Raw genomic sequence first — 54,817 nt, 5'->3', positions numbered from 1 at the left:
GCCTTGATTATCTCCAGCACCAGTGGCTGTGGATGGATCTGGGGCCCGGATGGTTATTTCCGCGACCGTGGTAGCGATTACCTCGAAGCGCAACAGACTGCACCGATGCAACTGCCACCTGATGTCAGCGTTGCCAAGCGCCTGGATCCGCTGCTGCCGATCCCGCGCAACGTCGCCGATGACAGCGTCAAGGGCGAATACGTTGTCCCGCGCCCACAGCCGCTGTCGGCCGTAGCCGATGCCAGCGACTACACCCTGCAGAAGAGCGGTGATTCGAGCTGGGTCATGGGCCAGCATCCACCGGCCGAAGTCTGGCCCGTGGCTATCCAGTTCTTCCAGGACAACGGTTTCCGCCTGGACGAACAGCGCCCGCAGACCGGCGAATTCACCACCACCTGGCAGCGCTCCGATGAACTGTCCGCGGCCATGGCCAAGCGCCTGAGCGCCGCCGGTGTCGCAGCCGACAGCGAAACCCGCGTGCGCGTGCGCATCGAGCCGGGCGTGCAGCGCAACACCAGTGAAATCTACGTGGTCAGCGCCGAGCGTCCCGCCGGCAGCACTGCCGACGTGGCTTTCACCAATCGCTCGGTCAATGGCAGTCTCGACGCCGCGCTCGTCGACGACATGCTCGCCAGCATGAGCCGTAACGCCGAGCAGGGCGGTTCGGTCTCGATGCTCGCGACCCGTGACTACGACACGCCGAGCCGGGTCAGCCTGAGCGAAGACGGCAGCGGCAACCCGGTGCTCAACGTCGGCTCCGACCTCGACCGCGCCTGGTCGAGCGTTGGCCGCGCGCTGGAGCAGGGCGAATGGCGGGTTGAAGACATCAACCGCAGCCTGGGCCTCTACTACATCAACCTCGCTGAAAAAGCCGAGAAGAAAGACGAGAAGCCTGGCTTCTTCAGTAGCTTGTTCGGCAGTGCGCCGGACAAGGAAGAAGTCGAAGCCCGCGCCGAGCGTTACCAGGTTCGCCTGAGCAAGGTCGGCGACAACGTCCAGGTCACCGTCGAGAAAAACATCAATACCGTGGCGCCAGCCGATGTGGCTCGCAAGGTATTGGGTGTGATTCAGGACAACCTGGGCTGATCCGATGCGTTTTGCCGTTCTCGGCAGCGGTAGCCAGGGGAACGGCACGCTGATAGCCAGTGCTGGCACCTACGTGCTGGTCGATTGCGGTTTCTCCCTGCGGGAAACCGAGAAGCGTCTGTTGCGCCTGGGTGTGCACCCGGCGCAACTGAGCGCGATACTCGTGACCCACGAACATGCCGACCACGTGCATGGCGTGGGTTTGCTGTCTCGGCGCTACAATCTGCCGGTCTACCTCAGCCGTGGGACGTTCGGTGGCCTGCGCAAGCCCATCGAACCGGCTGGCTTCGTAGCCGGTGGCGAGCAGTTGCGTATCGGTGCCCTGGACATCAGCGTGGTCAGCGTGGCGCACGACGCCCGCGAGCCGACGCAGTATGTGTTCAGTGATGGCGAGCGGCGCTTCGGATTGCTCACCGACCTGGGCTCGTACTGCGACAGGGTGATGGACAGTTATCGGGACCTCGACGCACTGATGATCGAGTCCAACCACTGCCGCGACATGTTGGCGCGAGGGTACTATCCCTACTTCCTGAAGCAACGGGTAGGCGGGGAACACGGACATCTGAACAACCACCAGGCGGCATTCCTGGTGGCCGAGTTGGGCTGGCAAGGCCTGCAACACCTGGTCCTGGCCCATCTGAGCAGCAAGAACAACCTGCCGCAGCTGGCCCGGCAATGTTTCGTCGACACCCTCGGGTGCGACCCGGACTGGCTGCAACTGGCCGATCAAGATTCAGGGCTCGACTGGCGACATATCGCCTAGCCCATCTACTTAGCAAGCGGAGCCCATCATGGAAAAACGTGAAGAACTCTACCGCGGCAAAGCCAAGTCGGTTTACAAGACCGATGACGCTGACCGCTTGATCCTGCTGTTTCGCAACGACACCTCGGCGTTCGACGGCAAGCGCATCGAACAGCTGGACCGCAAGGGCATGGTGAACAACAAGTTCAACGCCTTCATCATGCAAAAGCTCGAAGCCGCCGGCGTGCCGACCCAGTTCGACAAGCTGCTGGGCGACAACGAATGCCTGGTCAAGAAGCTGGACATGATCCCGGTCGAATGCGTCGTGCGTAACTACGCCGCCGGCAGCCTGGTCAAGCGCCTGGGCGTGGAAGAGGGCATGAAGCTCAACCCCTACACGTTCGAGCTGTTCCTGAAGGACGACGCCAAGGGCGACCCGTTCATCAACGAATCCCACGTCGTGGCATTCGGTTGGGGCACCGCCGAGCAACTGGCGCGCATGAAGGAACTGTCGCTCAAGGTCAACGAAGTGCTGACCAAACTGTTCGACGACGCCGGCCTGCTGCTGGTCGACTTCAAACTCGAATTCGGCGTGTTCAGCGACGGCTCCATCGTCCTGGGTGACGAGTTCAGCCCTGACGGCTGCCGCCTCTGGGACAAGGACACCAAGAAGAAGATGGACAAGGACCGCTTCCGCCAAGGCCTCGGTGACGTGATCGAAGCCTACGAAGAAGTCGCCCAACGCCTGGGTGTCCCGCTGTAATCGACGCAAGCAACTGATAGCACGGAAAAAATTTCGCTCGGGGGTTCGCTTCCGGCAAATGTGCTGGTATGATGCGCGCCACTGGAGAGATGCCGGAGTGGCCGAACGGGACGGATTCGAAATCCGTTGTACTGGCGACAGTACCTAGGGTTCAAATCCCTATCTCTCCGCCATTATTGTGTATGACTAAGCCCCTGAAATGGTTGAACATTTCAGGGGCTTTTTCGTTTCTGGCGTTTGGTTTAGGGCATTTTTAGGGCATGACGGAAACCCGCAGGTGCAAAAGGAGGCAGTGCCGGCCCAAGCTTCTAGATGGGCTTTGCTGCCTCTCCCACCAGGGTCGATTACCCTGGGTCTCTATATGGGAAGTATCGATCGAGCTGGGTCGCCGAACAGAATGGACAAGCACTTCCCAAAACTGAGAAATGGGTTGGACAGACAATCTATAGTTTTAAGCGTGAGAACGGGTTGGACACAATTGTTCTAGGGCCGATCAAAGGCTTTCCTACTACCGTTGAGCTCCAAGGAATCGATGAGTTGCCCGTGGCGAGTAGTAAGTGAAAGATATTCAATGGCTTCGAGCCGTAACGCCCTAAGGTCTTACGGTTCGTTCGCCGCGCCCTCTGTCCTATTGGTTGCTATCCCGCGCTCCGGCCAGGCTGGTGTCCTGGCAGGGGAAGCCAGCGGTGAGGACATCGACGGGGCTGAGGTTGTGGGTGCCACACTGGCGCACGTCTTCAAATTGCTGAGCATGGGGAAATCGATCGGCAAGCATAGCCCGGTTGATAGGGTTGAGTTCAACTTGCCAGGCGCTGCGGTATCCGGCGTTTTCATCCGACATCAAAGCCTCCTATGCCTGCGAACAGGCTTCCAATCGTGGGTTGCTGCATTCATGAACTCAGTGTTCTGGATGTTAGCGGCACGTTGGTTGGAGGCTCCGGGCCTTCAAAGAGACGTTACCCTCTAGGGCAACCATCTGCGGCAAAAAAAGCCCGTATACGGGCTCAGACGCGTTTTTTGGCAGCGTCGTATACTTCGCTGTCGCGCCGCGCGCCGACAGCAATGATCAAGACTACGATGGCTTTCCCATCAACTCGATAGACGATGCGCGTATCGCCTGTGCGGATCCGGCGGCAGCCTGCCAGAATGCCGCTTAGGGGTTTGCCGCTCTTGTCTGGCTCGCCATTTGCGATCCTTTGCTCTATGACATCAAAGACCCTGTTTGCAGATGCAGATCCCAGCTGATCGAAATCACCTTCGGTATCTGGGTGATATGTGACTCCCCAAGCCATCGAAAATCCTTAGTCTTTCTTGGCGTATCTTGCACGCATATCAGCGTGAGAAATGGCCGTTTGTGGGTTGAAATTAGCCAACCGGTCGCGTGCAGTCGCTTCAATCCGCAGGTCTTCAAGCTCATCAAGCATTTCCTGATAGGCCTCTACGTTCAGGATGACGGCTGCCGGTTCATTGTCTTTGAACACGACCAAGCGGTCAGTGGTACGACTCGATACTTCTTTGAGCTTCGCGCTAAAGCCCCTGACCATTGCGGTAACCGATACGGCTTGTTCAGCTCGTTCAAGCAACGCAGCCATGATTTTTCTCCTAAAAAATATCACAATAATCAACGCAAAACATACTGGCATGTGTCTAATAGTATGTTTATACGTATGTATTTACGTACGCGAAGTATTGCGCAATGCGCGGCACGATACAACCGCCGGTTGCTACGATTATGAACCATTGGTAAACATTTTTTGTTCGGGCGTTTCCTTATATCCAGGGAGGGTTGGCTGACCTTTGATGTGACTGAGCGTCCGGCATCGTAGACATTTGATCTGGAGTGCCTGGAAGCCGCTGGCCAGCTTGCGACAGCAATGGTCGCAACGTATGTCCTGCATGCAGTTCATCCTTGAAATGTTCGTATCGTTTTCCCGTGGCTGGGTCATTATGTTTGTGCCTGCATTCGCCGCCACTTCCGGTCAATCGCCCGCTTTGCCGATTGCTCTGTGGCGTATAACCATCGCAATCGCTTCGGTCGGCTCTGCATCCAAGCGCCGGGCTATGACATCAAGCATGTCGCAGCCATCCCGAAAGGGAACGCAGCACAATTGTGCAAAACCCTGAAGGACCACTGAATCACTCGGAATGTCTCCTCGCATCGCGAGGTTTTCCAGAAGTGGGAGTGACGGCGCGAATTCTGTAGCCAGCCGCATCAAGCAGAATATGCAAAGGCGCGGAAGTATCGACGAAGGCAGGCCACCCCTCCTGACCACTCCGAACCTATCTAGCCAAGGCATTTCGAGACCGCCAATCTTTGTAACAATTAGACTAATGGTCTATAGCTCAAGGCATGGCTGCCGATAGGCAGGTTATCCCCCATGTAAGGAGTGACACCATGCTGCGGTTCTTCGCCGACCTTGGCTTTCGTTGGAAAATCACTCTGCCGATTGCGTTCCTGGCGGTGCTGCTGGTGCTGATGGGGTGGACGGGCATGCGCGGCATCGGTCAGGTGACCGAGTCCAGTACCCAGTTGACCAAGCGCTATCTGCCGGCCATCAGCCTGTTGCTCAATGCCGACCGCGATCTTTATCAGGCCTTTGTGGCCGAGCGCAGCCTGCTTGATGGTCATGCGGATGAGCATATTCAAGCGCTGAGTGCCAGTCATGGCGAGAATGCCAAGCAGGCCTATGACCGTGTGCAGAAATATGCCGCGATGCAGCCCGGTGCAGAGACGCAGGCGTTGGTCAGCCAGTTCAATGACAGTTTCGGGAAATGGATGCAGGTTTCGCGGCGGGTCGTCGAGCAGTCGGTAGGCGATCCGCAGGGCGCCAGCGCGCTGAGCTTTGGTGACAGCGAGCGCCTGTTCGAAACCATGCGTGATTCAATCGACAAGCTGGGTGACCTGGAAGATGCGGCGTCCCATCGCGAGGGCGATGCGGCCATCGCCAATGGCGAGGCGGTCGGCGTGCAGCAGGGCGTTATTCTGCTGGTTGGCCTGCTCGGTTGCATCCTGGTTCTGGTTGCCTTGCCGCTTGTGGTGCTGAGCCCGATGCGCCGTTTGTTGCACCGCGTCGAGCAGATTGCAGAGGGCGGCGGCGATCTCAAGGGGCGCCTTGAAGTGCGTTCGGCTGATGAGCTCGGGCAGCTTGGCAGCGCGTTCAACCGGTTCCTGGACAAGTTGCAGCCGCTGATTGCCGAGGTCGGACGGGTAACCGGGGAAGTGGACTCGGCAGCCCGGGCCATGGCCGCTATGGCCGCGACGAACGACCGGCTGATCAGCAGCGAGCATGCGGCGCTTGACCAGGTCAGCACCGCCGCGACGCAGATGAGCGCCGCTGTGCATGAAGTTGCTCATAACGCCGTGAGCGCCTCGGACGCCGCGCAGCAGGCCACCAGCCAATCCCGCGACGGCGCCGAGGTGGTCAGCAGCACGATCGAGTCGATCCGCCAACTGGCTCACGAAGTGGAAAGTGCCTCGGGCACGATCGAGGCATTGGCCCAGGAAACGTCCAGTATCGGTGCGGTGCTGGAGGTGATCCGTGGCATCGCCGAGCAGACCAACCTGCTGGCGCTGAACGCCGCCATCGAGGCTGCGCGAGCCGGCGAACAGGGCCGTGGTTTTGCGGTGGTGGCCGATGAAGTCAGGGCGCTGGCGGCACGTACCCAGGATTCGACCAAGGATATCCAGGTTCGCATCGAGCGCCTGCAGAGTGGTGTCGCCAAGGCCGTGCAGGCCATGCAGGTCGGCAGCAGCAAGGCGCGGGACAGCGTTGAGCGCGCCGCTGGTGTCGACCAGGTGCTCAGTGGCACTGGCGGGTCGATCCAGCGGATCAACGACATGGCCGCGCAGATCGCCAATGCCTGTGAAGAGCAGAGCAGCGTGACCGAGGAGATCGCTCGCAACATTTCCGATATTCGTGACCTGTCCAATGAGGCGGCAGCGAACTCCGCCCAAAGCATGCACGCCAGCCAGCAGCTGTCGAACCTATCGAGGAACCTGGCAGAGCTGACCGGTCGTTTCCGGACCTGAGCAGGTTGCGACCGTGTCCACCGCTGAGCTTTTGCAAGCATTGCATCAGGACGGTTTTGTCCTGATGCCCGGTGTGTTGACCGCCACGCAAATCACCGAAATACGCCAGGCTATCGACCAACTGAAACCCCACCACTGGGACTACAGCGGCGTCATCGATCATTACAAATGCGTCTTCAATCGAGACCCGTTCTGGCTGCCGTATCTGGAGGTGAGCGGGGTGATCGAGCTGGCCGAGGCGGCGTTGGGCGAGGATTGCCACATCATCGGGCAGACCGCCTGGCGCTGCCACCCCGGTTTTGTCGGCGCTGCGCTGCACCTGGATTACTTGCCGATGCAGCTGCCCCCCAGCCTGTTGGCCGAGCCTTCTTTTGAACTGCCGATGCAGGTTTTCACCGCACAGTTCTACCTTGATGACATCGACGCCGACTTGAGCCCGACGCGGGTCATTCCCGGCAGCCACAAGGCGGGGCGGGCGCCCATGGCCGGCGAAACCCAGTGGCAGGGCCGTGCGGCTAAACCGGTGCTGTGCCAGGCGGGTGATGTGCTCATATTGCGCAGCGAGTTGTGGCACGCCGGCAGTGACAACCGGACCGCCGACCGCACCCGCTACATGCTCCAGGTGCACTATGGCCGGCGGATGGTCGCGCAGAAGTTTTCACCTTACCTGCACTGGCAGTTCAATCCCGCGGTGCTGGCCGCCGCGACACCTCGCCAACGGCGGCTGCTGGGCGACCATCAGGAGGCGGAATACGATTGAGAGCCTGGCTCGGTCAGATCCAGACATCATTGATCGCGGTTCGCGCATTCACTTGTTCGCCGGTGTTGATGACTCCCCGCGGTTCGATCAGCAACAGTTTCACTTCCTGCGCGGCACTGGGCTTGTGCTCGACGCCTTGCTTGACGACATACATCTCGCCCGGGCCGATCAGCACCGCGCCATCGCGAAAGTCGATACGAAGTTCACCGTCCAGCACGATGAAGGTTTCATCCGTGTCGGCGTGGGTGTGCCAGATGAAATCGCCTTCGAGGCGGACGATCTTGAACTGGTAGTCATTCATTTCAGCCACGACTTTCGGTGCCCACTGATCGTGGAACAGCGTGTATTTCTGCGCGAAGTTGATGGGCGAATATCGAGTCATCCTGGCGTGCTCCTCTGTGGTTGATGAGCCGCACCTTAGCGCTGGAAACCGCGTGGGTATTGGATGATCGTGCAGCTTTTCGCGTTATGCCGTGCGTGCCGCTAGCGCAGCATCTTCAGCCAGCGTGCCGGTGAAATGCCAAAGGCCTGGGTGTGCAGCCGGGTCATGTGGCTCTGGTCGAAAAAGCCGCAGGCCAGTGCGGCTTCGCTTAGTGGCATGCCATGCAGCACCAGACGACGGGCTTCATTCAATCGACGCTGGGTGATGTAGCGATAGGGGCTGGTGCCGTACAGGGCACGAAAGTCCCGGGACAGGCTCCATCGGTCCCGGCCACTGGCCTGCATGAGGTCATCCAGAGTAATGGCCTGATCAAGGGCATCATGAATGAACAGGCGCGCGCGCTCTGCTGCCGGGTAGTCAAGCAGTCGGCGTCCGCGCTGGTTACCTGCCGCGTCAGCCAGTGCCTGGGCCACGTCGTAGAGGGCGTCGTCTTCCTCCAGCGGGTCGAGGTGATGCCCGAGACTGCCCAAGAGCCTGCGAGTCGCAACGTTGAGCCGAGGATCGTTCGACAACCCGCCTTCGATGAAAGGCAATGGCCGGCCCCCCAATACCTGCTGGATCAATGACGGTTCGATGTAGGCCATTCGATAATGAAAACCATCGCTTGTCCCCGCCTCGCCGTCATGGACTTCGTCCGGGTGCAGTACGATGGTTCCGCCGGGCTGGCTATGACGTTTGCTCTGCCGGTAGTTGAAGCTCTGGACCCCGGCGAGCGTGAACCCGATGGCATAGGTGTCATGCCGGTGGGCGCTATAGCCGTGCCCACTGAAGTAGGCTTCGATGCGCTCCAGCTTCTTCGATTCAGGCGCGCGCAGCAGCCAGTCGCGACGATTACCAGGTTGGGTCATGGAAGGTCGGCTCTCGCTTTTGTCTGCACACGATACCTGTCCGGTGCGACCGATCCCAGCTGCAGCTTGTGGTTAAGGGAAAGCTGCTCATCGAGCAGCTTCGAGTGATACGAATGGACGGCTTCAGATTTCCTTTACAGGCGTCTCGCATTGGGCGGTTTTGATCAATCCGATGACGTGAAGGCAGTCTGCCTTGTTCACGTAGGATTCACCGCTGGCGATGGTTTCGTGGTTGCCGGCTCGCAGGCGCCAGCGCCATTGGCCTTGTCCTGTATTCGGGGTCCCTCGGGTCTGTCGGTAGATTTCAAAGTACATCGGTTCGCTCCATGCGATTAACGGATTCAGGACATGCTGAACATGTCCTGGCAAGCCTAGCCAAGCTGGAATTTTTCGCTAATGGGAATACGTTTCCAATGATTGTGAGATATTTCCGCACATTGCAGCGCTTGCTTGATCCGACCGGAACCAGGAGCAATGGATGAACCGCAACGAATTGCGCAAGGCCGACATCAACCTGATGGTGGTTTTCGAAACGCTGATGCTGGAGCGCAACGTGACACGGGCGGCGGAAAAGCTGTTCCTCGGCCAGCCAACCATCAGCTCGGCCCTGAATCGCTTGCGCACGCTGTTCAATGATCCGTTGTTCATTCGGGTCGGGCATCGCATGGAGCCCACCGCGCGGGCCGAGGAAATCATCCAGCACCTGTCTCCGGCACTGGATTCGCTGTCGGTTGCCTTGAGCCTGACCCATGATTTCGACCCCTCCAGCAGTGCCATGACGTTTCGCATCGGGCTGTCCGACGATGTCGAGTTCGGCCTCTTGCCGCCGCTGTTGCGCAGCTTGCGGCAGGAGGCGCCGCAGATCGTGTTCGTGGTCCAGCATGTCGATTACTGGCGTATCCCCGATTTGCTGGCCTCGGGCGATATCACTGTCGGCATCAGCCAGACCCGGGGGCTGCCGGCCAATGCCAAGCGCAAGCTGTTGCGACATATCCAGCCCTGCGTGTTGCGCGCCGATGCCTCGGATACCCCGCTGACCCTGGATGAATACTGTTCGCGGCCCCACGTGCTGGTTTCCCATACCGCCAACATCGCCGGGTTTGCTGACGAATGGCTGGCCGAGATCGGTCGCAAGCGCCAGGTTGTGCTGTCGGTGCCGCAGTACAGCGCGCTGCCGGCGTTGCTGGCTGGCACTGACCTGATCGCCAGCCTGCCGGACTACACCGCCACCGCCATGGCCGCTTCCGGCCAGGTGTTCTGCGAACCCTTTCCCTTCCAGACACCGACCCTGGACCTCTCCATGGTCTGGCTGAGCCATGTCGACAATGACCCGGCCGAACGCTGGTTGCGTTCCCGCCTGGAGGCTTTCATGAGCGAGCGCGCCGGCTTGCTGGACGAAACAAAACCTGCCTGAAACTGCAAAGTCGAGGTATGGTTGCGCCGACTGTCATCCCAACATCATCTTTTCGAAACGGAGTCGAACACATGCCTCACTTGCACATGGAGTACACCGCCAACCTGACCGAGCTGAACGCCGACGTCGCGCTGTTGCGCATGAACAACGCACTGGTGGCATCCGGTCAGTTCGCCGCCGAGTTCGACATCAAGAGCCGGGCCGTGAAAATCGATACGTTTCGCGTCGGCACCGGCATGGGGGAGCGTGGGTTCGTGCATGTGAAGCTGGCTTTGCTGAGCGGCCGTTCGCCGGAAATCAAGAAGCAGCTGGCCGATAGCCTGCTGGCGGTAATCCAGGATCTTGGCCCATGGCCCGTCGGTGTCAGCGTGCAACTGTGCGTGGAAGTCCTCGATATCGACCGCGGCCCCTACGCCAAGGCCGCCATCGGTCTTTGAAGTTCAAGCGAGCTCTTGCCCGGGACAGGCCTTGACGATCTGTTCACGCAGCCAGGCGTTGGCGCTGTCCTGATCGGCCGCAAGGCTCCATTGCATGTCCAGGGTAAATCCCGGCAAGCCCGCCGGCGCCGGGCAGTGCTGGAATGTCGCTGCGCTGGCCAGCAATTGCTGGATGCGACGGGGCAGGGTCAGGAGAAAATCGGTACCGGTGATCATCTTCAACGCCGCGCCGTAACTGTTGGCACGTGCGGCGATCTGCCGTTGCCGAGCCTGCCGCGTCAGCCAGCCGTCGACCATGTTGGTGGGCGACGCCCAAGGCGTGGGGAAAACGTGTCGACGCTGTACGAACGCTTCGATGCTCAACGGCGATTCCAGCGGAGCCGACCGTTTGTCTATCACGCAGACCAGTTCTTCTTCCAGCAGGCGTTGGGTCTTGAGATCGGCATGGCTGCTGTGGAAATGGGGGCCGAAACAGATCACCAGGTCCAGGCTGCCGTCACGCAAATCATCAACGGGAATATCGGCTCCGAGCTTGTGCACGTTCACCACGACAGGCAGGTCTGCGTGATCGAAGCCTTGCAGCAGTTGTGGCAGGAGCAGCTGTTCAAAGTATTCCGGTGCGCAAATCTCGAAGGTCACGGCCTGCCGGGTCGGATCGAAGGCCGGCGTGCCGGCATGGCAGAGGTTGATGCTTTGCAAGATGCTGCGCACATGCTCGTGCATGCCTTCGGCCTTGAAGGTGGGGCGCATGCCGGTCCGGGTGTTGATGAACAGTTCGTCGTCAAAGCAGGCCCGCAACTTTTTCAGGCTGTAGCTGACCGTTGACTGGCTGACGCAGAGGATTTCCGCCACACCGGTGACGCTGCCTTGCTCGAATACGGCGCTGAACACCATGAGGTCCTGCATGTCGAGCTTTCTGAGGGTGTTGCTGTTCAGCATCCGTTCTGTCTCTCGCTGTGCTCCTTGCGCGGGGCGTGCGCAAACAGGTTTTGATCCTAACGGAACGAGCGTGTGCAGAGAATGCCGACCCCTGCTTTTCCCGCTGGCAAGACGGTGTTCAGCCGGCATGGCGAAGACGATTGTTTAGCCGACGCCAACGCAGACTCCATCAAATCCTGGTTTAACGGCTCCTGGCGTCATGGGAGGCTCTTGTCGAATGTTTTTCCGTGATGCTCCTATGGACGGTTGGCCTGTCGCATTTCAATACCCGCCGTGCGCCGCCATCGTCCTGGTCGGCGCCCAACCGCCTGCCGTGCCTCCTGCATCCTTTGCGCTGCCCTGCGAACTGGCGTTCTGGGCCCTCTGGCATTGTCGCCACGCACGTCCTCCGGATGGCCGTATTTCCTGTTGATTCCTTGAACCGTGCTCGTTGATAGCGAGCACAGGATGACGGTGCCTGATCGCCCGTCCGACACGAAAATACGAGCGTTCCCATGAGTCTTGTCGAATCTTCTTTTGCCTCCGTGCAGCAAGCCCAGGCGTTCCTGGCACAGAACCCGGATATCGAGCTGTTCGAGTTGTTTATCGTGGATAACAACGGCGTGCCTCGGGGCAAGTGGCTGCATCGGGACGAACTGCTCGCGGTCTACCAGAGTGGCCGGCCGCTGCCGAGCACGATCCTCGGGCTGACGCTCAATGGCGACGATGTTGAGAACTCTGGCCTGGTCTGGGACGTCGGTGATATCGATTGTCGTGCCTACCCCATCAGCGGCAGCTTGCAGCGCATGCCGTGGCGGCGGATTCCTACCGCCGCCGTGCAAGTCGGCATGCATCCCCGGGAGGGCATGCCGGCGGCCATCGCCGATCCGCGCTATCTGCTCAGTCGGGTGATCGAAGCCTTGCAGGCTGAGGGTTATTACCCGGTGATGGCGGCGGAGCTGGAGTTCTACCTGCTGGATGCGCAACGGGACAGCGAGGGGCGGCCGCAACCGGCGCGGGACGCAGATGGGAGCAGGCCGCGTTCCACCCAGGTCTATGGTTTGCGTGAGCTGGAACAGATCGAGCCCTTCCTTGCTGATCTTTATGCGGCCTGCAAGCTGCAGGGTATCCCGGCCCGTACGGCCATTTCCGAATACGCGCCGGGGCAGGTCGAGATCACCCTTGAACACCGCACCGATGCGCTCCAAGCCATGGATGACGCAGTGCGCTACAAACGGCTGGTCAAGGGCGTGGCGCACCAGCACGGCATGGCGGCCTGTTTCATGGCCAAACCGTTCGATCACCTGGCGGGTTCCGGCATGCACATGCATGTCAGTCTCGCCGACCGGGAGGGCAATAACCTGTTTGCCAGCGAAGCCGCCGACGGCACGCCGTTGCTGCGTCATGCGGTGGGCGGAATGCTCGCAACCTTGCTCGATTCGCTGCTGTTGTTTTGCCCGAACGCCAACTCCTACCGCCGTTTCCAAAGTCACAGCTACGCGCCGCTGGCAGCGACCTGGGGCGTGGACAACCGCACCGTCAGCTTGAGAGTCCCAGGCGGCCCGGCCTTTTCACGGCACATCGAACACCGTATCTGTGGTGCCGATGCCAATCCGTACCTGGCCGCAGCGGCGATCCTGGCCGGTATCCAGCGTGGCATATGCGAACAGCGCGATCCCGGAGCGCCTGTCGAGGGCAACGGATACGCCCAGGCGAGCCAATTGTTGCCCACCGACTGGCTGACCACCTTACGTGCCCTTGAATCTTCGACATGGGCGCGGGACGCGTTGGGGGATGAATTCCTTGGCGTCTACCTGGCGGTCAAGCGCGCCGAATATCGCCAGTTCATGGGCGAGGTCGGCGAGCAGGATTGGCGTTGGTACCTGAACCAGGCCTGAAGTGTTTTGAAGTGGCTGTTGAAAAATTATTTAACAGCAACTTTTTCACGAAAAATTGATGGTGGACTGCCTAAAGTTTGTGTTGTCGTAGCAAATGAATTTTTCACATTTGCCTACGGCAGGTCTTTTTAAAGAGCAACTTTCAGGAAGTCTCCAACCCTCATGCTGACTATTAAAGCCGTGCGCCCCGAGTGGGTGACGCTGGTCGCCAGTGCCTTTTTGTTAGTGGGCTTCAACGCCATTCTCTGGGAGCACCTGCTCGCCATCACGGCGGCGGACGGACACGGTGTGTTGCTGTGCATCGCGTTTGCCGTGATGGTGTTCTGCGCGTTCAACCTGGTGCTGACACTGGTGGCGTTCCGTCCGCTGCTCAAGCCGTTGTTGATGCTGTTGTTCATGATCAGCGCCGGGGTCGCTTATTTCATGGCCCAATACGGTGTTTTGATCGATGCCGGCATGTTGCGTAACTTTGCCGAAACCAATGCCACGGAAGTGCGTGACCTGTTGTCGTTAAAGTTGTTTGGCTACCTTTTACTGTTAGGTGTACTGCCTGCATGGTTATTGTTCAAGACCCCGATAAGTTATCGTCGCTGGCCCAGGGAGTTGTTAAGCAAGTTGCTCGTCGGCGTCGTCTCGGCTGCGCTGTTGGGCGGGGTTGCCTTGATCAATTACCAAGGGTTGTCTTCGCTGTTTCGCAATCATCACGAGTTGCATCTGATGGTGGTGCCGAGTAACTACATCGGCGCCTCGATCGGCTACTTGCGCGAGCAGGTCGCCTCGGCCAAGCAGCCGTTCATTACTTTGGGCGAGGATGCGCAGCGCAACCCGGCCTGGCAAACCCATGGGCGCAAATCCCTGACGGTGCTGGTGGTGGGCGAGAGCGCGCGTGCGGAGAACTTCGGCATTCTCGGCTATCACCGCGATACCACGCCGCAGTTGGATAAAGAAGCCGGCCTGATTGCCTTTACCGACGTGCATTCCTGCGGCACCGAGACCGCCGTGTCGGTGCCGTGCATGTTTTCCAACATGGGCCGCAAGAACTACGACGCGAGCAAGGCCAAGAACGAAGAGGGCCTGCTGGATGTGCTCAAGCGCGCCGGACTGGAAGTGATCTGGCGCGACAACCAGTCCGGCTGCAAAGGCACCTGTGATCGGGTTGCGGTGCAGGACGTGAGTAATCTCAAGGGCCCGGCCCTGTGTGCCAACAGTGAATGCCGCGATGAGATCCTGCTCCAGGGTCTGCAGCAATTCATCGATACTCTCGACAAGGACACGGTGCTGGTGTTGCACCAGATGGGCAGCCACGGACCGGAATACTTCAAGCGTTATCCCAAGGCGTACGAGCATTTCACCCCGGTGTGTGAAAGCAACGCGTTGAATAATTGCAGCCGCGAAAGCATCGTCAACGGCTACGACAATACGCTGGTATACACCGATCACGTGCTGTCGACGCTGATCGACCTGCTGCGGGCGAATCAGGACAAGGTCGACACGGCCATGCTGTACCTGTCGGACCATGGCGAGTCGCTTGGCGAATACAACCTGTTCCTCCATGGCACGCCTTATATGCTCGCTCCGGAGCAACAGAAGCATGTGGCGATGCTGGCCTGGTTCTCCGACGGTTATCAGAAAGCCTTCTCGGTCGATACGCATTGCCTGCAACTGAGTCGGGACAAACCCCTCAGCCAGGACAACCTGTTTCATTCGATGCTCGGGCTGCTGGAGGTCAACAGCAAGGTCTACAACCAGGAGCTGGACATGTTTGCCGGTTGTCGCGGCGCAGTCATCGACGGCGTGCTGGCCCGTGAGTAGAAGTTTCCTACACCTTTTTTTCACGCGGCACTGTTTAAGCTGTTGCTCACTTATTTTTACTGAGCTGTGAGTATGCCCGGGCAATCCCCATCCACCGTCGAGCTTGAATTCGCCCGACAGCACGAGCAGGAGCATGCGCAAACCTGCCACCAACCGGCGCCTCGGCGGTTGCGCCTGGTGTTCTGGCGTGACGAGCAGTTGGTGCGCAACGCTCTGAAGGCCGCCGGCGAGCCCGGCCTGGTGCTGGATGTGGCGTGCGGGGCAGGGCGCTTCTGGCCGGTGCTGGCCGAACATGCCAACCGGGTGATCCTGGCGGCGGACCCGTCGCCGCAAATGCTTGATCACGCGCTCGCCCATCACGACGAAGCTTTACTTGAGCGGGTCAGGACCTTCCCGAGTTCCGCGTTCACCCTCGGGCTATCCGCGAACGCGGTGGACTGTATTTTTTGTCTGCAACTGTTTCTGCATATCCAGGCCAGCGAGCATCGCCTGGCGTTGTTGCGCGAATTCCATCGGGTCAGCCGCGACACAGTGATCGTGTCGGTCCAGATCGAGGGCCGGCTGAGAACCGGCCAGCCGCCACCCAGGCGCCTGGTCGACCGGGCCCGGGTCGAAGCCGAGTTTATCGAGGCCGGTTTCAGCGTGCAGTGGTATCAGGATTTCCTGCCCGGTTTCGCCTTGAAGCGAGTTTATGTATTACGTAAGACCAGTTAACCGCTGATGTAGGACTATTCTTGCGTTTGCGCAGGCGATTTCTCTAAAGCTCTTGCTCCGTAGATGCTCGCAATCGCCGACGGCGATATATACTGCGCGCCATTCTTCAAGGGAGAGCCGTGTGGCCATCGATATTCACTGGATTCGCGACAACGATAGCCTCGGTCGGTTTTGCGCCGAATGGCAACAGTTGCCATTCGTCGCCCTCGACACCGAATTCATGCGGGTCGACACCTTTTATCCCATCGCCGGCTTGCTGCAGATCGGTGACGGTAAAAGCGCCTACCTGATCGACCCATTGACCATTGATGACTGGCAACCCTTGGCTGCGCTGCTGGAGAACCCGGCAGTGCTCAAGGTGTTGCATGCCTGCAGCGAGGATCTGGAAGTCTTGCTGCGCCTGACGGGCAGCCTGCCCGCGCCGCTGTTCGACACCCAGCTGGCCGCCGCTTACCTGAACCTGGGCTTTTCGATGGGTTACTCGCGGCTGGTGCAGGAAGTGCTGGGTATCGAGTTGCCCAAGGGCGAGACCCGTTCCGACTGGTTGCAGCGGCCCCTTTCCGAGACGCAGATCAGCTACGCCGCCGAGGATGCCGTGCACCTGGCGGAAGTTTTCGTCGAGTTGCGCCCGAAGCTTTCCGATGAAAAGTACGCCTGGGTGTTGGAGGATGGCGCCGAGCTGGTGGCCAACCTGCGACGTGAAATCGACCCGTATGAGGTCTACCGCGACGCCAAGCTGGCCTGGAAACTCTCCCGTGCGCAACTGGCGGTGCTGCGTGAGCTTTACGCTTGGCGCGAACGCGAGGCGCGAGCCCGTGACCTGCCACGTAACCGCATCCTCCGCGAGCATTCGCTGTGGCCCCTGGCCCGCACCCAACCGGATAACCTCGGCGCGCTGGCAAAAATAGAAGACATGCACCCGCGCACGGTGCGTCAGGACGGCGAATTCCTGCTGGACCTGATCAAGCGTGCCGGCAGCGTGCCGCCCGAACAATGGCCGCCCGCCGTGGCCGAGCCGCTGCCCATCGAGGCCGCGGCGCTGCTCAAGCGCCTCAAGGCGCTGGGCCAGGCTGAAGCCGAGCGCCTGGGCATTGCTCCCGAATTAATGCTTCGCAAGAAAACCCTCGAAGCCCTGATCAAGAGCGGCTACCCCGAGGGACCTTACCAACTGCCCGATTCGCTGCGTGGCTGGCGCCGCGAGTTGATGGGCCAGGCGCTGCTCGACAGCCTGGCCACCGCCGGAGAACAGCCTTGAAACGTATCTGCTCCATCTACCGAAGCTCGAAGAAAAACGAGATGTACCTGTATGTGCTCAAGAGCGAGGCATTGGCCCGTGTGCCTGAGCCATTGATGGCGGCGTTCGGCAAGGCGATCCATGCCTTCGACCTGGTTCTGAGTCCGGAGCGGCAATTGTCCCGCGAAGACATCAACAAGGTGCTTGAGAACCTCGATACCCAGGGTTATCACCTGCAGATGCCACCGGCGGAAGACGAGTACATCGAGCATCTGCCCGAAGAGTTGTTGCGCCGCAACGACCCGGTCTGATTGCCTTGGGCGTCCGTCCTGGGGGCTCTCGAAACACTGGAATGATTATCGGGATGGCCGCGAAGATGGAGCAACACTCTGTCGGCGGTCGTTTGCACTGTTTTTGAAAGGTTTGATTCATGCGCGTTCTGATTGCCGAACACGACCACGCGATGTATGCCCAGCTCCTGCGCCAGGCTGCAGCCGATATCGAAATCCTGACCAGCGGCGACTCCGCTGAACTGTCACGCCTGGCCGCCGATTGCCCGGTCTGGCTCGGCCAGCCGGACTTGCTGGCGACCTTGTTGCGTCAGGGCCACAAGCCCCGTTGGCTGCAATCGACCTGGGCAGGCATCACGCCGCTGCTGGCCGAGGGCCTGCCCCGTGACTACCGTCTGACCCGCGCGGTGGGGATTTTTGGCCAGGTCATGGCCGAATATGTGCTCACCTACATGCTCGGGCATGAGCGCGAAGTCCTGGCGCGCCTGGTCAGCCAGGTGGAGCGCAAATGGGATAATCGCCAGAGCCAGAGCCTGGCGGGCCGCAAGGTATTGATCGTCGGGACCGGCGATATCGGTCGCCGCGTGGCTGAGTTCCTGGTGCCATTTGGCGTGCAGTTGTACGGCATCGCCAGTGAAGCTCGGGAGTTGGCGCCGTTTATTGAAGTTGGCGCGTTGCAGGACTTGCCCCGTCTGGTGGGCGAGGTGGACTACGTGATCAACCTGTTGCCGAATACACCGGACACTCACGATATCTACGACGCGGCGTTGTTCAAGCAATTCAAACCCACCGGGCTGTTCATCAATGTCGGCCGTGGCGTGGCCGTGGTCGATGCGGACCTGGTGCAAGCGTTGCAGGACGGGCACCTGGCCGGTGCGGTAATCGACGTGTGCCGCCAGGAGCCGTTGCCACAGCGCCATCCCTTCTGGACCGCCTGGGGATTGTTGCTGACCGGCCACAGCTCCGCACCGACGTCGCCGCCGATGATGGTGCAGTTGTTCCTGGAGAACCTGCGAGCCTATGAGGCAGGCGAAGCGTTGCGCGGGGAAGTGGATTTCAGTCGGGGCTACTGATCCCGTGCGTGACACCGCGGTAATGCCGTACGTGAACCATCGTGGCGAGGGAGCTTGCTCCCGCTCGGCTGCGAAGCAGTCGTAAAAGCTGTCAGCCGTTGCCTGTCGAATCGTTTGGGGCTGCTTCGCAGCCCAGCGGGAGCAAGCTCCCTCGCCACAGGTTCACTGCCATCCTCAAATGAGCGCAAGGGCTCATGATTACAGGGTGAAATCACCCTCGGCCACCAGTTCGCTCAACGGCCGGCGCGGGCTCGGCACTTCGCGGGCCTGGAGGTAGTCGGCCAGCGTCGATTTGTCTCCCAGCTTGCCAATCGCCACGGCCGCGTGCAGAGCGTAGCCGTCGGGTATCTTCAGTTCCTTGCGGGTCAGCTCCTGGTCGAAGCCGGCCATGCCATGGGTGTGCCAGCCGCTGAGGCTCGCTTGCAACGCCAGGTGGCCCCAGGCCGCGCCCGTGTCGAAGGTGTGGCACTGGGCCGGGGTTTCCTCTGTGGCGCCGGGCACCGCGAAGGTGGTTTTCGAGGCGATGATCACCAGCGCCGAGGCGTGTTGGGCCCAGCCACGGTTGAATTCGTTGAGCAAGCCTAGGTAACGCTCCCAGTTCGGCGTGTCGCGACGGGCATACAGGAAACGCCACGGCTGCGAGTTATAGGCCGAAGGCGCCCAGCGTGCGGCTTCGAAGAAGCTCAGCAGGGTTTCTTGGGAAATGCTTTCAGCGGTGAAAGCGCGGGGCGACCAGCGTTCGATGAACTGGGGGTGGATGGCGTATTCGGCGATGCGGGGATTGGCACTCATGGGCTTACCTTGGCTGGGATCGGGAACGTGATGAAGCAACCTACGTCCAGACATCCGGGCTGACAAGCCCCCTTGTACCGACAGTCGCCAATGCTTGGCCTCAAGAGGCCCCGGCACTAGACTGTCGGCCTTTTCACCACGTGATGTTGATGCTTGAGCCATGGCCGCCAAAGTCGAACCGTTCTGGATACGCAAAACCCTCGATCAGCTTGATTCACAGGAGTGGGAATCGCTGTGCGACGGCTGTGGCCTGTGCTGCCTGCAAAAGCTCGAAGACGAAGACGACAACAGCGTCTACTACACGCGCATCGCCTGCAAGTTGCTCGACCTGAAGACATGTCAGTGCACCGATTACCCCAATCGTCGCGACTTTGTTCCTGATTGCATCCAGCTCACGCCGGGCAAGGCCGATGAGTTCAAATGGCTGCCGCCAACCTGCGGTTATCGCCTGGTCAGCGAGGGCAAGGACCTGCCGCTGTGGCACCATCTGGTCTGCGGCGACCGCGACGCGGTGCATCACGAACGCATTTCCCAATCCGGGCGCATGCTCGCCGAAGGCAGCGTGGCTGAAGAGGATTGGGAAGATCACCTGATTTTCCGCGCCGGCTGAACCACCCGCCATCGCACCCCAGGAGAGCCCATGGCTGCAGGATTGAAATGGTTGCTGGCGGCCGGGCTGCTGGCAGTGAGCGGACGGCTGTGGGCGGTGCAGAAAGTCGATCTGGATTATCACGTCCACCTGTTGCCGCAGAGCGACCAGGCCGAAGTGCGCCTGACGCTGGCGCGGGGCTCGGCGGTGCGTAGCCTGGATTTCGATCTTGGGGGCGATGGTCGCTACAGTGATTTCAGAGCCGATGGCCAGTGGCAACTGACTCCCGGTCACGAAGCTCGGGGCGTCTGGCGCCCAGCTGCTGACAAGGCGAGCCTGACTTATCGCGTCCGCCTCAGCGAGTCGCGCAAAAACGGCTCCTTTGAGACCCGCATGACCCCCGGATGGGCGCTGCTGCGCGGTGATGACCTGGTACCGCCAGCCAGGCTGGATCAGCAGGACGGCACTGAACTGGTTTCACGCCTGGAATTCGAATTGCCGGGTGGCTGGCAAAGCATCGAGACGCCCTGGCCGCGTATCGGCAAGCAGCGTTTTCGCATCGACAACCCTTCGCGCCTGTTCGACCGGCCGACGGGCTGGATGCTGGCCGGCAAGCTCGGCAGCCGCCGCACGCGCCTGGGCGAGACCGAAGTGACCGTGGCTTCGCCGCGAGGCCAGGGCATGCGGCGGATGGACGTGCTGACGCTGCTGACCTTCGTCTGGCCGCAGGTGCAGGCAATCGTGCCGCGCCATCCGGCCAAGCTGTTGATCGTTGGCGCGGGCGATCCGATGTGGCGTGGCGCCCAGGGCGGCCATGAATCGATTTACCTGCATAGCCGTCCGGCACTGGTCAGAGAACGGGGCAGCAGCCCGTTATTGCGGGAGTTGATCCAGGTGCTGGCGCGCATCAATGATCATGATCGCAGCGACTGGATCAGCGAAGGGCTCAACGAGTATTACGCCATCGAATTGCTGCGCCGTGCCGGCGGCATGAGCGACGAGCGTTATCAGGCATTGAATGGTCGACTCGCCCGGGACAGCAAGGGCGTCACGACGTTGCGTGGTGAACAGGTGAGCCCGGCGATGGTGTCCAAGGCGGTGCTGCTGTTGCAGGAGCTGGACCGGGAAATCCGCCTGAAAACCCGCAACAAGCGTTCGCTGGATGATGTGCTGCAAGGGGTGATGCGGTTGGAAACCGTCGACACCGAAGAGTTTGTGCAGCTCAGCGAGAGCATCCTGGGCGGAGGCTCAACTGTCCTGGATACACGGTTACTTCAGTAGTACCGCTTTCGCGAGCAGGCTCCCACACTGGATCTTTAGTGATATACATTTTGCGTACGACTCGATCAATGTGGGAGCGAGCCTGCTCGCGAAGGGGCCATCAGCCTCACCGCAAAAATCAGAGCCCAGCCTTCGGCGAAACCAACGAATCATTCCCCGTCACCGTAGCGGTACCGGTCGCCGCCTCGGCATTGGTTTTCATGCGGCTCAGTTCATCGCCGGCCTGCTCGATCCGGGCGCGGGCGTCGTGCAGGTGCTGACGATTTTTTTCCAGCAGGGTCTTGGCCGAACAATGCCCGGTGATGCCGCGGGCCAGGGCCATGCCGCCGATTGCCAGTTGGGCCAGGCCGATCACACCGCCGCGGCGCAAGCCCTTGCCCATCATCAGCACCCCACCGGCCAGTGACCCAATGCGCTCCCAGCCGTGCACATTCTGCGGGCTGCGGGTTTGGAAAGGGGTGGTCTCAACCGGCCCGAACGGATTGTTGTCGCTCATGATCTGTCTCCAGTGTGGGGATGTGTATAAAGCTGACTGCCAGAGCGAATCCGTCGTTCCATGGAATTTCCCGCCGGTCAGCGAAATTGCGGCCCCGAGCGGGTGTTGTTGCCTTTGGCCATGCGGTCGTAGAGCACGACGTTGACTGTAGCGGCCAGGTTCATGCAGCCGTTGGTGGGGATGTAGATCACATCTTCGCACCAGTCGCGGATGTCCTTGTCCAGAGAACCGTCTTCCGGACCGAAGATGTACAGGGCCCGGTCCGGATGGGTGTATTCGGGCAAGGGACGGGCGCCGTCCACCAGCTCGACGGCCACCGGCACGCAGCCCAGGGGCAGGATTTTTTTCAGGTCGTCGATGCCGATCAGCGGGATGTCGTAGTGGACTTTTTTGGTGTCGGTAACGAAGTCGGCAGCGCGTTCGTAGCGCTTGCCGGTATAGAACACCGACGCGACGCCGTAGCAGCCGGCGGCACGCATGACCGAACCGACGTTTTCCGGCGACTTGGGGTTGAACAGACCGATGCAGCTGTAGCGTTTGTTGGCCACGGACGGGGTGCCTTTGGGAAAAGGCGCGATTATACGGGGAATGGGGGAGGGTGGTCAGGTTCGAGATCAGTGGTGTTTGTTAGATTGCCATCGCGAGCAAGCTCGCTCCCACACTGGATTTTCGGCGTCCACAAAACCTGTGGGAGCGAGCTTGCTCGCGATGGCGGCCTGACAGTCTGCAACATTTTCGGGTAATGACGACTACTCGTCTTTTTTCATCAACCCGGCCAACGCGGCGAAGGGGTTGTGCGTCGCCTTGGCGATCTTCGGCGTGCTCAGGGAGCCGTCGCCGAAGTATTGCTGGTCGGTGTAGCGCGAGTGCTCGTTGTCGTGGCAGTACAGGCACAGCAGTTCCCAGTTGGAACCGTCCTGCGGGTTGTTGTCGTGGTTGTGGTCACGGTGATGGACGGTCAGTTCGCTCAGGCGCTTGCCGGAAAACTCGCGGGCGCAGCGACCGCAGACGTGGGGGTACATTTTCAGGGCTTTGTCGCGGTAGCCCATTTCCCGGTCGCGCTGGGCGTCGGCGAGGATGCGGTCGAGCTTGGCGGTGTTGGACGGTGGGGTGGACGAACTCATGGGTTCACCTTTGTAAAAAGACTGATGACGGTTGGACAGAGTTTAGCTCAGCCCTTGAGCTTCTCGGCAATCCAGATGGTGTGGCGGGTGCCTTTGTTGCCATGGGCGAACACTTGCACCTCTTCGGCCTTGAAGCCGGCCTTTTTCAGCTTGTCGGAAAACTGCCGGTCAGCGCTGGCCGACCATACCGCCAGCACGCCCTTGGGGCGCAGGGCCTTGGCGCACGCGGCCAGGCCGCCGGCCGAATACAGCCAACTGTTGGCTTTCTGGGTAAGGCCTTCCGGGCCGTTGTCGACATCCAGCATGATCGCGTCGAACCCCTGCGGCTCGGCTTGCAGGACCTTGGCGACGTCTTCCATGCGGATCACGGTGCGGGGGTCCGACAGCGGCCGCCCGGCCTTTTCGCCGAGGGGGCCGCGGTTCCACTCGACCACCCCCGGGACCAGTTCAGCCACTACCACTTCGGCGCTCTTGCCCAGGTGTTTGAGGGCGGAGGCGAGGGTGAAGCCCATGCCGAGACCACCGATCAGCACCCGCGAGCCGGGACGGCCGGCGACCTTGCGACAGGGAATCTCGGCCAGGGCATCTTCGGAACCGTGCATGCGGGTATTCATCAACTGTCCGCCGTCACCGCCCTGGATCTTGATGACGAAGTCTTCGCCATACTCGAAAAGGCACAAGGCACCGCCGTTGTCGGGAATGGGCGTGGTGTCGAGCAGAACGAAACGTTTCATGGAAATCTCATGGGAATGGGGCAGACCGGCCCGGTTGGGACTAGCCTGAAAGCAGACAATAGCCACGGAGCCATTGATGAAGTGCACCATTCTAACGGCCATTGCCGTGGCGGCGCTCTCGATAAGTTGCGCCCAGGCCCAGCAGCCGACGATTCCTGTCAGCCCGCCGAGCATCCCCGGGGCGCCGGGCACCGCTACGCCGATGCCGTATCCGCCGGTCACGCCCAACGGCGTGCCCAAGGCTGCCCCACCGGGTGGCGGCCCGCCGCTGTTGCCGCCGATCGAAATGCCCAGGCCGCCGAAGGACCAGCCGATCCCGGGCATGGAGCCGAAGCCGCCGAAGGCCAAGTCGCCGGGGGGTTAGATCGCCAACACCACACAATACCCACAGGTTCTGTATTTAGAGATAGAAAGCGCTACACCTGCTGCGACAGCAACTGCCCGTCGGCCATGCGCAGGCGCCTGGACAGGGAGACGGCAAGGGCGCGGATGATCTTGGCGGCGATCTTCGGTGCGTCGTTGAGCATTTTTTCCAGGGAGTCCTTGCCCAGGTTCAACAACTGACATTCGGTGGCCGCGATGCAACTGGCCGAGCGTCGTTCGCCGTCGAGCACGGCCATTTCGCCGAAGGCGCGGCCGCTGCGCAGCGTGGCGATGGTCACGGGCTGGCCGTCGGGGCCGGTTTTCTGCACGGCCACCTGGCCGGTGTGAAGGATGCACATGAAACTGCCGGCATCGCCCTCGCGAAAAATCGCTTCGCCCTGGGCGACGGTACTGATGCTGAAATAGCCCGATGCCGCGGCAAAGTCGACGGGCAGCAGTTGGTCGAACAGACCACAGTCCATCAGCCAGTCGCGAATTTGGTTGTTCAGTAAGGTCGGTTCTGACATGTCGTCACGGTCTTTTCTTATCGTGTTCTGCGTTTTTGGATTGTCTTGAATGTAAGGCGATTCCCTGTGGGAGCGAGCCTGCTCGCGAATTCGGTCTGTCAGCCAACGTTGGGGCAGGCCGATCCACCGTCATCGCGAGCAGGCTCGCTCCCACATTTGATCCAGTCGAGCCAGGTATGGAGCTAAGACCCGACCATCCCGCAGAGTTCCTCAAGCCACGCCCAAAACCTTCAAGACAAATGCATATTCGAGCGCTACGTCACGCAATCCCTGGTAGCGGCCGCTCATGCCGCCATGGCCAGCGCCCAGTTCGGTCTTGAGTAGCAGCGGGTTTTCGTCGGTCTTGGTCGCGCGCAGTTTCGCCACCCACTTGGCCGCTTCCCAGTACTGCACGCGGCTGTCGTTGTAGCCGGCGATCACCAGCATTGCCGGATACGCCTGGGCGCGGACGTTTTCGTACGGCGCGTAGGCCCGGATCCGATCATAGACGTCCGGCTCCTCGGGATTGCCCCATTCGTCGTATTCGGTCACGGTCAGTGGCAGTTCGGGGTCGAGCATGGTGTTGAGCACGTCGACGAACGGCACTTCGGCGATCGCCACCTTGAACAGGTCCGGGCGTTGGTTGAGGACTGCGCCGATCAGCAGGCCACCGGCGCTGCCGCCGCTGATCGCCAGTTGGTCGGCCGAGGTGAAGCCCTGGGCGATCAGGTGTTCGGCGCAAGCGATGAAATCACTGAAAGTGTTGTGCTTGTGCTCCTGCTTGCCGGCGCGATACCAGGCCTCACCCAGTTCGCCGCCGCCGCGCACATGGGCGATGGCAAACGCTACACCACGATCCAGCAGGCTCAAGCGCGAATGAGAAAACCACGGGTCGAGGCTTTCGCCATAGGCACCGTAGCCGTACAAGTACAGCGGCACGGGCTTGCCCAAGGCCTCGCGCTTGACCACCAGGCTGATGGGCACTTGCGTACCGTCCGGTGCCGTCGCCCAAAGCCGTTGGCTGACATACGCATCGGCATCAAACGGACCCAGCACTGGGGTTTGCTTGAGTACGACCTGAGCACCGCTGGCCAGGTCCAGCTGGCGGATCTGCGCCGGACGATTCAGCGCTTCGTAGCGCAGGCGAATGCGCTCGCTGACAAACTCCAGGCTGTTCTGCACGTGCAGGCTGTAGGCCGCGTCCGGCAATTGCACCCGATAGGCCGGTAAACCTTGTGGGTGGACTTCGATGATCGGCAGGCCGCCCTCGCGCAGGCTCAATGTCATGGCGCTGGCGTTCAGGCTCAGGCCGTCAATCATCACCGTGTCACTGTGGGGGATCAGGTTCTGCCAGTCGGCTTCGGCCGGCGCTTCGCCCATATCGGGCGCCTGGTACAGGGCGAAATTGATGCCGTCGCGGTTGCTGCGGATGAACCAGGTCCATTGCCCTTCGAGCAGGCCATGGTCGACATCGTATTCGTGGTTCTCTACCCGTGGCGCGACGCAGGTAAACGGTTGTTGTGGTTGCGCCGCGTCCAGCACCCAGACTTCGCTGGTGGTCTTGCTGCCCAGGGACAGGATCAACTGCCGCTCGGAGCTTGAACGGTAGCAATGCAGGAAAAAGCGCCCGTCCGGCTCATGGAACACTTCTTCGGCGGCGGTGCCGTCCAGGCGATAGCGCAGCAGCTTGTGCGGGCGATGGGTATCGTCAAGTTCGCCGAAGAACAGCGTCAGGCTGTCGTTGGCCCAGGTCATGCTGCCGTCGCAGTTTTCGAAGGACAGCTCGCTGACCTTGTCGTTGGACAGTTCTTTGACGAACAGCGTATAGATCTCATCGCCGCTGGTGTCCAGGCTGTAGGCCAGACGCTGATGGTCGGGGCTGATGCTGAACGCGCCGAGGGAAAAGAAACCGCCGCCTGCCAGCGCGTTCGGGTCCAGCAACAGCTGTTCACGACTTTCATCGACCGTCAGGCTGTCATCGGCCGGACGCGGGCAACGGTAATGGCGAGCGTATTCATCACCCGCCGTGGTGCGGGTGTAATACAGGTAAGGGCCCCAGGGCGAGGGCAGGGAGAGGTCGGTTTCGAGGATTCGTCCCTTGATTTCCTGGAACAGCGTTTCGCGCAGTTCGGCCTGATCGGCGAGCCGGGCTTGCTGGTAGCTGTTTTCAGCCTTCAGGTATTCGAGCACGGCGTCGGTGTCGCGCTCCTGCAGCCAGGCGTAGGGGTCAACACCGGGGGCCTTGCGGGCAATCGGGGCGTCGGGAACGTGGGCGGATAGGGGCATGGAAAAACTCTCAAGCATGATACGAACAGGGACAAGTGGCCGACGGGGTCAGTTCGGTAGCCGGACCGAAAAACTCACCCCGCCGGGCACCCGGCAGATGCCGGGGCAGCCTGACGAGCGAAAAGCCGTTACTATAAGCGCCTCTTTGCCTGCCTTGCCATGGACACCATGACCGAGAACGATTATCTGATTGCCTGGGGTCTCTACGCCTTCGCCGCCCTCGGCTGCCTCCTGGTGTGGATGCGCATGACCCGCTTCATGTGGCGCTGGTTGCGCGAGCCGCTGCGGCTGCTGATGGCGGTGTTGCTGTTCAGCCCGACCATCGTCGACCCGGTGAAGGAAAAGGTCGCCCCGGCGCTGGCCATTGCCGCCCTGGACTTGCTCTTCAAGGTTGGCAACAACGTCTGGCGCGCAGCGTCCGACCTGCTCATGTACGCCATGATCGCCTTCGGCCTCTATCTGGTCCTGGTGCTGATCCGTATTCCTGTCGAACGCGCGGCCAAGGCTCGCCAGGAGCGGGCCGCCGCAGCCAAAGCGGCCGCCGCTGCCGAGCCTGACGACGAGCCTGCGTTCGGCGTGGCCGGTGATGACCGTTATGGTCGCCCACCCGTGCCGAGCAATCCCCAGCGTTCGCGTATCGAACCGCGCCTGTAACCGGGCTGCCCAATCAAACGAGGGTTCGAGCATGTGTGAGTTATTGGGCATGAGCGCCAATGTGCCGACCGATATCGTCTTCAGCTTCACCGGGCTGATGCAGCGCGGCGGCAGGACCGGGCCGCACCGCGACGGCTGGGGCATCGCTTTTTATGAAGGCCGTGGCCTGCGCCTGTTCCAGGACCCGGCCGCCAGCAGTGAGTCGGAAGTGGCGAACCTGGTGCAACGCTATCCGATCAAGAGCGAAGTGGTCATCGGTCACATCCGCCAGGCCAACGTCGGCAAGGTCTGCCTGTCCAACACCCACCCGTTCGTGCGGGAGTTGTGGGGGCGCAACTGGTGTTTCGCCCACAACGGCCAGCTCGCCGATTTCCAGCCGGGCGTGAGTTTCTACCGCCCGGTGGGCGATACCGACAGCGAGGCGGCGTTCTGCGACCTGCTCAACCGCGTGCGCCAGGCTTATCCTGAGCCGGTGGAGGTCGAGCAGTTGCTGCCGGCCTTGATCGAGGCGTGCAGCGAATACCGCAGCAAGGGCGTGTTCAATTGCCTGCTCAGCGACGGCGACTGGCTGTTCTGCTATTGCTCGACCAAACTGGCGCAGATCACCCGGCGCGCACCGTTCGGCCCGGCGCGGCTCAAGGATGTGGACGTGATTGTCGACTTCCAGGCCGAAACCACGCCCAACGACGTGGTCACGGTGATTGCCACCGAACCCTTGACCGAAAACGAAACCTGGACCCGCTACGAACCGGGCCAATGGAGCCTGTGGCGACGCGGCGAATGCGTCAGCCACGGCCGGACCGAATAAGGACGTCACGTTATGTTGCTCAGTTATCTACGGTTGGTGTTGTTCGCGGTGGGCCTGCTGGTTGGGGTCCAGGTGCCGGGCTTCGTCAATGATTACGCCAAGCGGGTCGAGGCCCACCTGATCGAGGCGCAGACTGGCCTGCAGGGGTTCCAGGGCACCGCCAACCAGTTCTTCAAGGGTGACATGCAGGCCCTGGTGGCGCATTACCGCGCCAGTGAAGACCCGATCTTTCGCAGCGATGCCGACAGCCTGAACACCTTGCTCGTGCGCCAGCAGGCTTTGGACAAACAGTTCCAGGCAATGCAGGGCCCGTGGTACATCCGCCTGCTGCAGGTGGCCCTGGCCGCCGATCCGGACATCCGCAAGGAAACCTGGAACGGCTACAGCTACCAGATCCTGCTGACCCCCGAGGCGATGATCTGGGGCATCAGCGGCGCGATGTTGCTGTCGTTCGGCCTGGAATGCCTGTTCCGCCTGATCGACTGGGTGGTGCTGGGCGGCAAGCGCCTGCGCCAGAGCCGGCCGATCGAAGAGCGTGACCTGCGCGGTCTCTGACTCGATTGTTCAGTGAGCCTCCTGTGGCGAGGGAGCTTGCTCCCGCTCGAGTGCGTAGCGCTCGCAAAATCTTGGCGCCGCTGCGCGCTGGAGCGCCAGCCCGGCCCAGCGGGAGCAAGCTCCCTCGCCACAAAAGCGATCCGCCTTTCCTGGCGATGTGCTGCCCAATCAAGTTTTTCTTATGACCCGGCCAAGGTTTTATTCGTTGGACGCGATCGACCGTGGGCTCAAGAATCGGGGCAACGGTCTCGACGTCAGCGTCGTCGAGACTCACAACAATAAAACCCGTGGAGAACCACCATGAGTGCACCCGACACGCTCGGCGTCCCCCAACCCCAGGCCCGTTCCGGTCCGTTCGATTGGTATCGCAACATCAACCAGCAGGAACGGCGTACCTTCTGGAGCTGCAAGATCGGTTACGCCCTGGACGGCATGGACACCCAGATGCTCAGCTTCGTGGTGCCGACGCTCATCGCGATGTGGGGCATCAGCACGGGTGAAGCGGGGCTGATTCACACCAGCACCTTGATCGCTTCGGCCATCGGCGGCTGGGTGGCGGGCATTCTCTCGGACCGCATCGGTCGGGTGCGCACGTTGCAATTGACGGTATTGTGGTTCGCCTTCTTCACCTTCCTCTGCGGTTTCGCCCAGAACTACGAACAACTGTTGATCGCCCGCACGCTGATGGGCTTCGGCTTCGGCGGCGAGTGGACCGCCGGCGCCGTGTTGATGGGCGAAGTGATTCGCGCCAAGGACCGTGGCAAGGCGGTCGGCATGGTGCAATCGGGCTGGGCCCTGGGCTGGGGCATGACGGCGATTCTGTATGTGCTGCTGTTCTCGGTGCTGCCGCCGGAAGACGCCTGGCGCGCATTGTTCATCCTCGGCATCGTGCCGGCGGTGTTCGTGATCTTCGTTCGCCGGCTGGTCAAGGATCCGGAAGTCTATAACCAGACCAAGGCCCGGCTGACGCCCGAGAACCCGGCGAAGTTCTACGAGATTTTTGCCCCTGGCATTCTGTTCACGACGATTCGAGCCTCGCTGCTGACTACTGGCGCGCTGGGTGGCTACTACGCCATCACCTCCTGGCTGCCGACCTTCCTGAAAAACGAGCGCGGCTTGAGCGTCCTGAGTACCGGCGGCTATCTGGCGATGGTGATCGTCGGCTCTTATGTGGGTTACGTCATCAGCGCCTATCTGTCCGACATCCTCGGACGGAAGAAAAATTTCGTCCTGTTTGCCGTCGGTTCCTTCACCATCGTGCTGCTGTATACCCAGGTGCCGGTGAGCAACAACGTGATGCTGTGGCTGGGCTTCCCCTTGGGCTTCTTCGCTTCGGGCATGTTCAGCGGCATGGGGTCGTTCCTCACCGAACTGTTCCCCACGCGCATCCGCGGATCGGGGCAGGGCTTCTGCTACAACATTGGCCGCGCGGTGGCGGCGCTGTTTCCGCTGTTGATCGGTATCCTGAGCCAGAAGGTGCCGCTGAGCGTCGGCATCGGAGCCTTCGCGGCGGTGTCCTATGGCGTGGTGATCCTGGCGGCCCTGAGCCTGCCGGAGACTCAGGGCAAGCAGTTGGAAGCCGACTGATTGATAACCTGTGGGGGCGCGATCCCCATGGTCTATAAGAAAGAATCCACAGGAGCGTTCACCGTGAACCGCCTGCTACTGAATTGCGACATTGGCGAAAGCTTCGGCAACTGGACCATGGGTCTGGACGCCGAGGTGATGCCCTTTATCGATTGCGCCAACATCGCCTGCGGCTTTCATGCCGGCGACCCGAGCATCATGCGCAAGACCGTCAGCCTCGCCCTGAGCCACGGCGTACGGATCGGCGCGCACCCGGCCTATCAGGACCTGGCGGGCTTCGGCCGCCGCTCCATGGCCTATGGCGCCCAGGAACTGCAAGACCTGCTGCACTACCAGATCGGCGCCCTGGACGGTATCTGCCGGGCCCAGGGTGGACAGGTCAGCTACGTCAAACCTCACGGTGCGATGTACAACGACATGATGGCCAACCCGGCGCAACTGCGTGCTGTTATCGAGGCCATCGCCGCGTATGACCGGCAGTTGCCGCTGATGCTGCTGGCGACCCGGGAGAACAGCGCCGCCCAGGCCCTGGGCGACGAATACGGTGTGACCCTGTGGTTCGAAGCCTTCGCCGACCGGGCCTATGACAGCGCCGGTCGCCTGGTCTCGCGGCAGTTGCCGGGGGCGGTGCATCACGATTCCGAGGTGATCATCGGGCAGGCGCTGACCATTGCCCGCGGCGACGCGCTGACGGCCAGCGACGGCAGCGCCTTGAATCTGCACGCCGATACGTTGTGCGTGCACGGCGACAACGCCAGCTCCGTGGCGGCCGTGCAGCGTATCCGCGAGGCCCTCGACCGGCAGAGCGCGCCATGAAACCACGCGTGGAAGTGGTGGCGGTGGACTGCCTGATGGTGCGCCTGTTCGATGAAATTGCCGAGGCCAACATGCCGTGGATGCTGGCAGCCAGCGCGCGCCTGCGCGCGGTTTTCGCCGATGATCTGATCGATCTGGTGCCGTCCTACACCACCCTGATGGTGCATTACGATTTGCTCGCCCTGACCCCGACCCAGGCCCGCGAGTTGATCGGCGAAGCGCTGAACAACCTCTCGCCGGATGCCCGGTCCGCCGGGCAATGCCATGTGCTGCCGGTGTGGTATGACCCAAGTGTCGGGCCGGAGCTGGACCTGCTGGCGAGCCGCAGCGGGTTGACGGTGACGCAAGTCATCCAGCGTCACAGTGAGCGGGAATATCAGGTGTTCGCCCTGGGCTTCGCGCCGGGATTCGCTTTCATGGGGCTGGTGGACGAGGCGCTGGCCGCACCGCGCCTCGACACCCCACGCAAGCGGGTCGCGGCGGGCAGCGTCGGGATCGCCGAGCGCCAGACCGCCGCGTATCCGGTGGTATCGCCTGGCGGCTGGAACCTGATCGGCCGCACCCCGACCAAATTGTTCGACCGCGAGCGCGACGGCTACAGCCTGATGCAACCCGGCGACACGGTGCGTTTTGCCGCTGTCGATCACGCTGAGTTCATTGCCCTGGGCGGTGATGACACACCGTTGGAGGCACAGGCATGAGCCGTCTGTTGATCGAGGCCAGCACAGCGCTGTGCCTGTTGCAGGACACTGGCCGCTTTGGCGTCAGGCATCTTGGCGTGACCCAGGGCGGCGCGGCGGACTGGCTGTCGATGAGCTGGGCCAACTGGATGCTGGGCAACGCCCCGGATGCCGCGGTGGTGGAAATCACCCTCGGCGGCTTTACCGTGGTGGCCGAGGAGGATTGCGTGCTGGCGCTGGCCGGTGCGGACCTGGGCGCGCGGATAGATGGGCAAGGGGTGGCGTCGTGGCGCTTCTTCAGCCTGCGCCAAGGCCAGACGTTGGCGCTCACTCAGCCGGTGCTCGGTGCCCGCGCCTACCTGGCGGCTCCCGGCGGCTTTAATGCGCCCGCGGTACTGGGCAGCCGGGCGACGGTGGTGCGCGAAGAGCTCGGTGGCCTGGATGGGCGGGGGCGGGCGCTGAGTCGCGGTGAGCAGCTGAGTTATTCAGGCTCGGCAACGCCTCGGCCGATGCCGCACAGGCGGATTCCGGACTTTCAGCAACTGCAGCCGCTGGATCTGATCCTCGGCGCGCAAAATGGCGCGTTCAGCGGACGCAGCCTGTTCGATGCCTTCAATACACCGTGGACGCTGGACAGTCGCGCCGATCGCATGGGCATGCGCTTGCTCGGCCCGGCGCTGGAGTACCAGGGCCCGGCGATGATTTCCGAAGGCATTCCGCTCGGCGCCGTGCAGGTGCCGCCGGACGGCCAGCCGATCGTGCTGCTCAATGATCGGCAGACCATCGGCGGTTATCCGCGCCTGGGCGCCTTGACGCCGCTGTCCCTGGCCCGGCTGGCGCAATGCCTGCCAGGGACGCAGCTGCGGTTGCGGCCGGTGGTGCAGGCCGTTGCGCATCGGCAGCAGGTTGAGTGTATGCGGGGGTTGTTAAACCGCTAAAAGCTTCGTCGGATCGCCGCCCGGAGCAGGCTCGCTCCCACAGGGGATCTAAGGTGTGACGAAGATCCAGTGTGGGAGCGAGCCTGCTCGCGAAGAGGCCCTGAAAGGCACCAAAAATCTTACTTGGAAAGAAACCGCATCCCTTCCTCCAACCCTCGCAACGTCAGCGGATACATCCGGTCTTCCACCAACTCACGGACGATATTGGTCGAGGCGGTGTAGCCCCAGGTGTCCTTCGGGTACGGATTGATCCAGATGAGCTTCTTGTACTTCTCCATGAAGCGCTGCATCCACACATAACCGGCTTCTTCGTTCCAGTGCTCGACGCTGCCGCCGGCCTGGGTGATCTCGTAGGGGGCCATGGCCGCGTCGCCGATGAAGATCACTTTGTAGTCGGCGCCGTATTTGTGCAGCAGGTCCTGGGTCGAAGTGCGCTCCGAGGTGCGACGCAGGTTGTTCTTCCACACCGATTCGTAGACGAAGTTGTGGAAGTAGAAATACTCCAGGTGCTTGAACTCGGTCTTGCAGGCCGAGAACAGCTCCTCGCAGATCTTCACATGGGCGTCCATCGAGCCGCCGATGTCGAACAGCAGCAGGAGCTTGACGGTGTTGCGGCGCTCCGGGCGCATCTGGATGTTCAGCAGGCCAGCGTCCCGGGCGGTGTGATCGATGGTGCCGTCGATGTCCAGCTCTTCGGCCGCGCCCTGGCGGGCGAACTTGCGCAGGCGGCGCAGGGCGATCTTGATGTTGCGGGTGCCCAGTTCCACCTGGTCGTCGAGGTTCTTGTACTCGCGCTGGTCCCAGACTTTCACGGCCTTGCCCTGGCGCTTGCCAGCGTCGCCGACCCGGATACCCTCGGGGTTGAAGCCGCCGGAACCGAACGGGCTGGTGCCGCCGGTGCCGATCCACTTGTTGCCGCCGGCGTGGCGTTCCTTCTGTTCTTCCAGACGCTTCTTGAACTCTTCGATCAGCTTGTCCAGACCGCCCAGGGACTGGATCTGCGCCCGTTCCTCATCGGTCAGGGAGCGCTCGAACTCCTTGCGCAACCAGTCCTCGGGAATCAACGCCTGCAGATGATCATCAAGTTTTTCCAGGCCATTGAAGTAAGCGCCGAACGCTCGGTCGAACTTGTCGAAGTGCCGTTCGTCCTTCACCAGGATGGCCCGGGACAGGTAATAGAACTCGTCCATGTCGGCGAAGATCACCCGCTGTTTCAGTGCGTTGATCAGGTCCAGCAGTTCGCGCACCGACACCGGCACCTTGGCGGCGCGCATCTCATTGAACAGGTTAAGCAGCATGGCAATCGCCCTCGCTCTTGTTGGACGAAGAGGATCAGCGAGTGCCGCGACGGCTCATGAACGCCAGGCGCTCGAGCAATTGCACGTCCTGTTCGTTTTTGACCAGGGCGCCGGCCAGCGGCGGGATAGCCTTGGTCGGATCACGCTCGCGCAGCACCGCTTCGCCGATGTTGTCGGCCATCAGCAGCTTGAGCCAGTCCACCAGTTCGGAGGTGGAGGGTTTTTTCTTCAGGCCCGGTACCTTGCGCACGTCGAAGAACACGTCCAGCGCTTCGCTGACCAGGTCTTTCTTGATGTCCGGGTAGTGCACGTCGACGATTTTCTGCAGGGTGGCGCGGTCGGGGAAGGCGATGTAATGGAAGAAGCAGCGGCGCAGGAAGGCGTCCGGCAGTTCCTTTTCGTTGTTGGAGGTAATGATGATGATCGGCCGTTGCTTGGCCTTGATGGTTTCGTCCGTCTCGTAGACGTAGAACTCCATCTTGTCGAGTTCCTGCAGCAGGTCGTTGGGAAACTCGATGTCGGCCTTGTCGATTTCGTCGATCAGCAGGATGACCCGCTCTTCGGACTCGAACGCTTCCCAGAGCTTGCCTTTCTTCAAGTAGTTGCGCACATCGTGGACCTTGTCCACGCCCAGCTGTGAATCCCGCAGGCGGCTGACCGCATCGTATTCGTAGAGGCCTTGGTGGGCCTTGGTCGTGGATTTGATGTGCCAGGTGATCAGGCGCGCGCCGAAGGACTCCGCCAGTTGTTCGGCCAGCATGGTCTTGCCGGTGCCCGGTTCGCCCTTGACCAGCAACGGCCGTTCCAGGGTGATGGCGGCGTTCACCGCCAGTTTCAGGTCATCGGTGGCCACGTAGGCGCGGGTGCCTTCGAACTTCATCTGCAAAATCCTCGAACGGTGTCGCCGGCCCGGCGAGGCGGGGCGCGCGAAATAAATGTCGTGCCCGAACTATAACGCGCGGCCCCGCCGACTGTGAACGCAGACGCTGTATTCAGTCTCTGAATGGGGCGTCACATGTTGACTCAGTCTCGGCGTCTTGCCAGTATTGCCTATCGCCAAATCGGCGATACATTCGATGGCATGTCTACTAAATATCGATTCAGAGATACCTATCGCATCCAATTGCGGGAAAGGGATCATCCACCTCCCCATGTCCACCTGACCGGTGGCGGAGTGGATGTCGTCCTGAGTCTGGAAACCGTTGAAGTCATGATGGGCCGCGCTCCGCCATTGATTATCAAGGAAGCGCTGGACTGGGTCCGGGCCCATCAGGCGCAACTGCTGGAGGATTGGCAACGATGCTACCCATGAAACGGCCGCGGCTAATGGCCGTGCAGCCTTTATTGCCGTTCAGTCTCGAACTGACATTCATCGACGGTCAGCAACTGAGGCTGGACTTGAGCACCGATGTGCAAAGTTATCCGGGCTTGCAGCCATTGCTTGAAGACGGTGCGTTTGGTGGCGCAGCCCTGGGCGACGACGGCTGGAGTGTGGAGTGGCCGGACCTGGATATCCAGATCGGCGCCGACACCTTGTATTTCAACGCATTGGCCCAGAACGCCGCGGATGAAAACACCCGTATTTTCATCGATTGGCGCGCCCGAACCGGGTTGCCATTGAACAAGGCGGCCGAAGCGCTGGGGGTCAGTCCTCGCAGTATCACTCGCTACAGCAGCGGCCGTGAGGCGGTACCACGATCGCTGGCTCTTGCATGCCTGGGCTGGGACTCTCTGCAGCGCGGTACGGGCCGGGCGGTGGCGGAGCAAAAAGGTCGCTACGTTGTCACTCCCAAGACCTAGTCTTTGGAGGGCGGCGGCTGTTCATAACGGGCATTGAAGGCCTGGACGAAACCGTTGCGCAGAATCTGCAGGAAGGCTTCGAAGGCGCTGATGTTCTGCTGGTGCACGTTGCCGCTGAGCTCCACGCGAGTGGCGAACTGGTTCTTGCTCTGGTTTTTCAGGGCGGTTTCGCCCGTGCCGACCAAGGCTTCCCAGACCGAACGGAAGATGTTCTTGTTCTTGTTTTCGACGTCCTGTTGCCAGTCGAACACGTCCACATCGCGAAGCAGTGGCTTGATGTAACCGCTGAGCCGGGCGTTGTCGGCTTCGGCCTCGACTACAAGGTCGCCGTGGCCGGCGTTGAAGTCGAACTTGCCATAGGCCGCGGCAAAGTCGTTCAGGCGCTTGAGCTCGATGTTGGTGGCGCGCAGGCGAAAATCGAAATCCTCGAAGTCGCTCAATGGGTCGAAGGTTGCCTGGACTTCCAGCGGCGCATGCTCGGCCACCAGGGCCTTGCCTTCGAAACGGGCGTCGCGCTTGCCTTCGGTGTCGACCACATTGGTCAGGTTATAAAAGCTGGCGTTGACGTTGGTAGCTCGCAGATTGACCGGTGGTTTGGAGTTGAAGTTGCGAAACGTGGCCTTGCCGTCGCTGATCCGCACCTCGTTCAGGGTGATGGGCATCAGTTTGCTCAATTGTTCACGCCAGTTGGTGCCACGGCCGGTCTGGGAATTCTGCCGGTTGGGCCCGCCGTCAACGAAGTTGACCTCGGGATGGGTGAACTCCACGGCGGCCACCACCGCATGGTCATACCAGAGCGAGTGCCAGCTCACGGACAGGTCGACCAGCGGCGCGTCGACGAATGGCACCGGGATCTTGCCATCGACCTTGACGATTTTCAGGCCATTGATCCGGTAGGCGCCGCGCCAGAGCGCGAGGTCGACATCGCTGACCTGGCCGCGGTAGTCGCCCATGTCCGCCAATTTATCGTTCAGGTAGTCGCGCACCAGATAAGGCAGCGCGAAATGCACGGCCACCAGCAGTGCAACGATGGCGACGAAGGCCCACAGTGGCCAACTGTATCGACGCTTCATGTCAGTAGTCTCCGTTGTTAAAGCCATTGACTCTCGTAACAACTGGAACGTTCGCTGCAACTGGACGCCCTTTGGCAACAGGCTTACCTTTAAGCGCTAAATTCCCTCTGCATTAAGGACCCGGTCATGAGTCGTATATACGCTGACAACGCCCATTCCATCGGCAATACGCCACTGGTGCAGATCAACCGCATCGCCCCGCGCGGCGTGACCATCCTGGCGAAGATCGAAGGGCGCAACCCGGGTTATTCGGTCAAGTGCCGGATCGGCGCAAACATGATCTGGGACGCTGAAAGCTCAGGTCGTCTCAAGCCCGGCATGACCATCGTCGAGCCAACCTCGGGCAATACCGGCATTGGCCTGGCGTTCGTGGCCGCCGCCCGTGGCTACAAGTTGATGCTGACCATGCCGGCGTCCATGAGCATCGAGCGGCGCAAGGTGCTCAAAGCGCTGGGCGCGGAGCTGGTGCTCACCGAGCCGGCCAAGGGTATGAAGGGCGCCATCGAGAAGGCCGCCGAGATCCTCGCCAGCGACCCATCGAAATATTTCATGCCGCAGCAGTTCGATAATCCGGCGAACCCGGCGATCCATGAAAAAACCACCGGTCCGGAAATCTGGAACGATACCGATGGCGCGGTGGATGTGCTGGTCGCAGGCGTGGGCACGGGTGGAACCATTACCGGGGTCTCGCGGTATATCAAGAACACCTGTGGCAAACCGATCCTGTCGGTGGCGGTGGAGCCCGAGGCATCGCCGGTGATTACCCAGGCGATGGCGGGGCAGGAGATCAAGCCGAGCCCGCACAAGATCCAAGGGATCGGTGCGGGTTTTGTACCGAAGAACCTCGATCTGTCGATTGTCGACCAGGTCGAGCGAGTGACCGATGAGGAGTCCAAGGCCATGGCCCTGCGCCTGATGCAGGAAGAGGGCATCCTTTGCGGCATTTCCTGCGGCGCGGCCATGGCCGTGGCGGTGCGCCTGGCGGAAAAACCGGAAATGCTGGGCAAGACGATCGTGGTGATCCTGCCCGATTCGGGCGAAAGGTACCTGTCGAGCATGTTGTTCAGTGACCTGTTTACCGAGCAGGAGACTCAGCAGTAACTGAATGCTGGATTTAGCGGGGGAAGGCTCTTGTGGCGAGGGAGCTTGCTCCCGCTCGACTGCGAAGCAGGCGCCCGGGATTGAGGCGTGCCGCCGATTGCAGGGGCGCGCTTCGCACGCCAGCGGGAGCAAGCTCCCTCGCCACAAAAAGATCTCGCCCTCTGGAGGGCAGGTGGAAGATCGTTCGATGCGTCAGCCAAGGTTCAGCTGACGCATGTTAAGAAGGGCTTTGTTGCGTAATCCTCAACAGTGAATGTCGCGTCTGACGATGTTTCATCTGCACGAGGATATCTAACATGGCCAGCCGCCGCGTCGGGCTGATGGCGCTGCGCAATTCAAACAAGGAGTTGAAAGAAATGAGCGTTTCGTTTGTCGCCAAGGCCTCGGTGTTGCTGCTGTTTGTGGGCAGTACGCTTTTTGTGCATTTGCGTGGCAAGGCGCGTCTGCCGGTGTTGCGCCAGTTCGTCAACCACTCGGCGTTGTTTGCCCCTTACAACGCCTTGATGTATTTGTTTTCCAGGGTGCCCTCCAAGCCCTACCTCGATCGCCGCGAATTTCCGGAATTGGATGTGCTCAAGGAAAACTGGCAAGTGATCCGCGACGAAGCCATGCATCTTTTCGACGAGGGTTATATCCGCGCCGCCGAGAAAAACAACGACGCCGGTTTCGGTTCGTTCTTCAAGAAAGGCTGGAAGCGCTTCTACCTCAAGTGGTACGACAAACCGCTGCCATCGGCGGAGTTGTTGTGCCCCCGGACCGTCGAGCTGGTCAATCGGATTCCCAACGTGCGGGGCGCGATGTTTGCCCTGTTGCCGGGGGGCAGCCATCTCAATCCCCATCGTGACCCGTTCGCCGGTTCGCTGCGCTATCACCTGGGGCTGTCCACACCCAACTCCGATGATTGCCGGATCTTCGTCGACGGGCAGGTCTACGCCTGGCGCGACGGCGAAGATGTGATGTTCGATGAAACGTATGTGCACTGGGTCCGCAATGAAACAGACCAGACGCGCGTGATACTGTTCTGCGATATCGAGCGTCCCCTCAAAAACCCATTGATGACTCGTTTCAATCGCGCCATCAGTGCCTTCCTCGGCCGCGCCACCGCGCCGCAGAACCTGGATGACGAGCGCGTCGGCGGCATCAACCGCGCCTATGCCTGGAGCAAGACGTTCAGCGACGGTATCAGCGGCCGGGTCAAGCAATTCAAGCGCCGGCATCCCAAGGCCTATCGGGTGATGCGACCGGTGTTGGCGGTGGCTGTGTTGACGGCGCTGGGCTACTGGTTGTTCGTTTAAACATTGCGTTACACATCGGCCGCTGGTTATAGTCGGCGCTCGGTCTTCGGACCCATCCCTCAAGAGATCGGCTCATGCCTGCATTCCCATTCACCGCGGTTGTGGTTCCAGCGTTCAACGCTGGCGTCGTGCCGTGCGGGAATCCGCAGCCTGAGCAGATCGGTCAATACCCTCCACCTGTCAGTCGCTCACCGGTATACGCCTGCGTATCACCGCCGGGTGTTGGCGTTCGGGGCTGATCGGCAACGGTTGCCGTCCCCTGCCTGCCTGAAAAAAACGACTGGATTTCAGCTTCGGCTGAGTTGGCTTTTTGCCTGACTACAGGTGGTTTTCATGTTTTCCTTTTCCAAGAACGCCTTATTGGCGACGGCTTCCACGAGCCTGTTCGTTTTGTTGTGGAGCAGCGGAGCGATCTTTTCCAAACTGGGCCTGGCCCACGCGTCACCCTTCGCTTTCCTGCTGATCCGTTTTGCGCTTGCGCTGTGCGCGCTGGTGCTGTTGATCCCGCTGTTGAAGTTCAAGCTGCCGAAGGCTGGCAAGCCGATGCTGTACGCGGCGGCGACCGGCCTGGTGTTGTTGGGTGCCTATCAGATTTTCTATCTGCTGGCGCTGCAATTGAACGTTACGCCCGGTGTGATGGCCACGTTGATGGGCGTACAACCGATCCTCACCGTGGTGCTCATGGAGCGCCAGCGTTCCTGGCAACGGATGTTCGGCCTGGCGCTGGGCCTGGTGGGCTTGATCATGGTGGTGTACCAAGGCATTGGCCTGGCCGGCATGTCGTTGACGGGCATGCTGTGCGGGTTGCTGGCGCTGGTGAGCATGACGGCAGGTTCGATCATGCAGAAGCGCATCACCGACAATCCCCTCGGTACATTGCCGGTGCAGTACCTGGCCGGGCTCTTGCTGTGCGCGGTGTTCGTGCCGTTTCAACCGTTTCACTTCGAGCACAATGCGGGGTTCATCGTGCCGGTGTTGTGGATGGGGCTGGTGGTGTCGGTGTTGGCGACCTTGTTGCTTTACCGCTTGATCGCCCGGGGCAACCTCGTCAACGTCACCAGCCTGTTCTACCTGGTGCCGGCAGTGACGGCGATCATGGACTACCTGGTGTTCGGCAACCGGCTGGCGTTATTGAGCCTGCTGGGCATGGTGCTGATCATCGTCGGGTTGGTGTTTGTGTTCCGTAAGAGCCGCTAGCCGATAGATATCTATTGATTGCACCACTGCTTTCGCGAGCAGGCTCGCTCCCACAAGGATTGCAATTGACCTGTGGGAGCGAGCCTGCTCGCGAAGCTTTTTTGGCCACACCGATGAATTACCGGCTAGACGCCCCAGGCTTCAACACCAGCCACAACGCCGCCGCAATCAACACCCCGCCATACAAATGCGCCATCCCCAACGGCTCATCCAGCAGTAACGCGCCCCACAGCACGCCGAACGGCGGGATCAAAAAGGTCGTTGTCATGGATTTGACCGGACCGATAGAGCTGAGCAAGCGGAAATACAGGATGTACGCCAGCGCGGTGCAAACCAGGCCCAGCCCCAGCAACGATAGCCAGACGCTCCAGCCGCCCCAACTGGCCGGCGGTTGGCTGATGACGCTGTAACCGAACAACGGCAACAGGAAAACCGTGGCGCCGAACATGCTGCCCAGGGCCGAGAGGCGGCTGTCCAGCCCACCTTGATGGTCGAGCCAACGACGGGTGAGGAAGCCGGCAAAACCGTAGCAAGTGGTGGCGAGCAGACAGGCGAGGGCACCCATCAGTAACTGGTGGTCGAATGCCACCGGGCCGGCACCGGTCAGGATGCCAACGCCGAACAGGCCGAGGAACACCCCGCTGACCTTGGCCACGGTGAGTTGCTCGCTGAAAAACAACCCGCCGATCAGCACGCCCATCAACGGTGTGGTGGCGTTGAAGATTGCCGAATAACCGGCCGGCAATACTTGGGCGGCAAGGGAATAGAACGTTGCCGGAATGCCCGAGTTGATCAGGCCCAGCACCATCACCGCTTTCAGCTTGCCGCGAAAATTCCAGTCGATACGCATCAGCGCAAGAATGACCAGCAGGCCGACGAAGGCAATGGAAACGCGGAAAAAAGCCGTAGGAATCGTGCCAATCACCGGGGCGATGATGCGCATGAACAGGAAGCTGGCCCCCCAGATGGCGGCCAGCGACAGCAAGCGCAGGGTGTCGACGAGATTCACGAGATGCGTCCTTCCTTGATCGGGCCGCAAGTGTCGCCCCGCCAAACACCGATGGCAATGGTTGCGTTGCCGCTCGATTGGCCTCTAAGCTCAGTCGCCAATAACAAGCATGACCCGCCGAGGTTTTCCCTATGTCGCAGCCATGGCCCGCCACCGATATCGCCCGTTCGATTCTCGACGGCTTCGATGATTACCGTGAGCAATTCCGGCACATCACCGATGGCGCCCGCGCCCGGTTCGAGCAGGCGCAGTGGCAGGAGGCGCAAGCAGCGTCGGCGGCGCGCATCAACTTGTATGAAGAAAAAGTCTTCGAAACCGTGGCCAGGCTGCGCAACACCTTCGATGCCGAGGCCTTGATGGATGTCGGTTGCTGGCCGCTGGTGAAAAGCGCCTATATCAGCCTGATCGACCTGCGGTTTGACGATGAGCTGTCGGAGACCTGGTACAACTCGATCTTCTGCGGCCTGTTCAGCCATGACCTGATCAGCGACGGCACCATGTTCATCCACACCACCCGGCCGAGCCTGCGCCGTGCCCGTGCGGCCCAGACCCGGACCTACAAACCCCAGGGGCAACTGGACAGGATGCTGGCGGCGATTTTCGCCGACTACCGCTTCAGCGAGGACTACGCCGACCTGCCCGGCGACCTGCAACGCCTCGAAAGCCAACTGCGCGAGAACCTGCCGGATTGGGTCTGCAAGGATCCGGAACTGACGGTGGAGTTGTTCTCCTCGGTGCTCTACCGCAACAAGGGCGCCTACCTGGTGGGGCGCATCTACACCCGTGACGACCAATGGCCGCTGGTGATCCCGCTGCTGCATCGTGAAGGGCGTGGCATCCAGATCGACGCGCTGATTACCGACGAGGCGCAGGTGTCGATCATCTTCTCGTTTACCCGCTCGTATTTCATGGTGGATGTGCCGGTGCCGGCGGAATTCATCGGTTTCCTCAAGCGCATCCTGCCGGGCAAGCACATCGCCGAGTTGTACACGTCCATCGGTTTCTACAAGCACGGCAAATCGGAGTTCTACCGGGCGCTGATCAACCACCTGGCGAATACCGACGACCAGTTCATCATGGCCCCGGGCGTGCGCGGCATGGTCATGAGCGTGTTTACCCTGCCGGGCTTCAACACGGTCTTCAAAATCATCAAGGACCGCTTCTCGCCGTCGAAAAACGTCGACCGGGCCACAGTGATCGAGAAGTATCGACTGGTGAAAAGCGTCGACCGGGTCGGGCGCATGGCCGACACCCAGGAGTTCGCCGACTTCCGTTTTCCCTTGAGTAAATTCGAACCGGCCTGCCTGGAAGAATTGCTGGAAGTGGCGCCGTCCACGGTGTCGGTGGAAGGCGACACGGTGCTGATTCGCCACTGCTGGACCGAACGCCGGATGACGCCGCTGAACCTCTATCTGGAAAACGCCAACGAGGCCCAGGTACGCGAGGCGCTGGAGGATTATGGCCTGGCGATCAAGCAACTGGCGGCGGCCAATATCTTCCCCGGCGACATGCTGCTGAAGAACTTCGGCGTCACTCGCCATGGTCGCGTGGTGTTCTACGACTACGATGAAATCTGCTTCCTGACCGAAGCCAACTTTCGCCACATCCCGCAGCCGCGCACACCGGAAGATGAAATGGCCTCCGAGCCTTGGTATTCCATCGGCCCGCTGGACGTCTTCCCGGAAGAATTCCCGCCGTTCCTGTTCGCCGATGCCGGGCAGCGCAAGCTCTTCGACCAGTTGCACGGCGAGTTGTACAACGCCGACTACTGGAAGGGCCTGCAAGAGGCGATTCGGGCGGGGAAGGTGATCGATGTGTTTCCGTATCGGCGTAAGGACCTGGACAGCGAATAATCGCCCGGCAAACAAGCCCCTGTGGCCTGCGGCTCATAGTCTGTGGTCTGTGGTCTCTGGCTTTTGTGGCGAGGGAGCTTGCTCCCGCTGGACTGCGCAGCAGGCCCCTGCGTTCTCTCCGTCACATCGCGGTGCCGAATACAGCTGGGGGCTGCTTCGCACCCCAGCGGGAGCAAGCTCCCTCGCCACAAAAGCGCTAGCGCTCGGCGTCCGGTGCGCAAATCTGCGACAATCGCCCCCTTGCTCAAACCGACGACCCCTGCGTACCTGATGACTGACCAAGCCCCCGCTATCGACAAACTGCTGAAGAACCTCGATCACGCCATGCTCGCCGACCGTCACCGGTTGCGGCGGCAGTTGCTCGAGCTGCGCAAGAAACCCGACGAGGCCAAGCTGGCCCAGTGGGTGACGCGCATGCAGGCATCGTGCGACCAGGTGCTGGCGCGCAAGGCGAGCGTGCCGTCGATTCGCTACGATGACAACTTGCCGATCGCGGCCAAGCGCGACGAGATCAAAGAGGCGCTGCTCAAGCATCAGGTGTTGATCATCGCCGGCGAAACCGGCTCGGGTAAAACCACCCAGTTACCGAAAATCTGCCTGGAAATCGGTCGCGGCCAGCATGGCTTGATCGGCCACACCCAACCACGCCGGATCGCCGCCCGCAGCGTGGCGAGCCGGGTCGCCGAAGAGCTTGGCACGCCGTTGGGGGCATTGGTGGGTTACCAGGTGCGCTTCGAGGACCAGAGCGATGCCAACACGCTGATCAAACTGATGACCGACGGTATCCTGCTGGCCGAGACCCAGAACGATCGCTACCTCGAACGCTACGACACGATCATCGTCGACGAGGCCCATGAACGCAGCCTCAACATCGATTTCCTGCTCGGCTACCTCAAGACCCTGTTGCCGCGCCGTCCGGACCTGAAGGTGATCATCACTTCGGCGACCATCGACCTGGAACGCTTCTCCAAGCACTTCGATGACGCGCCGATCGTCGAAGTCTCGGGCCGTACCTTTCCAGTGGAGACCTGGTATCGCCCGTTGACGCTGGAGCAGGACGAGGAGGGCAATCGGGTCGAGGACGACTTGACCGTCGACCAGGCGATCCTCGCCACCCTCGATGAAATTGCCGCCCATGAACGCAGCGAGCGCCGCAGCCCCGGCGATGTGCTGGTGTTCCTGCCGGGCGAGCGGGAGATTCGCGACGCGGCGGAGATGCTGCGCAAGGCCCAGCTCAAGCACACCGAAATCCTGCCGTTGTACGCGCGACTGTCGCCGGCCGAACAACAGCGGATCTTCCAGTCGCACCCGGGACGACGTGTGGTGCTGGCAACCAACGTCGCCGAAACCTCGCTGACCGTGCCGGGCATCCGCTACGTGATCGACAGCGGCACCGCGCGCATCAGCCGCTACAGCTACCGCGCCAAGGTCCAGCGTCTACCCATCGAAGCCATTTCCCAGGCCAGCGCCAACCAGCGCAAGGGCCGCTGCGGACGAGTCGAGCCGGGGATTTGCGTGCGCTTGTACAGCGAAGAGGATTTCCTTGGCCGGCCGGAGTTTACCGATCCGGAGATCCTGCGCACCAACCTGGCGGCGGTGATTCTGCAGATGCTGCATCTGCGCCTCGGCGAGATCACTGACTTTCCGTTTATCGAGCCGCCGGATGGCAAGGCCATCAGCGACGGTTTCAACCTGCTGCAAGAGCTTTCGGCGGTGGACCGCAACAGCCAGTTGACGCCGTTGGGGCGTCAACTGGCGCGCTTGCCGGTGGACCCGCGCATGGGCCGCATGTTGCTGGAAGCGGCGAAACTGGGCAGCCTCCAGGAAGTCCTGATCGTTGCCAGTGCCATGTCGATCCAGGATCCGCGCGAACGCCCGCCCGAGCGCCAGCAGGCCGCCGACCAGGCCCATGCGCAATGGAAGGATGCGGATTCGGACTTCGCCGGGCTGGTCAATCTGTGGCGCGGCTTTGAAGAACAGCGCCTGGCCCTGACCGCCAGCCCCCTGCGTAACTGGTGCCGCAAGAACTTCCTGAATTACTTGCGCCTGCGCGAATGGCGCGATTCCCATCGCCAGTTGAGCCTGATCTGCCGCGACATGCAGTTGGGCCTCAACAAGGAACCGGCCGATTATCCGAAACTGCACAAGGCGGTGCTCTCGGGCCTGTTGAGCCAGATCGGCCAGAAAACCGAAGACGGCGATTACCTCGGTGCGCGGCAGCGACGCTTCTGGGTCCATCCCTCGTCCGGGCTGGGCAAGAAGCGCCCGCAGTGGCTGATGACCGCCGAACTGGTGGAAACCACCAAGTTGTATGCGCGCATGGTGGCGAAGATCGAACCGGACTGGATCGAACCGCTGGCCGGGCACCTGATCAAGAAAAACCACTTCGAACCCCATTGGGAGAAGAAGCGCGGGCAGGTGGTGGCTTACGAGCAGATCACCTTGTTCGGGCTGATCGTGGTCGGTCGCCGGCCGGTGCACTACGGGCCGGTGGACCCGGTGGTGTCCCGCGAACTGTTCATCCGCGAGGCGCTGGTGCGTGGCGAAATCCAGTCCCGGGCCAAGTGCCTGAGCGCCAACGCCCGATTGCTGGAGCAGCTTGACGAACTCGAAGCCAAGGCCCGTCGCCGCGACATCCTGGCGGACGAGGAGACCCTCTTCGCCTTCTACGATGCACGCCTGCCCGCCGAGATCCACCAGACCGCGACGTTCGATAGCTGGTACCGGATCAACAGCCAGAAAGACCCGCAGCTGTTGATCATGCGCGAAGAAGACGTGCTCGCTCGCGAGGCCAGCGAGGTGACGGCCAATCTGTATCCCGACACCTTGCGCGTCGGCGACCTGACCTTGCCGTTGAGTTATCACTTCGAGCCCAACCACCCGCGCGATGGCGTGACGCTGCGGGTACCGGCGCCGCTGCTGCCGATGTTGCCGCCGGAGCGCCTGGAATGGCTGGTGCCGGGGATGATCGAGGCCAAATGCATTGCCCTGGTGCGCAACCTGCCCAAGGCTTTGCGCAAAAACTTCGTGCCGGTGCCGGACTTCGTCAAGGCGGCGTTGCAGCGCATCACGTTTGCCGAGGGCTCGCTGCCGCAGTCCCTGGGGCGCGAGCTGCTACGCATGACCGGCGCACGGGTCAGCGACGAAGCCTGGGCGGAAGCGGCGCAGCAAGTGGAAAGCCATTTGCGCATGAACCTGGAAATCGTCGACGGCCAAGGCAAGTTCCTCGGCGAAGGCCGCGACTTGGCCGAACTGACCGCGCGTTTTGCCGAAGCCAGCCAGGCCGCCCTAGCCGTGCCGCAAACGGCGAAGAGCCAGGAACCGGTGGAAGCGAAAATCTTCGCGCCAGTGGCGGAAAAAACCCAACAGAAGATCGCCGGGCTGTCGATGACGGTGTACCCGGCGCTGGTGGAAGAGGGCGGCGTGGTCAAGGAAGGGCGTTTCCCGACCCCGGCCGAAGCCGAGTTCCAGCATCGCCGCGCCTTGCAACGCTTGCTTATGCAGCAACTGGCCGAAACGGCGAAATTTCTTCGCGGCAAGCTGCCGGGCCTGACCGAACTGGGCCTGCTATATCGCGAACTTGGGCGCATCGACGGTCTGGTGGAAGACATCCTGCTGGCGAGCCTCGACAGTTGCGTCCTCGAAGGCGAGCCGAGCCTGCCACGCGACGGCGCCGCGCTGGCGGCCCTGGCCGAACGCAAGCGTGGCGGCTGGACCGAGCATGCCGAACGCCTGGCCAGGCTGACCCTGGATATCCTGAAACTCTGGCACGGCCTGCAAAAACGCTTCAAGGGCAAGATCGACCTGGCCCAGGCCGTGGCGCTGAACGACATCAAGCAGCAGCTCAGCCACCTGGTGTACCCAGGCTTTGTGCGCGAAACCCCGCATCATTGGCTCAAGGAACTGCCGCGCTACCTCAAGGCTATCGAGCAACGCTTCGAGAAGCTCGGCAGCCAGGTACAGAAGGACCGGGTCTGGAGCGGCGAGCTGTCCAACCTCTGGGCGCAATACCAGGCCCGCGCCAGCAAGCATGCCCAGGAAGGCAAGCGCGATCCGCAGCTGGAACTGTACCGCTGGTGGCTGGAGGAATACCGCGTATCGCTGTTCGCCCAGCAACTGGGCACCAAGGTGCCGATTTCCGACAAGCGCCTGAGCAAGCAGTGGGGGTTGGTGGAGGCTTAGAGTCGGCGTACGACCTGTGGGAGCGAGCCTGCTCGCGAAGGCGGTGGTCCAGCCGGCATTGAAGGTGACTGACACTCCGCTTTCGTCGGATCGCCGCCCGGAGCAGGCTCGCTCCCACAGGTTTCATGCCTGGTGAAAGGGAGAATGGGCCAAACGCCAGCGTTTATGGCAAACTTCGCGCCTATAAATGCCGGTCCCGTGGTTTTGGCTTCAATGCCACGGGCGGATCGGAATAAAGCGATGCCAGGTCTGCTCCCACGGGATGGGAAAGACCCTTTGCGTGTTGGTACGTCGGTGCCAATACTTTCTGCCTGAACAGATCAGAGACACGACCATGCATAACGTCGTCATCAGCGGCACCGGCCTGTATACCCCAGCCAACAGCATCTCCAACGAAGAGCTGGTGCAGTCTTTCAATACCTATGTCGCGCAGTTCAACGCCGACAACGCCGAGGCCATCGAGCGCGGCGAAGTCGAGGCATTGACCGAGTCCAATGCGGCCTTCATCGAAAAGGCTTCAGGCATCAAGAGTCGTTTCGTGATGGACAAGGACGGTATTCTCGATCCCAAGCGCATGACGCCGCGCCTGCCGGAGCGCTCCAACGAAGAATGGTCGGTGCTCTGCGAAATGGCCGTCGGCGCCGCGAAACAGGCGCTTGAGCGTGCCGGCCGCAGCGCCGCTGATATCGACGGCGTGATCGTTGCCTGTTCCAACCTGCAGCGTCCCTATCCGGCCATTGCCATCGAAGTCCAGGAAGCTTTGGGTATCGAAGGGTTCGGTTTCGACATGAACGTGGCCTGTTCTTCGGCGACCTTCGGCATCCAGGCCGCCGCCAACAGCGTACAGCTGGGCCAGGCCCGGGCGATCCTGATGGTCAACCCGGAAGTATGCACCGGCCACTTGAATTTCCGTGACCGCGACAGCCATTTCATCTTCGGCGACGCAGCCACGGCGGTGATCATCGAGCGGGCGGACCAGGCGACATCGCCGTACCAGTTCGACGTGGTCAGCACCAAGCTGCTCACCAAGTTCTCCAATAACATCCGCAACAACTTCGGCTTCCTCAACCGCGCGGCGCAAGAGGGCATCGGCACGCGGGACAAACTGTTCGTCCAGGAAGGCCGCAAGGTGTTTCGCGACGTTTGCCCGATGGTCGCTGAATTGATTGGCGATCATTTGCAGGAAAACCAGCTGAACGTCGGCGAAGTGAAGCGTTTCTGGCTGCATCAGGCCAACCTGAGCATGAACCAGCTGATCGTCCGCAAGCTGCTCGGGCGCGAAGCCAGCGAGGAAGAAGCCCCGGTGATTCTCGACCGCTACGCCAACACCAGCTCGGCGGGTTCGGTGATTTCCTTTCACCTGTACCAGGACGACCTGACCAGCGGCTCGGTCGCGGTGCTCAGCTCGTTTGGCGCCGGTTACTCGATCGGCAGCGTGATATTGCGCAAGCGTTGATCCGGACTGCTTGATTCGTGGCGAGGGAGCTTGCTCCCGCCGGGCTGCGCAGCAGCCCCCTGCGTCCTACAGATACATCGCAGTGCCAGATAGAGTTTGGGGCTGCTATGCAGCCCAGCGGGAGCAAGCTCCCTCGCCACGAAAGCAGCTTGATCGTTGCTTAACCGCTCTAGCTTGCAGCTCGCGGCTTGCCTCTCGAAGCTGCTCTTTTGTTATTCCCATTCGAAGTAAAAAGTTCCGCTGTCATAAAATCTTTATGTGATAGCAACTCGCCTGACACAACCCATCGCCAAGATCCCCTCCCAACACCAGCGGGCCCAGTTCCGCGTGTTTTCTAACGCATAGACTACCAACTAGGGGAATTCTTCGATGATCCGTAAGCACTTCGCAGGTTTTGCCGCCAGCGCTCTGGCAATGGCAGTAACCGCCCAGGCTTTCGCCGGCACCGTAACCACCGACGGCGCCGATATCGTGGTCAAGACCAAGGGCGGCCTGGAGGTCGCTACCACTGACAAAGAGTTCAGCTTCAAGCTCGGCGGTCGTTTGCAGGCTGACTACAGCCAGTTCGACGGGATCTACACCGACAATGGCAATTCGGCAGACGCCGCCTATTTCCGTCGTGCTTTCTTGGAACTGTCCGGCGTGCTGTACACGGATTGGGCATACACCATCAACTACGACATGTCCCATAACACCGGCGATTCCGATAACGGCTACTTCGACGAGGCGTCTCTGGCCTATAACGGTTTCAAACCGGTTTCCATCAAGGTTGGCCGTTTTGACCCAGACTTTGGCCTTGAAAAAGCCACCAGCTCCAAATGGGTCACCGCGCCTGAGCGAAACTCCGCCTACGATCTGGTCGATTGGGCCATGGACAAGCAGAACGGTATGGGTATCCAGGCATCCAGCACTTTCGCTGATTCGTTCTATGCTTCGGCCGGCGTGTTCAGCAAGGACAATGACGATGCTGACGGCGACAGCGTCAAGCAAGTCAACGGTCGCTTTGTATTCGCGCCGATGCACGAAGCCGGCAACGTGCTGCACTTCGGTTTGAGCGTGGCCTCCCGTGACGTCTCCGACACTGCGTTCGATGCTCGTTATCGCTCCCGCCTGGGCATGCGTGGCGTTGAAACCCTGGGCGGCAACGATGCCGGTCCTAACGGCAACCGTCCGGTCCTGGGCGGCGCGAGCAACTCGCCGGCCGGTTCGTACGACACTGACACCGCCTTCGGCCTGGAAGCCGCTTTCGCTATGGGGCCAGCGTCGATCCAGGGTGAATACATCTCGCGCAAGACCAAGGCTGACAGCGACGCCTTCGAAGACCTCAAGGGCCACGGCTTCTACGTCCAGGGTGCCTACACCCTCACCGGCGAGTCCCGTGGTTATAAAGTCGGCAAGTTTGACGCGATCAAGCCACAGAACAAATCCATCGGTGCCTGGGAAGTGTTCTACCGCTACGACAGCATGACCGTCGAAGACGACAACATCACCACTGCCTCGGCGACCCGCGAAGTGGGCGATGCCGAAGCCAAGGTGCACAATCTAGGTGTGAACTGGTACGCCAACGAAGCGGTGAAAATCACCGGTGCCTACGTCAAGGCCAAGACCGACAAGGTCACCAACGTCAACGGCGATGACGACGGCGATGGTTTTGTTGTCCGCGCTCAGTACGTGTTCTAAATCGCTTTGACTTGATACACCGCTGCACTTTCATCCGTTATGCTCCTTTGAACCCCGCCTCTGGCGGGGTTTTTTTATGTCCGACCGGCCTGGATCGGCGATACTCGGGTAATCCGCCGCCTGGATATCGAGGAACCGCATGCCGCTTCACGTCCTGGACAACCTGTCCGCCATCGCGTCACTCGAGTGGGACGCGTTGGTGCCCGCCAATCAACCGTTCCTGCGCCACGCTTTTTTAAGCACCCTTGAAGACAGCGCCAGCCTGGGCGCGCATTCCGGCTGGCAGCCCGAGCACCTGTTGCACATGGAAGACGGACGGCTGCTGGCGGCCCTGCCCAGTTACCGCAAGTGGCATTCCTACGGCGAGTACGTGTTCGATCATGGTTGGGCCGACGCCTGTGCCCGGGCGGGCATCGACTATTACCCCAAGCTGTTGACAGCGGTGCCGTTCAGTCCGGTCAGCGGGCCGCGGCTGCTGGCGGCGTCAGTGGAGGACGGTCTGGAATTGCTCGGCAGCCTGCCGGGTTATCTGGAAATCGAAGGGCTTTCCAGCGCTCACATCAACTTCACCGATGCCTTTACCGATGCGGCGCTGGCCGGTCAGGACGGTTGGCTGCAGCGGATCGGTTGCCAGTATCACTGGCAAAATCGCGGCTATCGGGATTTCCAGGATTTCCTTGATGCGCTCAGTTCCCGCAAGCGCAAGCAGATGCGCAAGGAGCGCGAGCAAGTGGCAGGGCAGGGCATCGAGTTCGAGTGGCTCGAAGGCCATCAACTGGACGAGGCGCAATGGGATTTTGTCTACGCCTGTTACGCCAATACCTATGCGGTGCGTCGGCAAGCACCTTATCTGACCCGGACATTCTTCAGCCTGCTGGCCGAGCGCATGCCCGAAGCCATTCGCGTGGTGCTGGCCAAGCAAGGTTCGCGGCCGGTGGCGATGGCATTCAGCCTGGTCGGTGGCGACAGTTTTTACGGCCGTTACTGGGGCTGTCTCGCGGAGTTCGATCGCCTGCACTTCGAGACGTGTTTCTACCAGGGCATGGACTATGCGATCGCCAACGGCCTGCAGCGCTTTGACGCCGGAGCCCAGGGCGAGCACAAATTGATTCGCGGGTTCGAGCCGGTGATTACCCGCTCGTGGCACTACTTGCGCCATCCGGGCCTGAAGGCGGCGGTGGCGGATTTCCTCGTGCGTGAGCATGAGGGCGTGCTGGCGTATGCCGAAGAAGCCAGGACAGCACTGCCGTATCGGCAGTGCTGAGGATGTTATGAAACCCCGTGGCGAGGGAGCTTGCTCCCGCTGGGCTGCGCAGCAGCCCCAAAAAATCTGAATCCAACCATGAAGCTGGACCGGGCCCCAAGGGGGGCGCTGTGCACCCCAGCGGGAGCAAGCTCCCTCGCCACGGGTTTTGTGCGGACTCCGGAGTCAATCAATCCCGACAAATCCACCCGTCTGATGCTGCCAGAGCCGCGCATACAGCCCGCCATGGGCCAACAGCTCGGCATGGCTTCCGGTCTCGGCGATGTGGCCGTTTTCCAGTACTACCAGTCGGTCCATCCGGGCGATGGTCGAGAGGCGGTGGGCGATGGCGATCACGGTCTTGCCTTGCATCAGCGTCTCGAGACTTTCCTGGATCGCCGCTTCGACTTCCGAATCCAGCGCGGAGGTCGCTTCGTCCATGATCAGGATCGGCGCATCCTTGAGCAATACCCGGGCGATGGCGATGCGTTGGCGCTGGCCACCGGAGAGCTTCACGCCGCGCTCACCGACGTGCGCATCGAAACCGCTGCGGCCTTCGGCGTCCGACAGCAACGGAATGAACTCATCGGCACGGGCCTTGTGCACCGCTTCCCAGAGTTGCGCGTCGGTGGCGTCGGGCTTGCCGTAAAGCAGGTTGTCGCGGATCGAGCGGTGCAGCAGCGAGGTGTCCTGGGTGATCATGCCGATGCGTTCGCGCAGGCTTTCCTGCCCGACATGGGCAATGTCCTGGCCGTCGATGAGGATGCGTCCGCCCTGCACGTCATAGAGGCGCAGCAGCAGGTTCACCAGCGTGGATTTACCCGCGCCGGACGGCCCGATCAGGCCAATTTTCTCGCCGGGCCTGATGGTCAGGTTCAGGTCGCTGATCACGCCGCTTTTCTTGCCGTAGTGAAAATCCACATGTTCGAAACGCACCTCGCCACGGGCCACCGCGAGCGGCTTGGCCTGCTCGCGGTCGGTGACGCTGACCGGCTGGGAGATGGACTGCAAGCCGTCCTGGACCATACCGATGTTTTCGAAAATGCCGGTGACCACCCACATGATCCAGCCGGACATGTTGACGATGCGGATCACCAGGCCGGTGGCCAGGGCAATGGCGCCGACGCTGATGAGCGATTGCGTCCACAGCCACAGCGCCAGGGCCGTGGTGCCGACAATCAGCAGCCCGTTCATGCTGGTGATGACCACGTCCATGCTCGTCACCACGCGGCCGGCCAACTGGGCTTTCTCGGTCTGTTCCTCGATGGCTTCGCGAGCGTATTGCTGTTCGAAGTTGGTGTGGGCGAACAGCTTCAGGGTGGTGATGTTGGTGTAGCCGTCGACGATCCGGCCCATGAGCTTGGAGCGCGCATCGGAGGACACCACGGAGCGTTCCTTGACCCGTGGCACGAAGTAGCAGAGCGCGCCGATGTAGGCAGCGATCCAGGCCAGCAGCGGGATCATCAGGCGCCAGTCGGCTTCGGCGAACAGCACCAGTGAGCTGATGGCGTAGATCAGCACGTGCCACAACGCATCCACGGCCTGTACCGCCGAGTCGCGCAGGGAGTTGCCGGTCTGCATGATGCGCTGGGCAATGCGCCCGGCGAAGTCGTTCTGGAAGAAATTCAGGCTCTGCTTGAGCACGTAGCTGTGGTTTTGCCAGCGGATCAGGCTGGTCATGCTCGGGCTCAGGGTCTGGTGCACCAGCAGGTCATGCAGGGCCACGAAGATCGGCCGGAACACCAGTGCGACCACCGCCATCCAGGCCAGCTCGAGGCCGTGCAGCTTGAAGAAGTCGGTGTTGGGCGTGGCCTGGGTCAGGTCGATGATGCGGCTCAGGTAGCTGAACAGCGCCACTTCGATCAGCGCGCCGATCAGGCCGACCACCAGCAGTGCGGCGAAGCTGGGCCAGACCTGTTTCAGGTAATACGTGTAGAAGGGCAGGACGCGGTTCGGCGGGGCCGAGGTCGGGGCGTCGCGGAAGATGTCGATCAGTTTTTCAAAACGGCGGTAAACCATGGGGTACATAGCCCGGGCGGGGGCTCTCCTTTTTTGCGGTGGGCGGCGCGGGGTTGCCGGCGCCGCTCAGGCTTGCCCTGTGGGTTCAGTCGATGCGCTTGGCCGACTTGATGATCACAGGATCGACCGGCACGTTTTGCATGCCTGATTTAGTGGTGGCCTGGGAGTTGACGATGATGTCCACCACGTCCATGCCCTTGACCACCTTGGCGAATACCGCGTAGCCGGCGTCGCGGCCCGGGTCGAGGAAGGCATTGTCGGCCACGTTGATGAAGAACTGGCTGGTGGCCGAATCCGGGTTGGATGTGCGGGCCATCGACAAGGTGCCGCGAACGTTATGCAGGCCGTTGCTGGCTTCGTTCTTGATCGGTGGCTTGGTCTCTTTTTGTTGCATCTGCTGGGTGAAACCGCCGCCCTGAGCCATGAAGCCCGGGATCACGCGATGGAAAATCGTGTTGTTGTAGAAGCCGCTGTCGACGTACTCAAGGAAATTCTTGGTACTGATGGGCGCCTTGACCGGGTCCAGTTCGATTTCGATCTGGCCGTTGGTGGTGTCCAGCAGGACGTGTGGTGCCTTGGCCGGCGTGGCGGCCATCAGGTTGGCGGCAAACAGTACGGTGCCGGCGGCGAGGGCGATTTTTTTCAGCATGGGTTCAGTGATCCTGGGTAGTGGAATCGGTTGCGGTCAAGAATTCGAGCAGGGTCTGGTTGAAGCGTTCGGGTTGATCCAGGGGCGTAGCGTGCCGTGAATCGGCGATGACTGCCAGTCGTGCGTCAGGCAGCAGTTTTACATAGGCCTCTTTCAGCGCCACCGGGGTGTAGTCGTGGTCGGCGCAGATAATGAGGGTTGGACAGGCAATTTGCGCCAGGCGTTCCTGCACGCCCCAGCCGACAATGGCGTCGAAACTGGCGAGATAGGCACCTTTGTCGTTCTCTGCCCA

The 54,817-nt window shown here is 61.2% G+C and carries 55 protein-coding genes, 1 tRNA gene and 2 pseudogenes (2 of these 58 running past the window's edge); 35 read left to right on the top strand and 23 right to left on the bottom strand.

Annotation, left to right across the window (positions count from 1 at the left end):
- The 4 genes from bamC to J3P89_RS21450 form a co-directional block, all read left to right on the top strand.
- Positions 1–1,086, top strand: partial view of an outer membrane protein assembly factor BamC gene (bamC, locus tag J3P89_RS21465; protein WP_434653352.1) — the 3' portion only. 30 nt of this gene lie to the left of the window's left edge; only the last 1,086 of its 1,116 coding nucleotides appear in the window; its start codon lies off the left edge, out of view; the stop codon is at positions 1,084–1,086.
- Between the two features lie 4 nt (positions 1,087–1,090).
- Positions 1,091–1,849: an MBL fold metallo-hydrolase gene (locus tag J3P89_RS21460; protein ID WP_305496207.1), complete on the top strand. Its 759-nt coding sequence runs from the start codon at positions 1,091–1,093 to the stop codon at positions 1,847–1,849.
- A 28-nt stretch (positions 1,850–1,877) separates the two neighbouring features.
- A complete protein-coding gene (purC, locus tag J3P89_RS21455; protein WP_025212375.1) occupies positions 1,878–2,591 on the top strand; it encodes a phosphoribosylaminoimidazolesuccinocarboxamide synthase in 714 nt (237 codons plus the stop codon).
- An 83-nt stretch (positions 2,592–2,674) separates the two neighbouring features.
- Positions 2,675–2,764, top strand: a tRNA-Ser gene (locus J3P89_RS21450).
- A 455-nt stretch (positions 2,765–3,219) separates the two neighbouring features.
- Here the strand turns inward: J3P89_RS21450 and J3P89_RS21445 are convergent.
- From J3P89_RS21445 to J3P89_RS21425, 5 genes and pseudogenes are all read right to left on the bottom strand, one after another.
- Positions 3,220–3,432, bottom strand: coding sequence for a DNA cytosine methyltransferase (locus J3P89_RS21445; protein ID WP_434695587.1), 213 nt, complete (start codon positions 3,430–3,432; stop codon positions 3,220–3,222).
- A 163-nt stretch (positions 3,433–3,595) separates the two neighbouring features.
- The gene (locus J3P89_RS21440) at positions 3,596–3,883 is read right to left on the bottom strand and encodes a type II toxin-antitoxin system RelE family toxin (protein ID WP_434695586.1); all 288 of its coding nucleotides are present in this window, start codon (positions 3,881–3,883) and stop codon (positions 3,596–3,598) included.
- A gap of 9 nt (positions 3,884–3,892) precedes the next feature.
- On the bottom strand, positions 3,893–4,183 hold the full coding sequence (locus J3P89_RS21435) for a type II toxin-antitoxin system Phd/YefM family antitoxin (RefSeq protein WP_434695585.1): 291 nt from the start codon (positions 4,181–4,183) through the stop codon (positions 3,893–3,895).
- 138 nt (positions 4,184–4,321) lie between these two features.
- Complete coding sequence (locus J3P89_RS21430) at positions 4,322–4,489, bottom strand: Com family DNA-binding transcriptional regulator (protein ID WP_434695584.1); 168 nt, start codon at positions 4,487–4,489, stop codon at positions 4,322–4,324.
- A gap of 81 nt (positions 4,490–4,570) precedes the next feature.
- Positions 4,571–4,820 (bottom strand): annotated as a pseudogene (locus J3P89_RS21425) (short-chain dehydrogenase).
- A gap of 121 nt (positions 4,821–4,941) precedes the next feature.
- Here J3P89_RS21425 and J3P89_RS21420 point away from each other — a divergent pair.
- The 3 genes and pseudogenes from J3P89_RS21420 to J3P89_RS21410 all read left to right on the top strand — a co-directional run.
- Positions 4,942–5,763 (top strand): annotated as a pseudogene (locus J3P89_RS21420) (MCP four helix bundle domain-containing protein); the annotation flags it as partial.
- 69 nt (positions 5,764–5,832) lie between these two features.
- A complete protein-coding gene (locus tag J3P89_RS21415) occupies positions 5,833–6,621 on the top strand; it encodes a methyl-accepting chemotaxis protein (RefSeq protein WP_370871136.1) in 789 nt (262 codons plus the stop codon).
- A 13-nt stretch (positions 6,622–6,634) separates the two neighbouring features.
- Positions 6,635–7,381, top strand: a complete 747-nt coding sequence (locus tag J3P89_RS21410; protein WP_434695583.1) for a phytanoyl-CoA dioxygenase family protein — start codon at positions 6,635–6,637, stop codon at positions 7,379–7,381.
- Between the two features lie 13 nt (positions 7,382–7,394).
- Here J3P89_RS21410 and J3P89_RS21405 read toward each other — a convergent pair whose 3' ends face one another.
- From J3P89_RS21405 to J3P89_RS21395, 3 genes are all read right to left on the bottom strand, one after another.
- Positions 7,395–7,763 carry a cupin domain-containing protein gene (locus J3P89_RS21405; RefSeq protein ID WP_305496201.1) on the bottom strand — a complete coding sequence of 123 codons (369 nt, stop codon included), beginning with the start codon at positions 7,761–7,763 and terminating at the stop codon, positions 7,395–7,397.
- A gap of 101 nt (positions 7,764–7,864) precedes the next feature.
- Positions 7,865–8,671, bottom strand: a complete 807-nt coding sequence (locus J3P89_RS21400) for an AraC family transcriptional regulator (protein WP_434695582.1) — start codon at positions 8,669–8,671, stop codon at positions 7,865–7,867.
- Between the two features lie 123 nt (positions 8,672–8,794).
- On the bottom strand, positions 8,795–8,986 hold the full coding sequence (locus J3P89_RS21395) for a YegP family protein (protein ID WP_434625423.1): 192 nt from the start codon (positions 8,984–8,986) through the stop codon (positions 8,795–8,797).
- A gap of 163 nt (positions 8,987–9,149) precedes the next feature.
- On the opposite strand from J3P89_RS21395, the gene J3P89_RS21390 reads away from it, so the two are divergent.
- The gene (locus J3P89_RS21390; protein ID WP_434569479.1) at positions 9,150–10,085 is read left to right on the top strand and encodes a LysR substrate-binding domain-containing protein; all 936 of its coding nucleotides are present in this window, start codon (positions 9,150–9,152) and stop codon (positions 10,083–10,085) included.
- 71 nt (positions 10,086–10,156) lie between these two features.
- Positions 10,157–10,522 carry a 5-carboxymethyl-2-hydroxymuconate Delta-isomerase gene (locus tag J3P89_RS21385; RefSeq protein WP_305496197.1) on the top strand — a complete coding sequence of 122 codons (366 nt, stop codon included), beginning with the start codon at positions 10,157–10,159 and terminating at the stop codon, positions 10,520–10,522.
- Positions 10,523–10,525: 3 nt separating this feature from the next.
- Here J3P89_RS21385 and J3P89_RS21380 read toward each other — a convergent pair whose 3' ends face one another.
- Positions 10,526–11,461, bottom strand: a complete 936-nt coding sequence (locus J3P89_RS21380; RefSeq protein WP_434695581.1) for a LysR substrate-binding domain-containing protein — start codon at positions 11,459–11,461, stop codon at positions 10,526–10,528.
- A 494-nt stretch (positions 11,462–11,955) separates the two neighbouring features.
- Between J3P89_RS21380 and J3P89_RS21375 the strand changes: the two genes are divergently transcribed.
- The 6 genes from J3P89_RS21375 to J3P89_RS21350 all read left to right on the top strand — a co-directional run bounded on the left by J3P89_RS21375 (position 11,956) and on the right by J3P89_RS21350 (position 18,461).
- Positions 11,956–13,338, top strand: coding sequence for a glutamine synthetase family protein (locus J3P89_RS21375; protein ID WP_434695580.1), 1,383 nt, complete (start codon positions 11,956–11,958; stop codon positions 13,336–13,338).
- 162 nt (positions 13,339–13,500) lie between these two features.
- Positions 13,501–15,150, top strand: coding sequence for a phosphoethanolamine transferase (locus J3P89_RS21370; RefSeq protein ID WP_434695579.1), 1,650 nt, complete (start codon positions 13,501–13,503; stop codon positions 15,148–15,150).
- A gap of 72 nt (positions 15,151–15,222) precedes the next feature.
- Entirely contained in the window at positions 15,223–15,864 is a 642-nt protein-coding gene (locus tag J3P89_RS21365; protein WP_434695578.1) for a class I SAM-dependent methyltransferase, read from the top strand.
- 121 nt (positions 15,865–15,985) lie between these two features.
- Entirely contained in the window at positions 15,986–17,119 is a 1,134-nt protein-coding gene (gene rnd, locus J3P89_RS21360; protein WP_305496192.1) for a ribonuclease D, read from the top strand.
- The gene (locus tag J3P89_RS21355; RefSeq protein ID WP_030141193.1) at positions 17,116–17,409 is read left to right on the top strand and encodes a YcgL domain-containing protein; all 294 of its coding nucleotides are present in this window, start codon (positions 17,116–17,118) and stop codon (positions 17,407–17,409) included. Before rnd ends, J3P89_RS21355 begins: the two co-directional genes overlap by 4 nt.
- Positions 17,410–17,528: 119 nt before the next feature.
- A complete protein-coding gene (locus tag J3P89_RS21350) occupies positions 17,529–18,461 on the top strand; it encodes a D-2-hydroxyacid dehydrogenase (RefSeq protein ID WP_434695577.1) in 933 nt (310 codons plus the stop codon).
- A 198-nt stretch (positions 18,462–18,659) separates the two neighbouring features.
- Here the strand turns inward: J3P89_RS21350 and J3P89_RS21345 are convergent, their stop codons facing one another.
- On the bottom strand, positions 18,660–19,253 hold the full coding sequence (locus tag J3P89_RS21345; protein ID WP_434695576.1) for a nitroreductase family protein: 594 nt from the start codon (positions 19,251–19,253) through the stop codon (positions 18,660–18,662).
- Between the two features lie 160 nt (positions 19,254–19,413).
- On the opposite strand from J3P89_RS21345, the gene J3P89_RS21340 reads away from it, so the two are divergent.
- Positions 19,414–19,863, top strand: a complete 450-nt coding sequence (locus J3P89_RS21340) for a YcgN family cysteine cluster protein (protein ID WP_003184256.1) — start codon at positions 19,414–19,416, stop codon at positions 19,861–19,863.
- Between the two features lie 30 nt (positions 19,864–19,893).
- Positions 19,894–21,123, top strand: coding sequence for a hypothetical protein (locus J3P89_RS21335; RefSeq protein ID WP_434695575.1), 1,230 nt, complete (start codon positions 19,894–19,896; stop codon positions 21,121–21,123).
- A 118-nt stretch (positions 21,124–21,241) separates the two neighbouring features.
- Here J3P89_RS21335 and J3P89_RS21330 read toward each other — a convergent pair whose 3' ends face one another.
- From J3P89_RS21330 to J3P89_RS21315, 4 genes are all read right to left on the bottom strand, one after another.
- Positions 21,242–21,619, bottom strand: coding sequence for a YgaP family membrane protein (locus J3P89_RS21330; protein ID WP_434603062.1), 378 nt, complete (start codon positions 21,617–21,619; stop codon positions 21,242–21,244).
- 77 nt (positions 21,620–21,696) lie between these two features.
- Complete coding sequence (locus J3P89_RS21325) at positions 21,697–22,167, bottom strand: RNA methyltransferase (RefSeq protein ID WP_264432809.1); 471 nt, start codon at positions 22,165–22,167, stop codon at positions 21,697–21,699.
- 201 nt (positions 22,168–22,368) lie between these two features.
- Positions 22,369–22,743, bottom strand: a complete 375-nt coding sequence (locus tag J3P89_RS21320) for a YajD family HNH nuclease (RefSeq protein ID WP_003184246.1) — start codon at positions 22,741–22,743, stop codon at positions 22,369–22,371.
- A 47-nt stretch (positions 22,744–22,790) separates the two neighbouring features.
- Complete coding sequence (locus J3P89_RS21315) at positions 22,791–23,477, bottom strand: spermidine synthase (RefSeq protein WP_030141186.1); 687 nt, start codon at positions 23,475–23,477, stop codon at positions 22,791–22,793.
- Positions 23,478–23,553: 76 nt separating this feature from the next.
- On the opposite strand from J3P89_RS21315, the gene J3P89_RS21310 reads away from it, so the two are divergent.
- Positions 23,554–23,841 carry a hypothetical protein gene (locus J3P89_RS21310; protein ID WP_434695573.1) on the top strand — a complete coding sequence of 96 codons (288 nt, stop codon included), beginning with the start codon at positions 23,554–23,556 and terminating at the stop codon, positions 23,839–23,841.
- 52 nt (positions 23,842–23,893) lie between these two features.
- Here J3P89_RS21310 and J3P89_RS21305 read toward each other — a convergent pair whose 3' ends face one another.
- Both J3P89_RS21305 and J3P89_RS21300 read right to left on the bottom strand, forming a co-directional pair.
- Positions 23,894–24,367 (bottom strand): cyclic nucleotide-binding domain-containing protein, encoded by a 474-nt coding sequence (locus J3P89_RS21305; RefSeq protein ID WP_434695572.1) that lies wholly within the window; start codon positions 24,365–24,367, stop codon positions 23,894–23,896.
- A gap of 210 nt (positions 24,368–24,577) precedes the next feature.
- A complete protein-coding gene (locus J3P89_RS21300; protein ID WP_434695571.1) occupies positions 24,578–26,632 on the bottom strand; it encodes a S9 family peptidase in 2,055 nt (684 codons plus the stop codon).
- Between the two features lie 159 nt (positions 26,633–26,791).
- Here J3P89_RS21300 and J3P89_RS21295 point away from each other — a divergent pair, with 159 nt between their 5' ends.
- From J3P89_RS21295 to J3P89_RS21265, 7 genes are all read left to right on the top strand, one after another.
- Positions 26,792–27,286 (top strand): MFS transporter, encoded by a 495-nt coding sequence (locus J3P89_RS21295; protein ID WP_305496183.1) that lies wholly within the window; start codon positions 26,792–26,794, stop codon positions 27,284–27,286.
- Positions 27,287–27,317: 31 nt separating this feature from the next.
- Positions 27,318–28,094 carry a class II glutamine amidotransferase gene (locus J3P89_RS21290; protein WP_434625392.1) on the top strand — a complete coding sequence of 259 codons (777 nt, stop codon included), beginning with the start codon at positions 27,318–27,320 and terminating at the stop codon, positions 28,092–28,094.
- Positions 28,095–28,106: 12 nt separating this feature from the next.
- Positions 28,107–28,649: a DUF2937 family protein gene (locus J3P89_RS21285; RefSeq protein ID WP_305496181.1), complete on the top strand. Its 543-nt coding sequence runs from the start codon at positions 28,107–28,109 to the stop codon at positions 28,647–28,649.
- 300 nt (positions 28,650–28,949) lie between these two features.
- Positions 28,950–30,236, top strand: coding sequence for an MFS transporter (locus J3P89_RS21280; protein WP_434695570.1), 1,287 nt, complete (start codon positions 28,950–28,952; stop codon positions 30,234–30,236).
- 63 nt (positions 30,237–30,299) lie between these two features.
- On the top strand, positions 30,300–31,052 hold the full coding sequence (locus J3P89_RS21275; protein ID WP_434695569.1) for a 5-oxoprolinase subunit PxpA: 753 nt from the start codon (positions 30,300–30,302) through the stop codon (positions 31,050–31,052).
- A complete protein-coding gene (gene pxpB / locus J3P89_RS21270; RefSeq protein WP_434695568.1) occupies positions 31,049–31,753 on the top strand; it encodes a 5-oxoprolinase subunit PxpB in 705 nt (234 codons plus the stop codon). The genes J3P89_RS21275 and pxpB overlap by 4 nt, the downstream gene beginning before the upstream one ends.
- Positions 31,750–32,670 (top strand): biotin-dependent carboxyltransferase family protein, encoded by a 921-nt coding sequence (locus tag J3P89_RS21265; RefSeq protein ID WP_434695567.1) that lies wholly within the window; start codon positions 31,750–31,752, stop codon positions 32,668–32,670. Before pxpB ends, J3P89_RS21265 begins: the two co-directional genes overlap by 4 nt.
- A gap of 119 nt (positions 32,671–32,789) precedes the next feature.
- Here the strand turns inward: J3P89_RS21265 and J3P89_RS21260 are convergent, their stop codons facing one another.
- Together J3P89_RS21260 and J3P89_RS21255 are read right to left on the bottom strand one after the other, a co-directional pair.
- A complete protein-coding gene (locus J3P89_RS21260; RefSeq protein ID WP_305496176.1) occupies positions 32,790–33,968 on the bottom strand; it encodes a vWA domain-containing protein in 1,179 nt (392 codons plus the stop codon).
- 34 nt (positions 33,969–34,002) lie between these two features.
- Complete coding sequence (locus J3P89_RS21255; RefSeq protein WP_304550908.1) at positions 34,003–34,848, bottom strand: AAA family ATPase; 846 nt, start codon at positions 34,846–34,848, stop codon at positions 34,003–34,005.
- Between the two features lie 201 nt (positions 34,849–35,049).
- Between J3P89_RS21255 and J3P89_RS21250 the strand changes: the two genes are divergently transcribed.
- Positions 35,050–35,280, top strand: a complete 231-nt coding sequence (locus J3P89_RS21250; RefSeq protein WP_434631445.1) for a DUF4160 domain-containing protein — start codon at positions 35,050–35,052, stop codon at positions 35,278–35,280.
- Complete coding sequence (locus J3P89_RS21245) at positions 35,268–35,768, top strand: DUF2442 domain-containing protein (RefSeq protein ID WP_434695566.1); 501 nt, start codon at positions 35,268–35,270, stop codon at positions 35,766–35,768. The genes J3P89_RS21250 and J3P89_RS21245 overlap by 13 nt, the downstream gene beginning before the upstream one ends.
- Here J3P89_RS21245 and J3P89_RS21240 read toward each other — a convergent pair.
- Positions 35,765–36,841, bottom strand: a complete 1,077-nt coding sequence (locus J3P89_RS21240) for a DUF748 domain-containing protein (protein ID WP_434603071.1) — start codon at positions 36,839–36,841, stop codon at positions 35,765–35,767. The two genes, J3P89_RS21245 and J3P89_RS21240, sit on opposite strands and share 4 nt — an antisense overlap.
- Before the next feature lie 126 nt (positions 36,842–36,967).
- Here J3P89_RS21240 and cysK point away from each other — a divergent pair, with 126 nt between their 5' ends.
- The 3 genes from cysK (at position 36,968) to J3P89_RS21225 (ending at position 40,434) form a co-directional block, all read left to right on the top strand.
- Positions 36,968–37,942: a cysteine synthase A gene (gene cysK, locus J3P89_RS21235; protein ID WP_434569459.1), complete on the top strand. Its 975-nt coding sequence runs from the start codon at positions 36,968–36,970 to the stop codon at positions 37,940–37,942.
- Positions 37,943–38,298: 356 nt separating this feature from the next.
- A complete protein-coding gene (locus tag J3P89_RS21230) occupies positions 38,299–39,237 on the top strand; it encodes an aspartyl/asparaginyl beta-hydroxylase domain-containing protein (protein WP_434698039.1) in 939 nt (312 codons plus the stop codon).
- Between the two features lie 333 nt (positions 39,238–39,570).
- Complete coding sequence (locus J3P89_RS21225; protein WP_434695565.1) at positions 39,571–40,434, top strand: DMT family transporter; 864 nt, start codon at positions 39,571–39,573, stop codon at positions 40,432–40,434.
- A gap of 118 nt (positions 40,435–40,552) precedes the next feature.
- Here the strand turns inward: J3P89_RS21225 and J3P89_RS21220 are convergent, their stop codons facing one another.
- Positions 40,553–41,443, bottom strand: coding sequence for a DMT family transporter (locus tag J3P89_RS21220; RefSeq protein ID WP_434695564.1), 891 nt, complete (start codon positions 41,441–41,443; stop codon positions 40,553–40,555).
- A gap of 131 nt (positions 41,444–41,574) precedes the next feature.
- Between J3P89_RS21220 and aceK the strand changes: the two genes are divergently transcribed.
- From aceK to J3P89_RS21195, 5 genes are all read left to right on the top strand, one after another.
- Positions 41,575–43,296, top strand: coding sequence for a bifunctional isocitrate dehydrogenase kinase/phosphatase (aceK, locus tag J3P89_RS21215; RefSeq protein WP_434625375.1), 1,722 nt, complete (start codon positions 41,575–41,577; stop codon positions 43,294–43,296).
- 270 nt (positions 43,297–43,566) lie between these two features.
- The gene (hrpA, locus tag J3P89_RS21210) at positions 43,567–47,478 is read left to right on the top strand and encodes an ATP-dependent RNA helicase HrpA (protein WP_434695563.1); all 3,912 of its coding nucleotides are present in this window, start codon (positions 43,567–43,569) and stop codon (positions 47,476–47,478) included.
- Between the two features lie 334 nt (positions 47,479–47,812).
- Positions 47,813–48,934 carry a beta-ketoacyl-ACP synthase III gene (locus J3P89_RS21205; protein ID WP_434695562.1) on the top strand — a complete coding sequence of 374 codons (1,122 nt, stop codon included), beginning with the start codon at positions 47,813–47,815 and terminating at the stop codon, positions 48,932–48,934.
- A 369-nt stretch (positions 48,935–49,303) separates the two neighbouring features.
- A complete protein-coding gene (locus J3P89_RS21200; RefSeq protein ID WP_434695561.1) occupies positions 49,304–50,614 on the top strand; it encodes an OprO/OprP family phosphate-selective porin in 1,311 nt (436 codons plus the stop codon).
- Positions 50,615–50,753: 139 nt separating this feature from the next.
- Positions 50,754–51,878 carry a GNAT family N-acetyltransferase gene (locus J3P89_RS21195; protein WP_434695560.1) on the top strand — a complete coding sequence of 375 codons (1,125 nt, stop codon included), beginning with the start codon at positions 50,754–50,756 and terminating at the stop codon, positions 51,876–51,878.
- A gap of 165 nt (positions 51,879–52,043) precedes the next feature.
- Here J3P89_RS21195 and J3P89_RS21190 read toward each other — a convergent pair whose 3' ends face one another.
- The 3 genes from J3P89_RS21190 to J3P89_RS21180 form a co-directional block, all read right to left on the bottom strand.
- Complete coding sequence (locus J3P89_RS21190; protein WP_434695558.1) at positions 52,044–53,876, bottom strand: ABC transporter ATP-binding protein; 1,833 nt, start codon at positions 53,874–53,876, stop codon at positions 52,044–52,046.
- Between the two features lie 85 nt (positions 53,877–53,961).
- On the bottom strand, positions 53,962–54,525 hold the full coding sequence (locus J3P89_RS21185; RefSeq protein ID WP_434695557.1) for a peptidylprolyl isomerase: 564 nt from the start codon (positions 54,523–54,525) through the stop codon (positions 53,962–53,964).
- Between the two features lie 4 nt (positions 54,526–54,529).
- Positions 54,530–54,817: the 3' end of an alpha/beta fold hydrolase gene (locus J3P89_RS21180; protein WP_434695556.1), read on the bottom strand. 516 nt of this gene lie beyond the right edge of the window; only the last 288 of its 804 coding nucleotides appear in the window; the start codon falls outside the window, past its right edge; the stop codon is at positions 54,530–54,532.

This window comes from Pseudomonas sp. Z1-14 (assembly GCF_051132005.1).
In the GTDB taxonomy this organism is placed as follows: Bacteria; Pseudomonadota; Gammaproteobacteria; order Pseudomonadales; family Pseudomonadaceae; genus Aquipseudomonas.
This window is presented reverse-complemented; position numbering and strand designations above follow the sequence as displayed.

What these genes read in the sequence shown, in the direction of transcription:
- J3P89_RS21440 (WP_434695586.1), bottom strand. Translation starts at nt 3,883, where the DNA reads ATGGCTTGGGGAGTCACATATCACCCAGATACCGAAGGTGATTTCGAT.
- hrpA (WP_434695563.1), top strand. Translation starts at nt 43,567, where the DNA reads ATGACTGACCAAGCCCCCGCTATCGACAAACTGCTGAAGAACCTCGAT.
- J3P89_RS21225 (WP_434695565.1), top strand. Translation starts at nt 39,571, where the DNA reads ATGTTTTCCTTTTCCAAGAACGCCTTATTGGCGACGGCTTCCACGAGC.
- cysK (WP_434569459.1), top strand. Translation starts at nt 36,968, where the DNA reads ATGAGTCGTATATACGCTGACAACGCCCATTCCATCGGCAATACGCCA.
- J3P89_RS21200 (WP_434695561.1), top strand. Translation starts at nt 49,304, where the DNA reads ATGATCCGTAAGCACTTCGCAGGTTTTGCCGCCAGCGCTCTGGCAATG.
- J3P89_RS21295 (WP_305496183.1), top strand. Translation starts at nt 26,792, where the DNA reads ATGGACACCATGACCGAGAACGATTATCTGATTGCCTGGGGTCTCTAC.
- J3P89_RS21250 (WP_434631445.1), top strand. Translation starts at nt 35,050, where the DNA reads ATGTCTACTAAATATCGATTCAGAGATACCTATCGCATCCAATTGCGG.
- aceK (WP_434625375.1), top strand. Translation starts at nt 41,575, where the DNA reads ATGTCGCAGCCATGGCCCGCCACCGATATCGCCCGTTCGATTCTCGAC.
- J3P89_RS21190 (WP_434695558.1), bottom strand. Translation starts at nt 53,876, where the DNA reads ATGGTTTACCGCCGTTTTGAAAAACTGATCGACATCTTCCGCGACGCC.
- J3P89_RS21285 (WP_305496181.1), top strand. Translation starts at nt 28,107, where the DNA reads ATGTTGCTCAGTTATCTACGGTTGGTGTTGTTCGCGGTGGGCCTGCTG.
- J3P89_RS21445 (WP_434695587.1), bottom strand. Translation starts at nt 3,432, where the DNA reads ATGTCGGATGAAAACGCCGGATACCGCAGCGCCTGGCAAGTTGAACTC.
- J3P89_RS21385 (WP_305496197.1), top strand. Translation starts at nt 10,157, where the DNA reads ATGCCTCACTTGCACATGGAGTACACCGCCAACCTGACCGAGCTGAAC.
- J3P89_RS21400 (WP_434695582.1), bottom strand. Translation starts at nt 8,671, where the DNA reads ATGACCCAACCTGGTAATCGTCGCGACTGGCTGCTGCGCGCGCCTGAA.
- J3P89_RS21300 (WP_434695571.1), bottom strand. Translation starts at nt 26,632, where the DNA reads ATGCCCCTATCCGCCCACGTTCCCGACGCCCCGATTGCCCGCAAGGCC.
- J3P89_RS21290 (WP_434625392.1), top strand. Translation starts at nt 27,318, where the DNA reads ATGTGTGAGTTATTGGGCATGAGCGCCAATGTGCCGACCGATATCGTC.
- purC (WP_025212375.1), top strand. Translation starts at nt 1,878, where the DNA reads ATGGAAAAACGTGAAGAACTCTACCGCGGCAAAGCCAAGTCGGTTTAC.
- J3P89_RS21255 (WP_304550908.1), bottom strand. Translation starts at nt 34,848, where the DNA reads ATGAAGTTCGAAGGCACCCGCGCCTACGTGGCCACCGATGACCTGAAA.
- J3P89_RS21335 (WP_434695575.1), top strand. Translation starts at nt 19,894, where the DNA reads ATGGCTGCAGGATTGAAATGGTTGCTGGCGGCCGGGCTGCTGGCAGTG.
- J3P89_RS21245 (WP_434695566.1), top strand. Translation starts at nt 35,268, where the DNA reads ATGCTACCCATGAAACGGCCGCGGCTAATGGCCGTGCAGCCTTTATTG.
- J3P89_RS21370 (WP_434695579.1), top strand. Translation starts at nt 13,501, where the DNA reads ATGCTGACTATTAAAGCCGTGCGCCCCGAGTGGGTGACGCTGGTCGCC.
- J3P89_RS21320 (WP_003184246.1), bottom strand. Translation starts at nt 22,743, where the DNA reads ATGAGTTCGTCCACCCCACCGTCCAACACCGCCAAGCTCGACCGCATC.
- J3P89_RS21260 (WP_305496176.1), bottom strand. Translation starts at nt 33,968, where the DNA reads ATGCTGCTTAACCTGTTCAATGAGATGCGCGCCGCCAAGGTGCCGGTG.
- J3P89_RS21330 (WP_434603062.1), bottom strand. Translation starts at nt 21,619, where the DNA reads ATGAGCGACAACAATCCGTTCGGGCCGGTTGAGACCACCCCTTTCCAA.
- J3P89_RS21265 (WP_434695567.1), top strand. Translation starts at nt 31,750, where the DNA reads ATGAGCCGTCTGTTGATCGAGGCCAGCACAGCGCTGTGCCTGTTGCAG.
- J3P89_RS21345 (WP_434695576.1), bottom strand. Translation starts at nt 19,253, where the DNA reads ATGAGTGCCAATCCCCGCATCGCCGAATACGCCATCCACCCCCAGTTC.
- J3P89_RS21435 (WP_434695585.1), bottom strand. Translation starts at nt 4,183, where the DNA reads ATGGCTGCGTTGCTTGAACGAGCTGAACAAGCCGTATCGGTTACCGCA.
- J3P89_RS21230 (WP_434698039.1), top strand. Translation starts at nt 38,299, where the DNA reads ATGAGCGTTTCGTTTGTCGCCAAGGCCTCGGTGTTGCTGCTGTTTGTG.
- J3P89_RS21280 (WP_434695570.1), top strand. Translation starts at nt 28,950, where the DNA reads ATGAGTGCACCCGACACGCTCGGCGTCCCCCAACCCCAGGCCCGTTCC.
- J3P89_RS21415 (WP_370871136.1), top strand. Translation starts at nt 5,833, where the DNA reads ATGGCCGCTATGGCCGCGACGAACGACCGGCTGATCAGCAGCGAGCAT.
- J3P89_RS21430 (WP_434695584.1), bottom strand. Translation starts at nt 4,489, where the DNA reads ATGCAGGACATACGTTGCGACCATTGCTGTCGCAAGCTGGCCAGCGGC.
- J3P89_RS21315 (WP_030141186.1), bottom strand. Translation starts at nt 23,477, where the DNA reads ATGAAACGTTTCGTTCTGCTCGACACCACGCCCATTCCCGACAACGGC.
- J3P89_RS21380 (WP_434695581.1), bottom strand. Translation starts at nt 11,461, where the DNA reads ATGCTGAACAGCAACACCCTCAGAAAGCTCGACATGCAGGACCTCATG.
- J3P89_RS21395 (WP_434625423.1), bottom strand. Translation starts at nt 8,986, where the DNA reads ATGTACTTTGAAATCTACCGACAGACCCGAGGGACCCCGAATACAGGA.
- J3P89_RS21375 (WP_434695580.1), top strand. Translation starts at nt 11,956, where the DNA reads ATGAGTCTTGTCGAATCTTCTTTTGCCTCCGTGCAGCAAGCCCAGGCG.
- pxpB (WP_434695568.1), top strand. Translation starts at nt 31,049, where the DNA reads ATGAAACCACGCGTGGAAGTGGTGGCGGTGGACTGCCTGATGGTGCGC.
- J3P89_RS21195 (WP_434695560.1), top strand. Translation starts at nt 50,754, where the DNA reads ATGCCGCTTCACGTCCTGGACAACCTGTCCGCCATCGCGTCACTCGAG.
- J3P89_RS21460 (WP_305496207.1), top strand. Translation starts at nt 1,091, where the DNA reads ATGCGTTTTGCCGTTCTCGGCAGCGGTAGCCAGGGGAACGGCACGCTG.
- J3P89_RS21305 (WP_434695572.1), bottom strand. Translation starts at nt 24,367, where the DNA reads ATGTCAGAACCGACCTTACTGAACAACCAAATTCGCGACTGGCTGATG.
- J3P89_RS21340 (WP_003184256.1), top strand. Translation starts at nt 19,414, where the DNA reads ATGGCCGCCAAAGTCGAACCGTTCTGGATACGCAAAACCCTCGATCAG.
- J3P89_RS21390 (WP_434569479.1), top strand. Translation starts at nt 9,150, where the DNA reads ATGAACCGCAACGAATTGCGCAAGGCCGACATCAACCTGATGGTGGTT.
- J3P89_RS21240 (WP_434603071.1), bottom strand. Translation starts at nt 36,841, where the DNA reads ATGAAGCGTCGATACAGTTGGCCACTGTGGGCCTTCGTCGCCATCGTT.
- J3P89_RS21185 (WP_434695557.1), bottom strand. Translation starts at nt 54,525, where the DNA reads ATGCTGAAAAAAATCGCCCTCGCCGCCGGCACCGTACTGTTTGCCGCC.
- J3P89_RS21205 (WP_434695562.1), top strand. Translation starts at nt 47,813, where the DNA reads ATGCATAACGTCGTCATCAGCGGCACCGGCCTGTATACCCCAGCCAAC.
- J3P89_RS21310 (WP_434695573.1), top strand. Translation starts at nt 23,554, where the DNA reads ATGAAGTGCACCATTCTAACGGCCATTGCCGTGGCGGCGCTCTCGATA.
- J3P89_RS21405 (WP_305496201.1), bottom strand. Translation starts at nt 7,763, where the DNA reads ATGACTCGATATTCGCCCATCAACTTCGCGCAGAAATACACGCTGTTC.
- J3P89_RS21365 (WP_434695578.1), top strand. Translation starts at nt 15,223, where the DNA reads ATGCCCGGGCAATCCCCATCCACCGTCGAGCTTGAATTCGCCCGACAG.
- J3P89_RS21350 (WP_434695577.1), top strand. Translation starts at nt 17,529, where the DNA reads ATGCGCGTTCTGATTGCCGAACACGACCACGCGATGTATGCCCAGCTC.